Below are 57,671 nucleotides of genomic sequence, written 5' to 3' on the forward strand. Positions count from 1 at the left end.
GCACGGCGCACGGCGCACGGCGCGGCGGTTCGGGGCGGTGCCGTGCGAGGCGGGGGCGGTGCCGTGCGGCGCGCGGCAGACTGGCCGCATGGCCGACGCACCCGCACCCCTCGTCACCCCCGACGGTCGCTACCTCGTCGTCCGCGGGCGGCTCTGGCGCCGCACGGACCCGTCGCTGCCCGAGCAGCGCCGGGCCGAGCTGGTGCACGAGCTGATGGAGGCGCGGCGCGCGAAGAAGACCGCGCTGGACGACGACGACGACGCCGAGGCCCGCGAGGCCGCCCGGGCCCGCGTCGACGCCGCGAAGACGGCCCTCGGCGAGCGGGGCCCGGTCTGGTGGGACGACGACGCCCCCGACGAGACCCGCCGCATGGCCGAGAACACCCGGTACGCGGACTGGTTCGCGGAGACGAGCGGCGGCGAGGCCGGCTAGCGCCCCTGGCGCCCTGTGACCCCTAGCGCCCCTGGCGCCCCTAGCGCCCCTGGCGCTTCTTGAACGGCTTCGGCTGCCCCTTGACCGCCGGGGTGCGCCCCTTGCCCTTCGACGCCTTGGCTTTGCCGCCGGCCGGGGGAGCAGGCGGCGCGGGCGGTGTCGAGGGGCTGGCCAGCTCCTCCTCGGCGACGACCACGGCCGCGCGGCCCGCCTTGGTCAGGCGGTAGGGCGAGGCGTCACGGTCGAACAGCTTCTGCCCGAACTCGAGCTCGAGCGCCTCGATCGACGACTCGAGCTTCTGCCGCGAGATGCCGAGCTTGTCGGCCGCGACGGGGAAGTGCAGCACCTCGGCCGCGACGAGGAAGTGCCTCAGGTGGCTCGTCTTCACGTGGTGTCGCCTCTCGCTGGTCGGCCGGGTGCCCGACCGCCCCAGACTAACGGAGCCGCAGGCCGCCCCGCCGAGGCGGGACGACCTGCGGCCGAGGGGACGAGCAGTTCCGGCGGGGACGTCAGGCGACGCTGACCGAGCCGTCCGCGGCGGGGCCGTGCGTGACGCCGAGCCCGTCGAGCGCCTTCTGGAAGATCGTCAGCCCCGACATGCCGGGCAGGTTCGAGATGTTGGCGTCGAGCTTCTCGGCGGCCTTGCGGCCCTCCTCGCCGCTCATGAGCTGGCCGAAGACGAACTTCACGTCGTCGAGCTCCATGATCGACGAGCCGACGGGCGCCCAGACCTTCTGCAGCAGGAAGCGGGTCAGCTTCTGCGCCTTCTTGCTCTTGAGCAGGCGCTCACGGGCCTGCGAGACGTAGAACGCGACGTGGCGCGACTCCTGGCGGGCGATGCGCACGAGCAGCTCGGCGAGCACCGGGTCCTTCTCGAGGGCGGCCATCCGCTTGTACGCGGCCACGGCCGAGTACTCGTTGGCGGCGCCCCACGACATGTGCACGGCCACGAAGTCCGAGCCGACGAACTTGCCGAGCAGGCCCTGCTTCACCGGGTCGAGCTTGTCGCGCCAGCCGAGCTTGAGGCGGTTCGCGCGCAGCTGGTCGTAGTCGACCTTCTCGCCGTGCACCTCGAGGATGGCGGCCAGGGCCTCGCCGTGCCAGAACTCCTCGCGGTTCCACATGGTCATGAAGGTCGAGACGTCGCCCTCCTTGTGCGAGGGCGTCGTCAGCAGGTCACGGGTGTAGCAGACCGTGTGGTACTCGACGTCTGCCATGTAGCGCAGGGTGCGGAGGGAGTCCGGGCTGAGCGGGTTCTCCTTGAAGTGGTCCAGGTCGAGGTCGTCCCAGGTGATGCGCTCGCTGGTGGCGGCGAACTTGTCGATGTCGAATGCCATGTGGCGTGAGGAGGCGCGGGTCGTCAGACCCTGTCTCCTTCTCCTTTCGAGGTGGTGCCGACGGCCGGGGCCGTCGATGTTCCGGACGCGGACGAACCGCGGGCACGCGACCAATCTCGGATGCTCCATCTTCTTCGGAGCGCCTCGCGTGCGAGATTGGCGTCGGGGTTGACGGCGGACGGGTTGCCGAGCATCTCCAGCCACGCCAGGTCGGCGTGGCTGTCACCGTACCCGTACGACCCCGTGAGGTCGATTCCCTCTTCGAGGGCCCACTGCGCGAGCCACGCGGCGCGGGCCTCGTCGACGAGCGGCGGCTGGGCGAGGTAGCCGGTGAGGACGCCGTCGCGCTCGTGCATCGTGCTCGCGACGACCTCGTCGAAGAGGTGCGCGATGGGGGTCGCGAGGGTGCCGATCGAGCCCGTGACGAGCACGGTGCGGTGCCCGGCGGCGCGGTGCTCGGCGATGCGCGCGAGCGCCTCGGGCAGGGTGTGCCGGCGGACCGTCTCGGCGTAGCCGGCCGAGCGGACGACGCCCTTCAGGCGCGAGACGGGCATGCCGGCGTAGCGGCGGAGGAACGCCCGGATGAACTCGCCCCGGTCGCGCCCCTCGGCGCGCAGGTAGGCGGGCAGCCCGGTCAGCAGCGACGCGACCTCGGCGGGCCAGGCCGCCTTGCGGAAGCCGTTCGAGCGCACCCAGAGGTACTGCTCGACGATGTTCGAGTCGAGCACGGTGCCCTCGAGGTCGAAGACGGCGACGACGTCGGTGCGCTGCGGCAGGGCCCGGGCGTCGAGCACGGCCCCGGCCGCGGCGGGACGCACCGAGAACGCCCGGGTCATCGCCGTGATCGACGGGAAGTGCACGGTCTGGAAGTAGTCCTCCCAGTCGATGTCCGTCACGTCGAAGCCGATGTCGGCCGGCGCCTCCTCGGGGAGGCCGTCGTGCAGGGCGCGCGTGCGGCGGTCGTCGAAGATGATCTCGGACTGCACGTAGTGCCGGTACAGGTCGGTGAGGCTCTGCAGCGACTCGAGGTCGGCGCGCCGCGTCTGCACGCCGGTGAGGGCCGTGCGGGTGCGGGTCGTCGAGGGCAGGCGGACGAGCACGCGCTCGCGCCAGTCGTTCGCGCGCTGAGCGGTCCGGATCGCGCCCTCGACCTTGCGGACGCCGGGGAAGTCCCAGGTCGGCACGGGGATGTTCGTGTGCTCGTCGCGCGGCAGCGGGTTCGCCGTGAAGAACGTCTTGAGGTTGTCGAACATCCGCAGGATCGGGAACGGGTTGCTGTTGCCCGACGCGACGTGGAAGTACTGCGGCTCGGGCGCCGAGGCCGGGGCAGCAGCGCCGGCGGCGGCGTCGACGGCGTCGTCGTCGCGGGCCGAGGAGGCGCCGGCCGGGTTCGCGGCCACGGCCAGGATCACGTTCACCACGTAGTCGACCGGCACGATGTCGAGCACGCTGTCGGGCACCCCGGGGAACTCGGGCAGCAGGCCGCGGGCGTACGACATGATCAGCGGGTCGGCGACCTTGAAGCCGTCGATCCAGCCCGGGTAGGGGTGGCGGAGGGCGCTCTCGACGATCGCGGGCCGGACGACGGACAGCCGGTGGCCCTCGGCCGCCCAGATCTGCTCGGCGGCGCGCTCGGCGAAGGCCTTGGTCAGCGTGTAGACGTCGGTCCAGCCGAGGGTCTCGGCGCGGGTGCGCCCGTAGTCGACGAGACGGGCGGCCACCCAGGCGACCCGCGCCTCCTCGGCTGCCGCCGCGACGGCCTGCGGGCCGGTCTTGCCGTGGCCCGCCCGGCCCTCGGCCAGGAACCCGCGGAGCGTCTCGGGCTGGCGCGACGCCGCCTCGACGCGGGCGCGGGCGTCGCGGGCGGCCGCGTGCTCGGCGCGCCAGTCGACGTCGTGCCTGAGCGCCGCCTCGGGGAAGACGCCCTTGCGGATGCCCCCGACGTAGGCCGTCGAGACGTGGACGACGTGCGGGTCGCCGCCCGCCGCGACCAGCGCCTCGTAGAGGCCGACGGCGCCGCCCACGTTCGTGTCGAACGCCTGGTCGATCGGCGGGTCGAACGACACGGTCGACGCGCTGTGGATGACGACGTCGAGGTCGCTCGGCAGGGCGGGCAGCGCGCCGAGGGAGCTCTCGACGACCCGCAGCCGCTCGGTCAGCGCGCGCTCGACCTCGTCCGCCCCGACGCGCTCGCGCCACGACGCGAACACGGGCTTCTTGAGGAGGTGCCGCAGACGGGCCAGGGCCGACGTGCCGGCCTTGGGGCGGATGAGCAGCGTGACCGTCGTGTCGGGGTGCGACGACAACAGCCGCTCGAGGATGGCCTGGCCGACGAAGCCGGTGCCGCCGGTCAGCAGCACGTGTGCCGAGCCGAGGCTGGTCACGGTCGAGCCGGGGACGGAGGAGGGGGCAGGGACGGTCATGCGGTGAGCTTTCGGGTCACGGCGGCGCCCACGGAGGCGTCGAGTCCGGGCAGGGAGGCGACGCGGTCGCCGACGGCGTCCGCCCGCAGGTGGCCGGCGGCGCCGCCCCACACCGCGGCGTCGAAGAAGGTGCGCTCGGCGTCCGAGCGCTCGACGGCGCCCAGCGGCCAGACGGCCGTCGACAAGGAGACGCGGGTCTGCTTCACGGCACGGGCCGAGTCCTCGAGGCGCCAGCGGGCCTCGACGTCGAAGAACTCCTCGTGCCGCGCCTTGACGGTGCGGAGGCGTTCGACGATCGCCGTCAGCGCGGGGCTGTCGGCTCGCTCGACGAGGACGTCGTACGCGTGCCGCATCACCCACTCGTCGACGAGGCCGGTGGTCATGTGCACGGCCACGATGGGCACGCCGCGTCCGATCGCCTCGATCGCGCGCGTGATCGGGCCGCGCCGCTCGACGGCCTCGGCGGGGCTGTGTCGGCGGGGCCCCTCCTCGACGTCCTTGAGGCGCGGCTCGCCGTTCGCCTCGAGCACGGCGTCGACGGCGTCGGCGATCCAGTACTTCTCGAACGCCCAGGTGACGAGGAACGCGGTGACGCGAGCATCTTTGTGCGTGGCGGTGACGAGCAGGTTGCGGAGGTGCTCCATCGTCGCGCTCTCGAGGCGGCCGAGGTGGCGCAGGAGGCGGAGCTCGTCCGGGCCGAGCGGCGCGGCCTCGAAGGGTGCCAGGTCGAGCTCGGCGCGGAGCGTGCCCTGGGCGGTCAGGGTGAACTCGCGGATGTCGAAGGCGCTCGAGTCGTAGGGGTCGCGATCGGTCGTCATGGCTGTGTTCCTCCGGGGGACCTCATCGCGGTGGTGAACGGGACACGATGCACGCAGTTTCCCGACAAGACCGTATCGTAAGCGGCATGGCAACAGCGCTCGTCACCGGGGGCACGTCCGGCATCGGAGCCGAATTCGCCCGTCAACTCGCCGCCCGCGGCTGGGACCTCGTCCTGGTCGCCCGCGACCCCGCCCGACTCGACCTGACCGCCCTCGAGCTGAGGGCCCTCGGACGCGACGTCGAGGTGCTCTCCGCCGACCTCGGCGACCGTGCCGACGTCGACCGGGTGGCCGCCCGGCTCGCCGAGGTGGACCGTCCCGTCGACCTGCTCGTCAACAACGCCGGCTTCGGCGTGCACGAGCCGCTCACGAGCACGGACACGGCCGTGCACGACCGGGCGTTCGAGGTGATGGTGCGGAGCGTGCTGGTGCTGTCGGCGTCCGCGGGGCGCGCGATGCGCCTCCGTGGCTCCGGCCACATCGTCAACGTCGGCAGCGTCGCGGGCTTCATGGCGATGGGCAGCTACTCGTCGATCAAGGCGTGGGTCAACTCGTTCAGCGAGGGCCTCGCGGTCGAGCTGAAGGGCACCGGCGTGGGCGTCACGGTGCTGCAGCCGGGGTGGGTGCGCACGGAGTTCCATCAGCGCGCCGGGATCCGGGCGTCGTCCATACCCAACTCGATGTGGCTCAGCGCCGAACGACTGGTGTCCGCGTGCCTGCGCGACGTCGAGAGAGGCAAGGTGGTGTCCATGCCCACGCTTCGGTACAAGGTGCTGATCGGCTTGGTCAAGCACGCCCCGGGCAGCGCCGTGCGCGCCGTGTCCGGCGCGATCTCGTCGAGCCGCCGTGCGCCCGCGGACGCCGTCGCCGGCGGTGCTGCCGGCACGGACGCTCCGGTGGAGCGGTGACGGTGGCGCGCGACGAGCGACCCGACGAGACCGAGCAGGCCGCCGAGGCGGAGTCCGTCTCCTCGTCGTCCGCTGCGTCGTCGTCCGCCGCCGCCGACGCTCGTGCGGCTCGCCCGCGCCGCGACGCCGTGGCCCGCGCCGCCGTCGACGTCAAGGACCGCTTCAGCTCGCGCGGCCACGCGATGGCCCGCTACGTCGCCCAGCGCGTCGTCCTCAAGCCCACGATCTGGTCGATCACGAGCGTCACCGTCATCGACCGCGACCGGCTCAAGGGCGTCGAGGGCGGCTTCATCGTGGTCGCCAACCACTCGAGCCACCTCGACGCGCCGCTCATCCTCGGCGCCCTGCCACGGCGACTCGCCCGCTACCTCGCCACCGGTGCCGCCGCGGACTACTTCTTCGACGTGCCGTGGCGCCGCAAGCTGACCGAGCTGTTCTTCAACGCGTTCCCCGTGCAGCGCGGGTCGTCGACCGCGACCCCGGCGGGCACGCCCGGGTCGCCGACGCCCCAGGCGCCGGGGGCCGTGGCAGCCGCAGCCGCCGCCGCGGCCGCGCACCCCTCGACGGGCGCGACGGCGATCCCGTCCGCGGCGCGCCGCAAGGCCGCCGCCAAGGTCGCCGCCCGCCGCCGCGCCGGCCAGCCGACCGTCAGCGCCCGCTCGCTGCTCGAGCGCGGCTACCCGGTGCTGGTGTTCCCGGAGGGCACGCGGTCCAAGGACGGCACCGTCGCCTCCTTCAAGCCCGGTGCCGCGGCGCTCGCCGCCGCCTGCGACGTCCCGATCATCCCGCTCGCGCTGATCGGGGCGCACATCGCGCACCCGCGCGGCTCGAGCTGGCCGCGACCCGGCCGGCTGCCCGTCGGCGTCGCGTTCGGCGACCCGATGCGTCCCGAGCCCGGCGAGACCCCCCTCGACTTCTCCGCTCGGCTCCGCGCCGAGATCCTGCGTCTCAAGGACGCGAACACCGCCCGCATCCTGGGCCCCGAACACCCCTCTGAAGGAGCACGACCGTGACCGACGTCCAGAACAAGCCCCAGACCACGGCCGCCGACCACGGCGTCGCCCACATGAAGTGGTGGGGCTGGGGGGTCGAGGGCGTCGCGTTCCACCACGAGGACAAGCCCGGGTTCGCCCCCTTCGTGAAGAAGATCGTCGGCGTCGAGCTGACCCAGGGCCAGCACGACACGGGCCTCGACTTCGCCCAGCTGACCGTGCCCGCGTCGCGCGCCTCGGCCGAGGTGATCGACTCGCTCGTGCAGATCGTCGGGCCCGAGCACGTCGACCAGGGCGACCACGACCGCGTCGTGCACACCTACGGCAAGAGCATCCGCGACCTGATCCGCATCCGCGCGGGCATCCTCGAGCGCGTGCCCGACCTGGTGGTCTACCCCGCCGACGAGGCCGAGGTGCAGCAGATCGTCGACCTCGCCGTCGCGAGCGACGTCGTGCTGATCCCCTTCGGCGGCGGCAGCAACATCGTCGGCAGCCTCGAGCCGATGCCGACCGAGGAGCGCACCGTGGTCTCGCTCGACATGGGCCGCCTCTCGAAGGTGCTCGACATCGACGAGGACGGCGGCCTCGCCCGCATCCAGGCCGGCGGCCAGGGCCCCGACCTCGAGGAGCAGCTGAACGCGCGCGGCTGGACCCTCGGCCACTTCCCGGACAGCTTCACGCACTCGACCATGGGGGGCTGGGTCGCGACCCGCTCCTCCGGCATGCAGAGCGACAAGTACGGCGACATCGCGGACATCACCAAGGGGCTGCGCGTCGTGCGCCCCGGGGGAGTCCTCGCGATCCGCGCCGTGCCGAGCGCCTCCACCGGGCCCTCGCTGCGCGAGATGATCATCGGCTCGGAGGGGCGCCTCGGCGTCATCACCGAGGTCACCGCCCAGGTGCACCGCCTGCCCGAGAAGCGCGAGATCCTCGCCTACCTGTTCCCGTCGTGGCACGACGGCCTGGCCGCCATGCAGGCCATCGCCGAGAGCGACGCGCGTCCGTCGGTGACCCGTGTCTCGGACGCCCACGAGACGGCGTTCTCGTTCGCGACCTCGAAGGCGAGCACGGGCATCTCGAAGGTCGTCAACGACGCGCTGCCGAAGGTGCTCAAGGCGAAGGGCTGGGACGTCGACGCGATGTGCCTGTCGTTCATCGGCTACGAGGGCAGCCCCGAGCACGTCGCCCAGACCCAGAAGGCCGTCGCCAAGATCGTCAAGGCGAACAAGGGCATGGGCGTCGGCAAGGGCCCGGGCAAGCTCTACGACCAGAAGAAGTTCGACACGCCCTACCTGCGCGACTTCTTCATGGATCACGGAGGCGCGGCCGACGTCTCCGAGACCGCCGCGCCCTGGTCGAAGCTGCGCGCCGTGTCGTCGCGCGTCTACGCCGCCGCCAACCAGGCCTTCGACCAGATCGGCGTCCAGGGCTGGATCATGGGGCACCTGTCGCACTCGTACCACTCGGGCGCCTGCCTCTACTTCACGTTCGCCTTCGAGCACGGCGAGCAGGCCGAGGCGGAGTACGACGTCGTGAAGCACGCCATCCAGCAGGCGTTCATCGACACCGGCGCGACCGTGTCGCACCACCACGGGGTCGGCCTGGAGCACCAGCCCTGGCTGGCCCAGGACGTCTCGCCCGAGGGCGTCGCCGTCATGCAGGGGCTGTTCGACTCGGCGGACCCGGGGCGCGTCTTCAACCCGGGCAAGGTCACCGGCGCGTAGGCCCGCTTCTCGCCCGTCACTCGGGCTCGGCGCCCCGTCGCACCTCGTGTGCGGCGGGGCGTCGCGCTGTCGCGCCGTCGCACCGTGCGGCTGCGCGCTCGCGTTGTGCGTCGCGCGGCTGCGCTGTCGCGTCGCGCACTCGTGTCGAGGACTCAGGTGCGGGCGTCGTCAGGTCCGCAGCGTCCTCGGCGGGCCGGGCCGCGCCTCCTCCGTCTCCTGAGTCGTCGACGCACTGACGGTCCGCTCGAGCCGACGCGTCGACGGTCCGCCCGAGCCGACGCGTCGACGGTCCGCCGCCGGGCGTCATCTGGGGCGGCGGCGCAGGCCCGCTGCCTACACTGAGGTCTGTTCGTACGTACCGACCCACCTCACGGAAGAGACGCGCATGACCGGCATCCACGACGACATCACCTCCGCCTTCGGCGACACGCCCCTCGTGCGCCTCAACCGCCTGGCGGTGCCCGGCGGCGCCGAGGTCGTCGTGAAGCTCGAGTTCTACAACCCGGGCGCCAGCGTCAAGGACCGTCTCGGCGTCGCCATCGTCGACGCGGCCGAGGCGTCGGGCCAGCTGCAGCCCGGCGGCACGATCGTCGAGGGGTCGAGCGGCAACACCGGCATCGCCCTCGCCCTCGTGGGCGCCGCCCGCGGCTACCGCGTCGTGATCACGATGCCCGAGACGATGAGCGTCGAACGCCGCACCCTGATCAAGGCGTACGGCGCCGAGGTCGTCCTGACCCCGGGCGGCGAGGGCATGCGCGGCGCCGTCGAGCGCGCGAAGCAGATCGTCGACGAGACCGAGGGCGCCGTCTGGGCCCAGCAGTTCGAGACGCTGGCGAACGCCGAGATCCACCGCCGCACGACGGCGCGCGAGATCATCCGCGACACCGACGGCGCGATCGACTTCTTCGTCGCGGGCGTCGGGACCGGCGGCACGATCACGGGCGTCGGCCAGGTGCTCCACGAGGAGGTGCCGGGCGTGAAGGTCGTCGCCGTCGAGCCCGCCGACTCGCCGCTGCTCAGCGAGGGCAAGGCCGGACCGCACAAGATCCAGGGCATCGGCGCGAACTTCGTGCCGGAGGTGCTCGACCGGTCGCAGATCGACGAGGTCTTCCCCGTTCAGCTCGACGACGCCCTGCGCGTCGCTCGGGACCTCGGCACGAAGGAGGGCATCCTCTCCGGCATCTCGTCGGGCGCGATCGTGCACGCCGCCCTCGAGATCGCCGCCCGCCCCGAGAACGCCGGCAAGCGCATCGTCGCGATCGTCTGCGACACGGGTGAGCGCTACCTCTCGACGGTGCTGTTCCAGGACCTCGCGGACGCCTAGCGTGCGGCTGGTCGCGCGGCTCCGCGAGGACCTCGCCACCGTCCGGCGACGCGATCCCGCGGCCCGCGGACGGCTCGAGACGGCACTCGTCTACTCGGGGCTGCACGCGGTCTGGGCGCACCGCCTGACCAGCCGGCTGTGGCGTGCGGGAGGCGTGCCGCGCCTCCTCGGCTCGCGGTTCGTCGCCCGGGTGCTGTCGCAGGTCGCGCGGACGGCGACCGGAGTGGAGATCCACCCGGGGGCCGTGCTCGGGCGACGGCTCTTCATCGACCACGGGATGGGGACGGTCGTCGGCGAGACGGCGGTCGTCGGCGACGACTGCACGCTGTTCCACGGGGTGACCCTCGGGGGCAAGGGCGGCCGCGGCGTCGCCGGGCGTCGGCACCCGACGCTCGAGCGCGGCGTCACGATCGGCGCGGGCGCGGCGGTGCTCGGCGGGGTCGTGGTCGGTGCGGACAGCGTCGTCGGCGCGGGCGCGGTCGTCACGCACGACGTGCCGCCCGGGTCGGTCGCGGTCGGCGTGCCCGCCGTCGCACGGCCGCGGCGGCGCTAGCTCGCTGCTGTCGTTGGCGCTGCTCGTGCGCCTCGCCGTCTCCGCGTCGGGGATTCAGGTGCCGGCGTCGACGCTGGACTCGGGGCCCGGCTGGGCGGCGCAGGTCGTCGTCGTCCGCCTGAGTCCTCGACGGCGACGACGCGACGACGTGACGACGTGACGACGTGACGACGTGACGACGTGACGACGTGACGGACGACGGCACCGCTGCGCCGCGGGGCGGCCGCCTACACGAGCGGGCGCCGTGCCTTCGGCATGCCCGCGACCACGCGGTCGTACGAGTTGCCCACGAGGTCCTCGACCATGGTCGCGGGAAGGTCGCCCGACAGGTCGAGCGTGATCCAGTGCCGCTTGTTGAGGTGCCACCCCGGGGTGATCTCGGGGTGCTCGGCGCGCAGCTGCTCGGCGTGCTCCGGAACCGCCTTGAGCGAGACGGACGGCCTCTCGGCGTCGACGGGCACGAGGGCGAAGATCTTGCCGCGCACCTTGTACACGGCGATCTCGAGCCCGAACGGGAACGTCAGCTCGGCAGAGGGCTGCTCGGCGCAGATCGCCTGCACCTGCTCAGTCGTCGTCGGCATGGGCCCAGGATGCCATGCGCGGCAGATGCCCAGCCTGAGCCTGCCGCGGGCACGTACGTCCGCGCATCCGCGTCGCCCGTGTCCGAGCAACGGGACGAGTCGGCGACCGTGAGTCGCGATCGCCCGCGGAGCCGCGCGATGAGGTGGCCAGCAGTGCCGTGTCAGCCGTGCCGGCTGTGCCGTGCAGGCCCGGCCGTGCCAGCCGTGCCGCGTCGAGCACTGCCGACCGTCAGGCGTTCGTGAGCTCGCGCTCTGCTGCTGTCGTGCTCCGCGCCTCCTTGGCGGACGTGCCGAGGCGGTCCTTGAGACGGAGGGCCGGCCCCTCGACGAAGCGGTGCGAGAGGTACGCCGTCACGACGGACGCGGCGATCACGGCCACGATGCCGAGCGCCCCGGGGACGACGGGGGTGATGAGGGCGATGAAGACGACGTGCCACAGGTAGATCGGGTACGAGAGCGCCCGGCCGAACCAGGCCACGGGGCTGAGCGAGAGCACCCGGGCGGGGAGCGACGGTCGGGAGACGAGGCCGCCGATCAGCAGTGCCGACGCGATCGCGACGCCGGGCAACATCACGGTGAAGGTCGTCACGTTCTGCTGCCAGCCGCTGCCGATCGCCGCCAGGGAGCCGACGACGCCGGCGAGGCCGACCCAGGTGGCGACGCTGCCGAGGCGGCCTCGGAACAGCGCCTGCCCCTTCTCGGAGCCCATCACGAGCGCCAGTCCGCAGCCGAGCAACAGCGGGGCCACGTTCAGCACCGGGCTGAAGTAGATGTCGGGCGTCGACCCGCCCCCGGGCGCCTCGAAGAGGAAGCCCGACGCCACCACGGAGGCCACGACGAGCGCGCCGAGCACGGACACCATGACCCGGCGGGTGGCGACGACCGCGATGAGGAGCATGAGGAGGGGCGGCCAGACGATGTAGAACTGCTCCTCCATCGAGAGGCTCCACATGGGCGAGAACACGCCCTGCGATTCACCGAAGAACGAGCGGGCGACGTTGCCCGTGTAGGTGAGCGCGACCGCGGCCGCGCCGAGGGCGCTCATGGTCGAGCCCTGGTAGTCGCCGATCAGCCACCACAGGGCGACGCCGACCACCACCACGGCGAGCAGGGTCGGGTACAGGCGCAGGATCCGCCTCACCCAGAAGCGGCCCAGGCGGATGCGGCCCGTGCGGGCGTGCTCGCCGAGCAGCAGCGTCGTGATGAGGTAGCCGGAGAGCACGAAGAAGACGTTGACGCCCACGAATCCGCTGCCGAAGCCGGGCACGTGCAGGTGGTAGAGCACCACGAAGGCGATGGCGACCGTGCGCAGGCCGTCGAGCGGCAGGACGCGGTCGCGGCGCGTCGATGTCGTCGGAGAGGCGAGGGGCATCGGGCCAGTCTGCCTGGCGGACCTCCGATCTGCCCGGGTGCGGTCACCCCGAGGCGGCGGGGTGCGCTGGGCGGACAGGTGCGTCAGGCGGCAGGCACGTCGAGCGTGTGGAGCGTGTCGAGCCGGTCGAGCGCGTCGAGCGCGTCGACGATTCAGGAGGAGGTGGCGAGAGCTAGCAGGGAGCCTGCCGGGACGACGACAGGGCGTCGACGACTCCTGAGTCGTCGACGCCCTGCGTGTCCCACGTGCCGAGGCGAGGCGAGGCGTGGCGTGCCGTCGCGAGGTGCGCGCGCGGCGCGTCAGGCCGAGGGCGCCCCGGCGTGCTTGCCCGAGCCGCCGTGGCTGCCCGCTCCCGGACCCGCGTCTGCTGCGGATGCGGCGTCTCCTCCGGCCCCGGATCCGGCTCCCGAGGGGCGGCCGTAGCCGACCCGTCGCGGCAGGGCGAACACCAGCGCGAAGGCGACGAGCGCGAACGCCGCGCTGACTCCCATGGCCGCGGCGGAGGCGTCGGTGAAGCCCGCGGCGCGACCAGCCGCCGTCGCCAGCTCGCGGCCGCCGGGCAGCGACCCGAAGAGCACGCTGCCGATGATGGCGATGCCCACCGCCGAGCCGATGCGCTGGATGGCGGAGATCACGGCGCTGGCCGAGCCGGCGTCCTGCGGGTCGACCGTGGCCACGATGAACTGGACGTTCGGGGCGATGAAGAAGCCGTTCCCGAGGCCGGCGACCAGCAGCGGGACCAGCAGGATCCAGTTGGTGAGGTCGGCCGGCTCGACGACGAGGAGGAGGATCCACATCGCCCCGAGCCCGATCGTGACGAGGGCCGTCCCGAGCACCAGCACGTTGCGGCCGAGCTTCTGGGCGAGCTGGTTGCTCTGCGACGACGAGATGATGCTTCCGACCGCGAACGGGATGGCGACGGCGCCGGAGGCGAGGGCGCTGTTCCCGAGGCCCGACTGCCAGAGCAGCGAGATCGTGAAGAAGATGCTGGTGAAGGCCGCGAAGTACACGAGGGCCAGGACGACGCCGCCCGTGAACTGCGGGTGGGAGAACAGCTTGGGGGGCACCAGCGGCGTGCGTCCTCGGCGGGTGTAGGCCACCTCCCACAGGCCGAACAGCGCGAGCAGCACGAGGCCGCCGGCGATGCTCAGGTAGGTCCAGAGGGGCCAGCCCTCGTCCTGCCCCTGGATCAGCGGGACGAGCAGCGCGACGAACGCCGCCGACACGAGCAGAAGGCCGAACCAGTCGAGCCCGCGGTCGGGGCGAGGCACGGACTCGTCACGACGGGGGAGCAGCACGGCGGCCGCGATCAGCGTGATGATGCCGAAGGGCAGGTTCACGAAGAACACGAGACGCCAGCCGTGCTCGTCGCCGAACGCCTGGATGAGCAGCCCGCCGATGATCGGCCCGAGGGCCGACGAGACGCCGATGACGGCTCCCATGATGGCGAAGGCCTTGCCGCGCGACCGCCCCGGGAACAGCAGCTGGATGAACGCCGTCACGGCCGGCACGAAGATGCCGCCCGCGAGCCCCTGCACGACGCGGAACACGACGAGCTGGTGGTCGCTCGTGGCCACGCCGCAGGCGAGGCTCGCGAGGGTGAAGAGCAGCACGCCCGAGAAGTAGACCCACTTGTGCCCGATGCGGTCGCCGATGCGCCCGGCCGGGATGAGCGTCAGGCCGAAGGCCAGCGCGTAGCCCGAGATGATCCACGAGAGGGTCGACTCGGAGGCGTCGAGGTTCGTCCTGATCGTCGGCAGCGCGACGTTGACGATCGTCGTGTCCAGCAGGGCGATGAACATGCCGAGCAGCAGCGCCGACAGGGCGAGCCACGACTGGCGGGGGATGGCGGGCGCCGGGGCGGCTGCCCGGGCGGTGGCGTCGGTCATGGAGGTGCCTTTCAGGGGGCAGGGTCGGGTGCCCGGCGGGTGGCCGGAAGAGGGAGACGGGAGTCGAGGAGGCGGTCGCTACCGACCGGGGGAGCCGGGGGTCAGTGCGTGCCTGGCCCCCGCCTCCTCGTCGGCGACGATCTCGGGGAGCGCGTCGACGAGCGTGTCGTGCCAGGCGAGCTCGGCGCGGAGCCGGTGCTCTCGGTGCGCCATCGCGTGCTTCTCGGCGACGGAGAGATAGGGGCTGGCGCGACGGTGGTGCTCGATCTCGTCGTCGAGGAGGCGACGGACTGCCCCGCGACGTTCGTGGACCGTGCCGACCAGGTCGTCGATGGCGTCGGGGTCGACGCGGGTCAGCGCGAGGTCGAAGGGGTCGGGCCGCAGCACGACGGTCTCGAGCGCGTGCCGGCGGGAGTCGGCGAGGGCCGCGCGGCCCTCGTCGGTGATCGCCCAGACCTGTCGCTCGGGGAAGTTTCCCTCGCGCTCGGTGCGGACGGGGGCGAGCAGGCCCTCGGCGGCGAGGCGCTTGAGGGCGCCGTAGAGCCCGCCGACCGAGATGTCGGTCCACTGGTGCACGTGTTCCTGCTCGGCCTGGAGCTTGAGCTGGTGCCCGTGCATCTCGCCGTGGCGCGCGAACGAGTCGAGCACGAAGAGGCGGATGGAGGACACCGAGGTACTCTCGCACGAGTAGTCGTTCTCGTCAAATATCGTGCAGTGCGCGCAACCTCGGCGTCACCGCGGGCGTCGCGGGCCTCGAGGAGACCGGACGCTGTCGAGGACTCAGGCGCGGGACGCGGCGAGCTCGGCGACGTCGCGCATCACGGGCGCGAGCGACGGCGACTCCTGATCGCTCAACAGCAGCGCGGCGCGCTCAGGAGCGAGCCCGGCGAAGCACTCGCCGATGGTGACGCCGTGCTCGGGCTGCGAGACGACGCGGAGGTCGTCGCCCGCCGAGATCTCGCCGCCGACGACCACCTTGAGGTAAGCACCGGGCCTGCCCTCCTCCTGGAACCGACGCACCCAGCCCCGTTCGCCGAGTCGACGTGCGAACGTGGCACACGGAGTCCGCGGCATGGTCACCTCGAGGACGAGACGCTCGCCGACGGCCCACCGCTCGCCGATGACGGCGCCGGTGACGTCGAGGCCCGACGTGCGGAGGTTCTCGCCGAACGAGCCGGGAAGCACCTCACGGCCGAGGAGGTCGGCGAAGTGGTCGGCGTCCTCGTCCGCGAAGGCGTACACGGCCTTGTCCTCGCCGCCGTGGTGGGCACGACTGGCCTGGACGTCACCCCTCAGGCCGAGCTTGCGGACGGGCACCGGACCCTCGACCGGTCGCTTGTCGATCGCGGTCACGCCGACGCTGCCGGAGTCCTCGAGCAAGGCGTGGACGCGGCAGATCGCAGTGACGTGGGGCATGGATCCATCGTGCCCGAGACCACGACCCTCGACAAGACGGACGGCGACCGGCGGGCGCTCGAGAGACGGTGCGACGACGACGGCGCGCCTCGAGGCTGCGAGCGTGACAGCGCTCGTCAGCGCGTGACTGCCTCGCGGGCGTGCAGCAGCCCCAGCTCGGACCGTCGGGGCAGGCCCTCCCAGTCGCCGGCCGCCAAGCAGGCGAACGCCCCGACCGTCGCGGCGGTCTGCAGGCGCGTCGGTGCGTCGTTCTCGGCCGCGAGCTCGGCGAGGTAGCCCGCGACGAACGCGTCTCCGGCCCCGACCGTGTCGTGGGCGACGATCGACACGGCCTCCTGAGTGACCAACTGGCCGTCGATCATCGCCACGGCACCGTCCGCACCGCACTTGACGACGGCCTGCCGCGGACCGAGCTCGGCGAGGCCGCGCGCGAGCACGGCGCGGGCGGCAGCGGCAGCGGCATCGGAGGGCGAACCGGCGGCAGCGTCGGTCGCGAACGACGCCGTCGCGGCTGGTCCGAGCAGCATCGCGGCCTCGTCCTCTCCGGCGAACAGCACGTCGCAGCCGGCTGCGAACTCCCGGCAGAACGTCGCGGCGTCGTCCGTCGACCACAGGGCGCGCCGGTAGTTGACGTCGAACGACACCAGGACACCCGCCTCACGGGCGACGTCGGCGGCTCGACGGACCGCCTGCGCCGCCGAGTCGGAGAGAGCCGGCGTGATGCCGGTCACGTGCAGCACGTCCGCCGAGGCGATGGCCGCCTCGTCGAGATCGTCGGCCGACAGACGCGATCCGGCGCTCCCGGCCCGGTAGTAGGTGACGCTCTGCGAGGTCGAGGTCCGACGTTCCTTGATCATCAGGCCGGTCGCCGCGCCGTCGTCGATCGTGACCCGGGCGTCGACGCCCTCGGCGCGGATCTCCCGAGCGACGAGACGGCCGACGGAGTCGTCGCCCACTCGGCCGAACCAGATCACGTCCACGCCGAGCCTGCTCAGGCCGATCGCGACGTTGGACTCCGAGCCGCCGATGCCGAGCTGCATCGTGCTCGCGTGGGCGAGCGGCCCCGGCTGCGTGTTCGACAGCAGCCCCATGGTCTCGCCGAGCGTGACGACCCGTGGCCGCCTGGTCGAGCTCGAGGAGGCGGCGGTCGCGTCCGTCACCGCGCCTCCCCGGCCTCGAGGGCCAGCCCGACGACGCGGCGTGCGCGCTCCTCGAGGGCGCTCGCAGCGCCTCCGGCGAAGGCGTCACGCAGGAGCGGACCGCCGAGGCTCACGGCGAGCGAGCCCGCGCGGATCCACGCCGGGACGTCGTCGAGCTCGATGCCGCCTGACGGCACGACCTCCAGGTCCGGGAAGGGGCCGCGCAGCTGCCCCAGGTAGCCGGGCCCCACCGTCGAGGCGGGGAAGAGCTTGACCGCTGTGGCGCCCGACGCCCAGCTCGACCAGAGCTCGGTCGGCGTGAGGCCGCCGGGGTAGAAGGGCACGCCACGACTCGTGACCGCGGCGGCGATGGCCGACGACGTGATCGGCGTGACGACGTAGGCGGCGCCGTGGTCGACGGCGGACAGGCCCTGCTCGACCGTGGTGACGGTCCCCAGGCCGATCTCGGCGGCGTCGGCGAAGCGACGGGCGAGCTCGGGCAGAACGGCCAGGACGCCGGGCGTCGTGAGCGTCAGCTCGATGCTCTGGATGCCTCCGCGGACGAGGGCCTCGACCACGGGCTCGAGCTCGCCGGCTGTGGGCGCTCGGAGCACGGCGATGACGCGCGATCCTCGGAGAGCAGCCGAGGCAGGCGTCCGGCCGCCTGGTCCGGTCAGGGCCTGAGCGGCCGTGGACGTGCTGCTGACGGTCATCGTGAGTCCTTCGCGCCGGTGCGGTGGTCATGACCAGTATGACCGGAGGCGGGGGAAAGGGCTGACCCGCGTGCGGCCCGGACCAGAGGTCGGCGCCGCTCGGCGAGCTCCCTGCGGCGGGCCCAGCTGTGATGTGCCTCGTCGGGCCGACGACGTGGCAGACGCCACCGTCGGCCAGGTCGCGAGCGTCCGTGCGTCGACCGTCGTCCGGTCGCCTCGTCCCGCCCTCGGCCCGGACCGGGGGTCCGTCCGGTCGACAGGCCGTCGCGGACGCGCGTATGTGTCGGCGGCACGGGCCCGGCAGCCGTCCCGTCACGGTGCATCAGGACTGCCGCCTCGATCGCGGCCAGGACGGTGTCCCAGTGCTCCGCGATCAGCTCGTAGCTCAGGTGCACGGGGATCCGCCGGCGGATGAAGGTCGCCATGTCCTTGCTGACGTCGGCGTCGAACCGGTCGGTGTGCCACTTGCGCCCGTCCGTCTCGACTCCGAGCACACCGTTCACGACCAGGTCGGTGTGGCGGCCGAAGCCGACGGGCACCTGCGAGGTGACGTGGAAGCCCGCCCTCCGGAGCCGCGTGCGCACGACGCTCTCGAGGATGCTCTCGCTGTCGGCGTCGACCCAGTCGGCGATGCCGCGGGCGTCGGCGGGCAGACGGTCGAGGACCCCGGAGAACTCGGCATCCGAGACGCGCCCCTGGTGGAGGGCCCAGTCGCAGAGCGCGACCGCGATCTCGAAGTCCTCCTCGAGGACTGCTCGGACGAGGGCGTCCGCGATCGAGACGACGGCCACGCCGCCCCGTTCCCGGACGGCGACCGGATCCCACACGACCCGTGACCGTCGACACCGGCGGAGCCGCGCGGCGTGGGGCGGGACGGAGACGCAGACCGTGTCGGGACGATCCCACATCCATCCGCCGAGGTGGAACAGGGCGGAGGCGCCCGTGAGGCGCCCGCCGACCCGGACCGCCGTGACGCGGTCGTCGTCGAGGGGCAGGTTGCTGTACCAGCCGAGGCGCGGCCGATGGAGGTCGCCCGACCGCACGGCCCGGGTGAGGTCGCGATCCGTCGCGCCGGCCCGGCGGAGCTGCTGGCGGGTGGCGAAGCCCCCGGCGTCGCTGACGATGTCGGTGAGGGTGCTGACGTGCATGCCGACACTGTCGCGCGGCGCACGTCCTCGCTGCCGAGGGTCGGCGGCCCGCTGGGGACGGCCGTGGTTCGTCGGCGGGCTGAGGAGGGATCGCCGACCCGACATCCCCGTGGGGCCGTGCTGTCGACGAGTCAGGTCCCGGCGCCCGTCCGACCCCGGCTCGGCGCGCCGTGACCCGGTGACCGACAGCGTGTCCTGATCCGTCGACCGCACCCCCACCGCACCCCGACCGCACCCCGACCGCACGCCGACCGCACCCCGGCGGCGACGGCATCCGAGGGGCGCGCGAGGGGCGCTCACGCGCCCCCGGCGCTCTCGGCGCCCTTGACTCCCCGTCGAGCCGGTTCCTAGGGTGGAAGGGCGCGGTCACGGGAGACCAGCGGCCGTCGCGCACGATCGACACGTCGAGGAGGACGCATGCAGATCGACCGCAGGGGGCTGCTCGCGGGGGCGGCGGGACTGGCAGGAGTCGCGGCGCTCGCGGGCTGCGCACCCCGCGCCGAGCGGACCGAGATCGGCGACTGGCCGACCGAGGTGGGCGACGAGCCCGTCACGATCGACTGGTGGAGCGCCAACATCGCCACCAACGAGGGCGGCGACCTCCGCCCTCGCTTGATCGAGGAGTTCAACAAGCAGTACCCGAACGTTCGGATCAACCTCGTCGCGGCGCCTGCCGACACCGACACGAACCGCACGACCCTGACCACCCAGATCGCGGCCGGCTCGCAGAGCCCCGACGTCATCCACGGCGACATCGCCTGGCCCGGCCAGTTCGCCGAGAACTCCCTCGCCACGCCCCTCAGCACGCTCGTCCCGGACGACTTCTGGGACCAGTACCCCGAGGGCCTCCGCTCCGCCGCGAGCGTCGACGGCGAGTACTACATGTTCCCCGTCTACATCGACAACTCGTTCCTGGTCTACCGGCAGGACCTCCTCGACAAGCACGGCTTCCAGGTGCCGGGGTCGTGGGAGGAGGTGGTCGAGACGAGCAAGGCGCTGATCGACACGGGCGACGTCGACTACGGCTTCGTCTTCCAGGGCAACGTCTACGAGGGCATGACGTGCAACGCGGTCGAGTTCGTGGCCGACGCCGGCGGCCGCTTCACCGACGAGGACGTGACCGAGTCCACGGCGACGAGCTCGGAGGCGCGACGCGGGCTGGAGTTCATGGCCTCGCTGGTCTCCGAGGGCGTGACGCCCCGCGCCTCCTTGACGTACATCGAGCAGGCGAGCCTGGACGCCTTCACGACGGGGCGGGCGGCGTTCCTCCGCAACTGGTCGTACGCGTACGACACCGCGAACAGCCCCGACGCCTCGAGCGTCGCGGGCAAGATCGGCATCCGGTCGCGGCCCGGGTTCGACGGCACGGACGAGACGCACACGACGATCGGCGGCTGGGGCAGCTACATCAACCCGCACACCGCGAAGCCGGCCGCGGCCCTGGCGTGGGCGCGGTGGCTGGCCGACGAGGACGCGCAACAGCTGATCGTGCGCGAGGGCGGCGTGATCCCGGCGCGGACCGCGTCGCTGACGAGCCCCGACGCGAAGGCCGCGGCCAAGCCGCAGTACGAGATCGCGGCCGACTACACGCTCGTGCCGAGGCCGACCGCGACCGCCTTCTACCCGAAGGTCTCGCAGGGCATCTACGTCAACGCGAACTCGATCGCCGCCGGGCAGTCGGCCGTCGAGACGGGCACGAGCCGGATGCAGCGGCAGATGGACGTGGCGCTCGCCGGGCAGGCCCTGTGATGAGCGTTCAGGAGGAGACGACGACGCCCCGCCAGGACACCGCCCTCTCGACGACCACGGGGCCGCCGACGCCTGAACGCTCAGCGCGCACCTCGCTGGCGCACACCCGCAACCGTGCCGCGTGGCTCTTCGCCAGCCCGGCCCTGCTCGTCATCCTGCTGGTGACCGTGTTCCCGGTGATCTACTCGGTCGTGCTCAGCTTCGCGCGGGTCACGATCGACTACGACGGGTTCCAGGTCGAGGAGTACACGCTCGCCAACTACGGCGCCCTGCTGCAGAGCCAGGACTGGTACCGCGCCCTCGGCTTCACGATCCTCTACACGGTCGTCACGGTGACGATCGAGCTCGTGCTCGGCATGCTGTCGGCACTCGTGCTCGAGCGGCTCGGCGTGACGCGGGGCTGGATGCTCGCCCTGCTGCTGATCCCGTGGTCGCTCGTCACCATCGTCTCCGCGCAGCTCTGGAAGTACATCTACGACTCGACCTACGGCATCGCCACGTGGGGGATCGCCCTGGTCACGGACAGCCCGCCCGTGATCCTCGGCGAACCGGTCAGCGCCGCGGCCGCCCTCATGGTCGCCGACATCTGGAAGACCACGCCGTTCGTCGCGATCATCCTGCTCGCGGGGCTCGTGATGATCCCCGACGAGCAGTACGAGGCCGCCGAGCTCGACGGCTCGAGCGCGTGGTCGACCTTCTGGCGCGTCGTGATGCCGCAGCTGCTGCCGACGTTCACGATCGCCGTGCTGTTCCGCGTGCTGCAGGCGTTCGGCGTCTTCGACCTGCCGTTCGTCCTCACCCAGGGAGGCCCCGGCACCTCGACCCAGACCCTCGCGATCATGGGCTACAAGGTGCTCTTCCAGGACATCAACATCGGCCCGGGAGCCGCGATCGCCACGTCGACCGCCCTGATCGTCGGCCTCGGCTGCTTGCTGTTCCTCAGGGCGTTCCGCAACCAGGCGAAGGGAGTCGACTGATGGCTCGCACCAAGATCCGCCGCGGCTGGCGCCGCTGGGTCAACGTGGTCAACATCGGCGGCGTGCTCATCGCCCTCGTGACGGCGATCCCGCTCTACTGGCTCGTGGTGTCGTCGTTCAAGACGGCTCCCGAGGTCGCGGCGTCGCCTCCCACGGTCGTCCCCCAGACCTGGACGCTCGAGAACTACGTCACCGCGTTCGTCTCGAACGACCTCGCGGTCTACATGCTCAACAGCGTGATCGTGGCCGTCAGCACCACGGTGCTCGTCCTCGGGCTCGCGCTCTTCGCGGGCTACGCGCTCACCGGCCGCAAGCTCAAGGGCGGCACCACGATCATGACGACCCTCCTGATGCTGTCCGTGTTCCCCGCGATCGCGGTCCTGACGCCGATCTACCTGATCGAGCGGCAGCTCGGCCTACTCAACAGCTACCCCGGCCTGATCATCCCGTATGTCGCGTTCAACCTGCCCTTCGCCATCTGGATCATGCGCAACTACCTCGCCGGCATCCCCACCACCATCGAGGAGGCGAGCGAGATCGACGGCGCCTCGCCCCTCCGCACCGTGTTCTCCGTCATCCTGCCCATGTCGAAGCCGGGCCTCTTCACGGTCGGCGTCTTCACCTTCACCGCCTCGTGGAGCGAGTTCCTCATGGCGCTCACCTTCAACAGCGAGACGTCGTTCCGCACGATCCCGGTCGGCATCGCGCTCTTCGGCACGCAGTTCACCGTGCCGTACGGGGCGATCTTCGCGGCGTCGGTCTCGGCGACCGTGCCCATCGTGATCCTGGTGCTGATCTTCCGCCGCTCGATCGTCTCCGGGCTGACCTCGGGGGCGGTCAAGGGCTGAGACGAGGAGGCGCGGGCCCGGTCGCGTCGAGGACTCAGGCACCCGAGGCGGTCGGCGTCGCAGGGCCGGCCCCGAGGCCGGTGCGTCGTCGTCGTCGCCTGAGTCCTCGACGGCTGTGCGCCCGCTGGCGCCGCCGTGCCTGCGCTGCCCTGCCCCGCCCGGCCCCGGGCGCCTCCCCGGCACATCGGTAGGTTGGGCCGATGAACGACATCGCCGTGACCGTCCTCCCCGCCCGTGACTCGTCCGGAGGGGGCGGCGACGCCTGGGGCGTCGACCCTGCGATGCGCGCCGTCGAGGCGACCGGCGCCAGGGCGGTCGCGCTCGGCGACGAGACACGCATGATCGTGGTCGGCGGCCGCGTCGACCAGGCCGAGCTCCGACGGGCGATCGACGAGCACCCCGCCGTCTCGGTCGTGCAGCTGCCGAGCGCGGGCGTGGACTCGTACGTCGAGACCATGAGGGCCACCCGCCGCGACGGGCTCGTCTTCACCAGCGCGAAGGGCGCCTACAGCGCGCCGGTGGCCGAGCACGCGCTCGCGCTGACCTTGGCGACCCTGCGTTCGCTGCCCCTCCGAGCCCGTGCGGTCTCCTGGGAGCAGGAGCAGCGCGGCATCTCGCTGAACGGGGCGCGTGTGCTGATCATCGGTGCGGGCGGCATCGGCACCGAGCTGCTGAGGCTGCTGGGGGTGTTCGACGTCGAGGTGACGATGGTCGTGCGGACGCCTCGCGAGGTCCCGGGTGCCGTGCGCACCATCACGTCCGAGCGTCTCGCCGAGGTGCTGCCCGACATGGACGTCGTCGTGGTCGCGGCGGCCCTCACCGACGGCACGGCCAAGATCGTGGGCCGGGCCGAGCTCGAGGCCATGAAGCCGACGGCCGTGCTCGTGAACATCGCCCGAGGGCCCCTCGTCGACACCGACGCGCTGGTGGCGGCGCTCGCCGCGGGCGAGATCGGCGGAGCCGGCCTCGACGTGGTCGACCCCGAGCCGCTGCCCGGCGGGCACCCTCTCTGGGACGAGCCTCGGGCGCTGATCACCCCGCACCAGGCGAACACGAACGCGATGACCGAGCCGCTGTTCCAGGCCCGGGTCGAGGAGAACATCCGGGCGCTCGCCGACGGCGGACAGCCCGTCGGCGTCGTGGACGTCGACGCCGGGTACTGACCCCTGCTCGCAGGGCCGCGGGCCCGCGGCCTGCCGCCCCGCCGGGAGCGACCCCGTCGAGGGATCAGGAGGCGGACACGTCGACGGCGTCGGCGTGCAGGTGAGCACGGGCCGTCCGGCCCCAGCCGCCTGAATGCTCGACGTCTCGGTCCGCGTACCGTCGCCCCCATGCGCCGTCCCCGTCCCGTTCTGCCCGCTCTCGGCCGGCACCGCCCGCCGCGCGCCCCCGACGACCGTTTCCGCGGCCGCATCGCGGGCTTCGGCACGGCCTCCGGGACCCGTGTCGTCATCGGCATGTGGGACGAGTCGCCGCTCGGCCGCTTCGCCGACGTGATGATCGAGGACGCGGCTGGCCACCGCCTCCTGTTGGCGCCGTCGGACGAGGTCGCCGAGTACGTCTCGTCGACCTACTCGTTCGACGAGGTGCGGGTCGTCCCGGTCGCCCGGCGCCGGGTCGACGGCGGCATCGCCGTGACGGCGGGCGACCTCGAGGTGACGCTCGCCGTCGGGCCGATCTCGTGGCTCGGCGTGCTGCTGCGGCTGGTCCCGCGCGGCCTCGCGACCCGGCCGGCGTGGCTCACCCTCGTCGACCCCGTCGCCCGCGTGCTCGTCCGCGGCGCCCGCACGGCCGGCACCGCGGGCGGAGGCCGCCGCGAGTACTACGGCGTCACGCTGGTGCGCGACCTCGCCGCCGTCACGGCCGTCCGCGACGGCGTCGACCTCGGCTCGATCGCGCCGCTGTCGCCGCCCGTGCGCTTCGGGTTCGGCTCGGCGCCCGCGCGGCCCAGCCTGGTCGACGTCGTGAGCACGATCCGCCGCCCTGCCTGAGCCGAGGAGGCGTGCGGCGGCCCCGCGACGACGCGCGCTGCCTGGATGGAGGCGGCGCGCGGCACCCCCGCGACGATGCGCGCGGCGAGGGCCGGGCCGCGTCCCGCAGCGGTACCCGGGAATATCCCGTGCCTCCTGCAGGTCGTCCTCCGTGCACGTGCATGACGCGTCACCTACCCGCTGCACCCACCGCACCCCTTCACCAAGGAGACCCCATGACCACCGTCCTCGTCCTCGTCGGCAGCCTGCGCGCCGGATCCACCAACAAGCAGATCGCCGAGACCGCGGTGCTGAACGCCCCTGAGGGCGTCACCCTGAGCGTCTACGACGGCATCGCGCATCTGCCGTTCTACAACGAGGACATCGACGTGGACGGTGCCCGTCCGGAGGCGGCCGTGGCGTTCCGCAGCGCCCTCAGCGGCGCCGACGCCCTGCTCGTCGTCACGCCCGAGCACAACGGCACCATCCCGGCCGTCCTCAAGAACGCGATCGACTGGGCCTCGCGTCCCTACGGCGAGAGCCAGATCTCGGGCAAGCCGGTCGCGGTCATCGGCAGCGCGTTCGGCCAGTTCGGCGGCGTGTGGGCGCAGGACGAGACCCGCAAGTCGTTCGGCATCGCCGGTGCGAAGGTCCTCGAGGACGTGACCCTGGCCATCCCCGGCTCGGTCGTCCGCTTCGCCGAGGTGCACCCCAAGGACGACGCCGAGGTCGTCGCGAAGCTCGCCGAGGTCGTGTCCGCGGTCGTGGCGTCGACGCGCAGCGACGCCGCGTAGTCGACTCCTCGCGAGCGTCGTCGCGGGCGCGACGAGCCAGCAGGAGGCGGGCGAGACCCTCGCGGTCTCGCCCGCTTTCCCACGCGGTCGCCCGACACCCCGAATTCGGCGTCCCGAAGTTGTCTGATCAGGTCTTTTCTGGCGTCACGGCCGCCTCCGGCGTGCCAAGATCGACAGGTTCCGGGGCGACGACGCCCGCCGTCGCCGCCACCGAAAGGACCCGTCGTGAGCTTCTGGGCCCTCCTCTTCATCGCCCTCGGCGTCTCTGCCGACGCCTTCGCCGTCGCGCTGGGCAAGGGTCTGCACATGCGCCAGTTCTCGGTGCGCGGGGCCGCGGTCATCGCCGTGACGTTCGGTCTCTTCCAGGCGGCGATGCCCCTCGCGGGCTGGCTGCTCGGCACCGCCTTCGCGAGCTACATCGCCGACTTCGACCACTGGATCGCCTTCGGGCTCCTCGCCCTCATCGGCGCGAAGATGCTCTGGGAGGCCTTCACGAAGGGCGCGGACGACGACGAGGACGTCGACCGGATCTCCACCCGCGAACTGCTGCTGCTCGCGGTGGCCACGAGCATCGACGCCCTCGCCGTCGGCGTGACCCTCGCGTTCCTGCCGGTGTCCATCGGCTGGGCCGTGCTCCTGATCGGCGTGACGACGACCGTCCTCACCTTCGTCGGCGTGCTCGTCGGCCACCGCGTCGGAGCGCGCTTCGGCAAGCCGGCCGAGATCGCGGGCGGCGTCGTCCTGATCCTCATCGGCACGAGCATCCTGCTCGAGCACCTCGGAGTGCTGGCCTAGCCAGGCCACGCACTCGGGTCAGTGGCCTGTGACCCGGATGACGGGGCGCGGGCCCGGATCATCGGGCTGCGGACCGCGACGTCGGGGACGACAGGAGGCGCGGTGCCTGTCGCACCGCGCCTCCTCGTGTCCCGCAGCCTGCGTCAGCGGCGGCCGAGCCGGCGCTCTCCGCCGGCGCCCAGCGCGTAGGGGAGGCCGTAGTGGGCGAAGACGTCCGCCTCCTGCGAGGCCTCGAGCTCGCCGTCGGTGTCGATGGACGGCGCGTCCTTGACGAGCTTCTTGTCGAACTGGACCTTGAGGTGCTTCGGGGCGACGACCGCGCCGTCGAGGGGCACGAAGATGAGCTTCTTGCCCACGAGGCCGGTCTGGACCGTCGCGAAGGACGGGCTGTCCGACGACGTGTCGAAGTAGACGCTCTCGAGCTGTCCGATCTTGTCGCCGCTCGGGTCGACGACCGGCAGGCCGATCCAGTCGCGCAGGTTCTCCGCTTCGAACATGACATCCCTCTCTGCTGCACGGATCAGGGCCGGCACGCGTGTGGTCGACGGTAGTAGCCCGGCGTGCGCACGGGCCGGGCAGTGAGCTCGGGCGAGGCAGTGCGCTCGGGCCGGGCAGTGCGCTCGGGCCGGGCAGTGCGCGCGGGCCGGGCAGTGCGCGCGGGCCGGGCAGTGCGCGCGGGCGTGCCGTGCCGGCCCGTGCGGCTCCTGTCCGCGCCGCGGCGTCGAGGACTCAGGCGTGCGCGTCGCGACCGGCCTCGTCGGCAGGCGCCTGGCACGATGGCGGCATGTCCGACCTGAGTCCTCGACGCGACCCTGCGTCGACGCCCGTCCTGCTCGTCGTCGACGTCGCCGACGGCGGCCGCGACGACCCCGCCTTCGAGGCCGAGCTTCAGCGCCTCACCGCCAGCGTCGTCGCGGCGGCGACCTCCGTCGGCTTCGTCGTCGACCGCGTGCCGGCGGCGCAGACGCCCCAGGCCGAGCTCGACGAGCGCCTGGCGGCGGCGGACGCGGTCATCGTCACCGGGGGAGAGGACGTCGACCCGTCGTTCTACGGCGGCGACCCCCGCGAGCCGCACCTCGGCCAGACGTTCCCCGCGGCGGACCGGGCCCAGGTCGCGATCGTCCGTCGCGCCGTCGACGAACGCACCCCGCTCGTCGGCATCTGCCGGGGCATGCAGCTCGTCAACGTCGCCCTCGGCGGCGACCTTGTGCAGCACCTCCACGACGGCGGACACGTCGGGGGCGACACCGCCGACAGCATGGTCGACCACCGCGTGCTCGTCGAGCCCGGCAGCGAGCTGGCGAGGGCGCTCGGCGCGACGGAGCTCGACGTACGGAGCTCGCACCACCAGGCCGTCGGCCGGGTCGCCCCGGGCCTCAGGGTCGTCGCCCGCGCCGACGACGGCACGATCGAGGCGGTCGAGCACGAGGAGGCGCCCGTCTGGTGCGTCCAGTGGCACCCGGAGGACGCGGGGTCGCGCGGCACCGTGCTCACCGACCTGCTGGAGGCGGCGCTGGGCGCTCGCCGCGCCTCCTGAGGCTGTCACAGCGGGGCGGCGACCTGTCGACCAGGGCGGCGACGGTGCTGCGCCGGCCGCAAAACCGAATGTCGTTCTGGATCTTGCGGAGGGGCCGGGGGGCCGTGCGACACTGGACGGACGCCCTCGTCGTGGAGTGGCCCATCCCCGAACGCCCGCCCCTCCGCCGCGACGTGCGCGCTCCGCCTCCCGACACCGCCCGCGTCATCACGCCGGGTCCTGTCGGCTGAGTGGTCCCTCGACGAGCTGATCGTCGTGCGCGCCCGGCCGGCCCGTCCAGGAAGGCCTGACCGTGCCCCAGAACTCCCCGCGTCCCGACGACACCCGCACCGGCTCCGTGGCCCTCGCCCCCGAGCCCGACACGCAGAGCCCGACCCCGACCTCGACCTACACGGGCTCCATGCGGGTGAGCGGCATCGACACCCCCGGCCCCCGTCCGACCCACGGCCACGACGGCACGCCGCACGTCCTCACCCCGTCGGCGATCGTCGGCATCGCCGTGCTCGGGCTGGCCACCTTCTTCGCGATCACGACCGAGCTGATGCCCGTGGGCCTGCTGTCGACGATGAGCGAGGACCTCGGGGTCACCGAGTCCCGCATGGGCGTCGTCATCACGGTCTACGCCCTCGCGGTCGCCCTGCTCGCGCTGCCGCTGACGTGGGCGACGGCGCGCGTGCCGCGGAAGGCCGTCCTCGTCGCGACCCTCGGCGGCTACACCGCGTCGAACCTGATCGTGGCGCTCGCCCCGAACTTCGAGACGGTCTGCGTGGGACGCGTCGTGGGCGGCGTCGCCCACGCCCTCTTCTTCTCGGTGGCCTCGGCGTACGCCACGCGCATCGTCCCGCCCCGGCTCGCGGGCCGCGCCATCGCGTTCGTCTACTCGGGCAGCTCGCTCGGGTTCGTGCTCGGCGTGCCCCTGGCCACGGCCGTCGGCGACCACCTCGGCTGGCGCTCCGCGGTCTTCGCCGTGGCGGTCGCCTCCGCCGTCCTCGCCGTCGTGGCGCTGGCGTTCCTGCCCGCGGTCCGGGGCGAGTCGTCGCCGCACCTCGGCTCGGTCGCGGCCTGGGCTCGTTCCGGTCTGCTCGCCGTCGTCGTCGCCGACCTCCTCCTGTTCGCCGGGCACTACGTCGTCTACACCTACGTCGGCCCGTACCTGATGACGGCGGGACTAGGCGACGACGCGGTCGCACCGGCCCTCCTCGTGCTCGGCGTCACGGGCATCGTGGGGCTGCTCACCGCCGGGGCCTTCGTCGACCGGGCGCCGCGACAGACGCTCATCGCCGCCGTGGCCGTCATGGCCCTGGCCCTCGCCGCCCTGCCCCTCGTCCACGGCTCGCTCGTCGGCACCTTCGTGGTCGCCGGGCTCTGGGTCGCGGCGAACGGCACCACCGGGACCTTGTTCATGGCGGCGGCGATCCGCACCGGAGGCGTCAGCCCGGACATCGCCGGAGCTCTCGTCAACGCAGGCTCCAACGTCGGCATCGCGGGCGGGGCCGCGCTCGGAGCACAGGTGCTCAGCACGGCCGGGCTCGGCCTCGGCGCGCTGCCGTTCGTCGCCGCGGTCGTGGTCGGGGCGAGCCTCGTGGTCGTCGTCCTCGGCCGCCGGGGCTTCCCGGTCTCGGGACACACGCAGTCGACCCTGTCGACGTCGAGCCTCCGCACCATCACCTCGTCCGTGTCGGTCGTGACGGCGTCCATCGCGACCGTGCAGGCCCGCACGGGCTCGGTGCCGACCGGGCCCGCGGTGCGCGGCGGGCGTCGGAGCAGCTAGCCCCGGTCGGGGTCCGTCGGTCGCCTGCCGTCGCCTCCCGTGCTCGGCGCCACCGCGGCACGGGTGCCGTGTCGAGGACTCAGGCAGCGGCGCCCTCGAGCGTGCCCGATCGGCGGCGCGCACGACGCGCACGGCGTCCTCTCCTGAAGGATCGACGCGGTCGACGCGGTCGACACGGTCGACACGGTCGAGCGGGGCGGCCCTCGTGTCGAGGACTCAGGCGTCGACGTCCTCGACGGGCTCAGACCGGTGGCACGCGCGTCCTCGGCGTCGCCGCCTCCTGATCGCTCGACACAGTGGAGCGCGAAGGACGCCCGCGGCGCGGGGTCAGCCCCCGGCGAGCCCGTTCTCGTAGGCGAAGATCACCGCGTGCACCCGGTCGCGCACGTCGAGCTTGGCCAGCACCCGTCCGACGTGCGTCTTGACGGTCGACTCGGAGAGGAAGAGCTCCCGGGCGATCTCCGAGTTGCTGAGCCCCCGTCCGATGGCGACGAGCACCTCGCGCTCGCGCTCGGAGAGCAGGTCGATCGAGGAGGCGCGACGCACGCCCGCAGGATCGGGCAGCCGCCCCCGGTACAGGTCGATCATCGCGCGGGTGACGCGCGGCGACACGATGGCGTCGCCCGCCGCCACGGTGCGGATCGCGGCGACCAGCTCGGCCGGGGGAGCGTCCTTGAGGAGGAAGCCGCTCGCGCCCGCGTTCAGGCCGCCGAAGGCGTACTCGTCGAGGTCGAACGTCGTCAGCACGAGCACGCGCGCCTCCGGGCGCGCCGCGACGATGCGGCGGGTGGACTCGATCCCGTCGAGGGCGGGCATGCGGACGTCCATCAGGACGACGTCCGGCCGCAGCTCCGCGTCGCGCTCGACCGCGGAGAGGCCGTCGGCGGCCTCGCCCACGATCCGGAGGCCAGGCTGGGCGCCGAGCACCATGGCCATGCCGGCGCGGAGCAGGGCCTGGTCGTCGACGAGCATGACGGTGATGTCGGTCACGGTGCCTCCTCGGGCAGCGGGTCGGCGTCGGGCGAAGTAGGGGTCGAGGTCGAGGTCGCGCGCGCGGCGGGCCGAGCGTGCGGCTCGGGGCGGAGCTGGGCGCTCGCCCCGGGTGACGACTGGGCACCGGCGCCGCCGCCGGGTCCCGGCAGGGCGAGCCGCAGCCGCCACCCGCGCCCGCCCAGCTCCGGGCGCGGGCCGGCCTCGAGGGTTCCCCCGTACAGGGCGGCGCGCTCGCGGAGCCCGACGAGCCCGCGCTCCGTCCCGACCGAGGCGGCAGGGGCGGTGCCCGCGCCGTCGTCGACGACCTCGACGGTGACCCCGCCGAGCCCCAGCCCGAGCGCGTCGACGCTGCCGCTGCCGCTGCCGCTGCCGCTGCCGCTGCCGCTGCTGCTGCCGCTGCCGGCACCGGCTCCCCGACCTTCGGCACCGCGCAGGACCACCGCGACCCGCGTCGGCCGCTCGGCGTACCTCAGAGAGTTCGTCAGCCCCTCCTGCACCGTCCTGTACAGGACCACCTGCAGGGCAGGAGCCGTCGGCAGCTCGCCCACGCGGGTGAGCGCGACGGGCAGGCCGGCCGTGCGGTAGGTCTCGACGAGGTCGTCGAGCCCGTCGAGCCCCGGCTGGGGAGCGAGCGCCGCGTCGTCGGCGTCGTCGTGCAGCACGCCGAGCAGTCGGCGCATGTCGGCCAGCGCCTCCCGTCCGACGACGCCGATCTGCCGCACGGCGTCGCGGCTGCGCGCCGGGTCGACCTCGGCGACGGCGTCGGCCCCGTCGGAGAGGCTGATCATCACGGACATGCCGTGGGCGACGACGTCGTGGAGCTCGCGGGCGATCCGCGCGCGCTCTGCGCCCGCGGCGAGGCGCGCCTCCTGGTCACGGTCGCGTTCGAGCTGTGCGGCCCGGTCGATCAGGGCGGCGAGGTACTGGCGTCGACTCCGCACGTTGAGCCCGACGAGCACGACCACGACGATGCCGAAGGCCGCCACCAGGGGGGCCTCGACGCTCGGGACGACCGTCCCCGCGAGAGCGAGCGACCCCACGACGGCGGCCGAGGAGACCCAGGCCCACCGCGCCCCGCGCTGGACCGCCACCGAGTAGAGCCCGATCAGCAGCGCCCACGGCAGGCTGATCTGGTCGAGGGCGTTCTGTGCGACGAGGGAGACCAGGGCGACGGCCGTCACGACGACGGGCGCCCTGCGGCGCAGCAGGAGGCTCGCGTAGGAGACCGCCCAGAGCACGTACCAGGGCCACGGGGCTGGCAGCACCACGACCCACGTGTCGATCTTGGCGGTGCCGCTGATGAACGCCACAGCGCCCGCCGTGAGGGCGAGCACGACGTCGGCGGCCAGCGGGTGCTCCGCGATGCGTCGTCGGATCAGCCCCGGGGGCCGCGGCGGCCCCGCGTCGGAGCCCCCGTCCGGCAGGCCGCCGGCGGGGGCTCCTCCGACCCCGGCGCGGGGCGGCCTCGGGGCCGACCCGGACGAGGAGGCGCGGCGGACGCGCATCTCAGACGTCGCGTCGCGCGGTGGCCCACGCCGCGGCCGCGGTCGGCACGACGAGCCAGGCGGCGAGCACGCCCACGTCGCGGCCCAGGTCGGCGACGGGCTCGGTGCCGGAGAAGAGCTGGCTCATGGTCGTCTCAGCGTACGTGAGGAGCAGGACGGACCAGTCGGATCCCTGGCCGGCGGTCAGCAGGATCACCGCGACGGGCAGCACGAGCAGCACACCGAGGACGATGGCGATCGCCCCGGCCGAGCTCCGGACGAGGGTGGCGACCATCACGGTGAACACGGTGAGCACGGCCAGCCACGCCGGCGCGGCGCCGACCGCCTGGAGCACGGCGGGGTCGACGAGCGAGGTGCGCAGGCCCGTGCTCCAGAGCAGCACGCTCGACGCGGCCCACGCCGCGACCGACGAGGCCACCGAGAGCACGACGGCGGCCCCTGCCGCGACGAGGGTCTTCGCCGCGAGCACGGGCAGCCGCCGGGGCACGGCGGAGTAGGTGGTCCGCTTCTGGCCGGTCGCGAACTCCTGGGTGACGAAGAGCACGACGAGCACGGCGACGAAGAGCTCGCCGACCGTCGTCGCCGGCGCCATCGTGCGGAGGGTGGTCGCCACCCCGCCCGCCAGCGCGCCGGCAGGGTCGGAGGCGTCGGTGAGGGCGACGGCGGCGCTCGCCGCGGCGGACAGGACGACGGTCAGCGCCGCGATCAGCCAGGTCGAGCGGACGCTCGTCAGCTTGGTCCGCTCCGACCAGGCGACGCGGGCGAAGGTCAGGCGCGGTGCGCGCTCGAGCGGGCTGAGCAGGGGTGCGGTGGTGGTCACGAGGTGTCTCCGATCGGGAGGAAGTGCGAGGAGGGAGGAAGAGAAGGGGGAGGAGGAGAGGACGAGGAGGAGCGGGCACGGAGCAGCCGCAGGTCGGAGCAGCGGGGCAGCGGAGCAGCGGGGCTCAGTCCCGTCGAGGACTCAGGAGGCGCCGGTCACGAGGCCCCGGCAGCCCCGGTCCCCGAGGCGCCCCCGGCGATCACGCCTGAGTCCTCGACCCGGACCGGTACTCGACCGAGTCGTCGGTCAGGCCGAAGAAGGCGTCCTCCAGCGACGTCTGCGTGGGCGTCAGCTCGAGCAGCAGCACGCCGGCCGGCGAGGCCGCCCGGGCGATCTGCTCCGCGGTGAGCCCCACGACCTCGAGCCGGTCCGCGGCGAGGCGCGTCACGGTGCCGCCGAGCGGTCGCAGGAGGGCCTCGAGGCGCTCGGCCGAGTCGGTCCGGACGGCGACCGTGCCGCCTCCCTGGCCGGCGAGCACGTCGGCGACGGAGGCGTCGGCGATGACCCGGCCCCGGCCCAGCACGACGAGGCGGTCGGCCGTCTGCGCCATCTCGCTCATCAGGTGGCTGGAGAGCAGCACGGCCCGGCCCTCGGCGGCGAGGGAGCGGCAGAGCTGCCGCACCCAGATGACGCCCTCGGGGTCGAGTCCGTTGACGGGCTCGTCGAGCACGAGCGTGTCGGGATCGCCGAGCAGGGCGGTCGCGATGCCGAGCCGCTGGCCCATGCCGAGCGAGAAGGTGCCGGCGCGTCGCCGGGCGACGGACTCGAGGCCGGCGAGGCCGATGACCTCGTCGACGCGGCGCTCGGGGATGCCGTGCGTCCGGGCGACGGTGCGGAGGTGGTCGCGGGCCGTGCGCCCGGGGTGGACGGCTCCGGCGTCGAGCAGGACCCCCACCTCCTGCAGGGGCGCCGGGCTGTCGGCGTAGTGGTTCCCGTTCACGGTGACCGTGCCCGACGTCGGCCGGTCGAGCCCGACGATCATGCGCATGGTGGTCGACTTGCCGGCGCCGTTCGGCCCGAGGAACCCGGTGACGGCCCCCGGAGCGACGGTGAACGAGACGTCGTCGACCGCGAGGGAGGCGCCGTGGCGCTTGGTGAGGTGGCTGGCTTCGATCATGGTCACGACGCTACGGAGAGCCGTGGCCGCCCTCGTCGGAGCCGGGTGCCGGCGTGGTGGTACCGCGGTACCACGCGTCGCGGGGCGTCACGGGTTCGGTCCGCGCCTCCGGCCTGTGGCAGTGTCGACCGGGTGACCGACGAGACCGCCCCGACGCCCGAGACCGCCCCGACGACCGCACCCACCGGGCCCACTGTCCCAGCACCCGACTCCGCAGCCCCGCCCGCAGCGAAGAAGAAGCTGATCCTCAACCTCTTCGAGATGAACTGCGTCGGCCACATCACGCACGGCCTCTGGCGGCTCCCCGGCAACCACCGCCGCGAGTACACCGACATCCGCTACTGGACCGAGCTCGCGCGGCTGGCCGAGCAGGGCGGCTTCGACGCCGTGTTCCTCGCCGACGTGCTCGGCACCTACGACGTCTACCGGGACAGCCCGGCGCCGGCCCTGCTCGAGGGGATCCAGGCGCCCGCGAACGACCCGATGCTCGTCGTGCCGGCGATGGCCGCGGTGACCGAGCACCTCGGCTTCGGCGTCACCGCGTCGACGAGCTACGAGCCTCCCTTCGCCTTCGCGCGCCGCATGTCGACGCTCGACCACCTGACGGGGGGCCGGGTCGGCTGGAACGTCGTCACGTCGTACCTCCCGTCGGCCGCGCGCAACTTCGGGCTCGACGACCAGATCCCGAAGGAGGAGCGCTACGCCCGGGCGGCCGAGTACCTGGACGTGCTCTACAAGCTCTGGGAGGGCTCGTGGGAGGACGACGCCGTCGTCGCCGACCCGACCGCCGACGGCCTCGCGCCCGGCTCGGGCGTGTACACCGACCCGTCGAAGGTGCACACGATCGACCACGACGGCCGCTTCTACAAGGTCGTCGGGCCGCACCTCAGCGAGCCGTCGCCCCAGCGCACCCCCGTGCTGTTCCTCGCGACCGCGTCGCCGACGGGCGTGGAGCAGGCCGCCCGCAACGCCGAGGTCGTCTTCACCGGCGGGCGTGCCGTGGCCCGCGTGGCCGAGGCCACCCGCGCGGCCGCCGTCGAGGCAGGCCGGGCTGCCGACGACGTCCGCTTCATCGTGCAGGCCGGCGTGATCACGGCCGAGACCGAGGAGGCGGTGGCCGAGAAGCTGGCCCTCTACAAGTCGTTCGCCAGCGAGCAGGGCGCGCTCGTGCACCGCAGCGTCCCCTTCGACGCGCCGTCGCACGACCCCGCGACGACCGTCCGCGAGGCCCTCGTGGCGGAGGGGCGCCTCGAGCACCCGGGGGCCGCCTCCTTGCCTCTCGACATCACGGTCGGCGAGCTGATCGCGAGCGTGGACGAGGCCTGGGGCGGCGCGTTCTTCGTCGCCGGGACGCCGACGGTCGTCGCCGACGAGATCGAGCGCTGGCTCGACGAGGAGGGGATCGACGGCATCAACCTGCGGCAGTACCACTCGTACGACACGCTGCGCGACTTCGTCGAGCTGGTCGTGCCCGAGCTGCGCCGTCGCGGCCGCGTGCGCGAGGCGTACGTGCCGGGCGAGACGCTGCGCGAGCGGTACACGGGGGGCGGGCCGCGCCTCCCGGCGTCGCACCCGGCGGCGGCGTACCGGCGCTGGGCGGCGCGTCGCCCGGACACCGTGAGTGCTGTCTAGGCGGTGCGGCGGACGCGGTAGCGCGCGGGCACCGAGGGCACGCGCAGCCAGGTGGTGCGACGGACGCCGTCCGACGAGGTCCACTCGACGAAGACGGTGCCGAGCTCGGCGAGGGCGCCGATCTCGATCGGCGTCGCGACGCCCATCGCCGAGCGGCGACGCAGGGCGTCGGATCGGCGGGCGACGCCGCCGGGCAGCTCGACGACGACGTCGCGGGGGGTCTGGCCGCCGACGCGGCGGAGCACGAGGCAGGCGCCGAGCGGCAGGGCCGGGTCGCTGCCGTCGTTCGGGACGTCGAGCCAGGTGAGGAAGAACGAGGGCGCACGGCGCAGCCGGACGACGCGTTCGGGGCGCACCCGGCGGTCGTGGCGGAGCTGCTGCGGAGCGGAGGCGCGGACGGCGTCGGTGCCGTGTGCGGTCGAGTCCATCGTGGTGTTCCCCTGGGTCGTGGTCGGTCGGCGGCGGTCTCCCGGGGCCTGTACCCAGCGAACCGCGTCCTGGCCCGGGGGACAACGGGGGACGCGGCCCCGGTCCGGGGGGTCGGCGGTCCCCAGTGAGGGGGACACGGCACCGGCACCGACTCGGCCCGCGCCGAGTGAGCGCTCACTAGACTGGACGACGCCACCGAGTCGAAGGAGTCTCATGCACAACTGGGCCGAGAACGTCGAGTACTCGACGACCGACCTGCGCACCCCCACCTCGGTCGACGAGCTGCGCGACGTGGTCGCCTCCAGCCGCCGGGTCAAGGCCATCGGCTCGCGGCACTCGTTCAACCGGGTGGCCGACACCGACGGGGTGCTCGTCTCGACCGAGGCGCTCGGGCTGCCGATCGAGCTCGACCAGGCCGCGGGCACGGTCCGCGTCGGGGCCGGCACGACGCACGCCGTCCTCGCTCGCGAGCTGCAGGCCCGGGGCCGAGCCCTGCCAAACCTCGCGTCGCTGCCGCACATCAGCGTGGCCGGCGCCGTCCAGACCGGCACGCACGGCTCCGGGGTGCGCAACCCCGCGCTCTCGGCGAGCGTCGCCGCGGTCGAGATCGTACGGGCCGACGGCTCGCTCGACGTCGTCCGCCGGGGCGACGACGCGTTCGGCGCCTCCGTCGTGGGTCTCGGCGCCCTCGGGATCGTCACCGCGCTGGTGCTCGACACCGTGCCGACCTTCGACGTCGTGCAGACCGTCCACCACGACCTCCCGTGGGAGGCGGCCCTCGGGAACTTCGACGCACTGATGGCGCACGCCTACAGCGTCAGCCTCTTCACGCGGTGGACCGGCGACGTCGTCGGCCAGGTGTGGGCGAAGGCGCGGGTCGGCGACGCCCCGCTCGCGACGCCGCTCGACCTCGTCGCGCTCGGCGCCCGCCCCGCCTCCGAGGCCGTGCACATGCTGCCCGACACGGCGGCCGACGCCGTCACCCCGCAGCTCGGCGTCCCCGGCCCGTGGCTCGACCGGCTGCCGCACTTCCGCGCCGAGTTCACGCCGAGCGCGGGGGAGGAGATCCAGAGCGAGTACCTCGTCCCCGCCGAGCACGCGCCGGCCGCCGTCGAGGCTCTCCGAGCGATCGGCGAGAGCCTGGCCGACGTGATCTTCGTCAGCGAGATCCGCAGCGTCGCCGCCGACGACGCCTGGCTCAGCCCGAGCGGCGGCCGCGACAGCATCGCGTTCCACTTCACCTGGCGGCGCGACACGGAGGCGGTGCTCGCGGTGCTCCCGAGCGTCGAGGAGGCGCTGGCCCCGTTCGACGCCCGCCCCCACTGGGGCAAGGTGGCCGGCCTCGACCACGGGGTGCTGCGTCGTCGCTACCCTCGACTCGACGACTTCGCGGCCCACGCCGCCGCCGTCGACCCCGAGGGCCGGTTCCGCAACGCGCACCTCGACCACACCGTCTTCGGAGGAGCCGCCCGTGCCTGAGACCACCACCACCACCGCCGTCACCGACCCGTCGACGCCTGCCGCCGTGCCCGTCAGCGGCATCCGAACGGTGCTCGAGCACGGCCCGTACCGGGCCGAGATCGCCGGGGTCGGTGCCACGCTGCGTTCGCTGACGCACGACGGTCGCGACCTCGTCGTCCCGTTCGGCGTCGACGAGGTGCGTCCGCTGTACCGTGGCGCGCTGCTCGCCCCGTGGCCCAACCGGGTCGTCGACGGCTCGTGGGACGACGACGGGGTCGAGCGCCAGCTGCCCCTCAACGAGATCGAGCGGGGCCACGCGCTGCACGGGCTGGTCCAGTGGGCGGACTGGGCGTCCGACCCGGCCGACGAGGCCGACGCGCACCGCACCTCCCTCGTGACCCAGCTCGCGCCGAGCGACGGCTACCCCTACCGCCTCGGGCTCCGGGCCGTGTACGAGCTCGGCGACGCCGGCCTCGTCACCACCGTCACGGCGACGAACGTCGGGCAGGGCACGGCTCCGTACGGCGTCGCGCCGCACCCGTACCTCGTCGCCGGCGAGGGCCGGGTCGACGACTGGTCGTTGCTGCTCCCCGCGGCGAGCTACCTCGAGGTCACCGAGGAGCGCCTCGTCCCCACCGGCGTGCACGGCGTCACCGAGCGCGAGGGCTTCGACTTCCGCGAGGCCCGCCCCGTCGGCGACCTGTTCGTCGACCACGCCTTCACCGAGATCGACGCGGACCCCGAGGGCCGCGCCACGGTCGAGGTCGTCGCCCGCGACGGCCGCGGCGTCGCGCTGTCGTGGGCCGTCTCCGAGCTGCCCTGGGTCCAGGTGCACACGGGCGACCGCCCCGAGCCCGAGCTCGACCGCCTCGGCCTCGCCGTCGAGCCGATGACCTGCCCGCCCGACGCCTTCACGAGCGGCGTCGACCTCGTCCGCCTCGCGCCGGGGGAGTCGCACACCGCGTCGTGGACCATCGCCGCGATGGCCTGACCCGGCTCCGCAGGAGGATCGACGGGGCCTCGCAGGAGGCGCGGCCAGGCCGAGCAGGCCGTGTCGCGCCCGGCTCAGGCCGGGGCGCCTACGCGCCGATCGGCTCCGCCCCGAGCGGGGCGGCCTGCCAGGTGACCGCCGAGACGGCGCCGAACGACGACCGGGCGAGCACGGCGTCGAGGACGCGCCGGGTGCGGCGGGCGGCGAGCTCGTCGCGCACCACGACGTCGAAGCGCAGCATCTCGGGCAGCTCGGTGAGCAGCACCGTCCCCGCGTCGGCGAGCTGCACGAGGTACTGCCCCTCGTCGACGCGCGCCGTCGTGTGCTCCGCCAGGAGCCGCCGCGACAGCCAGAACAACCCGGCGCTGTCGTGCGCGGTGTGGACGGTGGCCGTGACGGTGATCATGCGCACATCGTGCCCCGCGTTCCGCTCAGGCCCGTGAACGGCGTGTATCCGGCGTGTGAACCCTTGCCCCCGAGCGCGCGACTTGACATCGGTCCCGGCCTGCCTCATAGTTGCCCCGGACCACAGATGTGAGCGCTCACATGAAACGGTCACATCCGCTTCGTCGGGTCGGCACAGCAGCCGCACCGGCGACGCACGGCCCCGACATCGGCGCCGCCCAGCACCACCTGCCACACCCCCCGCACCGTCCCGCGTACCAGCGACACACCACCTGACGAAGAGGTCACCTGTGAACCGCACCGCTCGCACCGCCCCCGCCCCCGCCGCCTCGGCCCCGGGCCGGGCCGCAGCCGACTCCTCGGCCGCTCGCGCCGCCTCCTCGGCCCCCGCGCCGACCGCTCGCGTCGCCGCCGCCTCGGCCCTCCGCGCCTCCGCCCCCGCCTAGGCCCCCCAGCTCCGGCGCACCTCCCCGTGCGCCGGCCGGCTCGACGCGACCCCGGTCGCGACCCGCCGCCCCCGGCCCGGTCCCGCGACGTCCCGCCGCCCGGCCCCGCCGATCCCTGCACCACCCACGCAGCACACCATCCGTCATCGACGACGCCGTCGAGATGACACGGACACGAAGGAATCCCCGTGAACAAGAAGAAGCTCCTCGTCGGCATCGTCGCCGCAGGTCTCGCCGTCTCCCTCGCCGGCTGCGCCGGCGGCGGTCGCGGCGGCGACAGCGGCAGCAGCGGCGACAGCGGCGGAGACAACTCGGGCGCCCTCGTCGGCGTCGCGATGCCCACGAAGGTCTCCGAGCGCTGGATCAAGGACGGCGACGCCGTCAAGAGCGCGCTCGAGGACAAGGGCTACAAGGTCGACCTCGAGTACGCCGACAACAAGATCCCGCAGCAGGTCCAGCAGGTCAGCAACATGATCACCAAGGGCGCGAAGGTCCTCATCGTCGCCTCGATCGACGGCGGCTCGCTCAGCGACCAGCTCGACTCGGCCGCCAAGGCCGGCATCAAGGTCATCTCGTACGACCGCCTCCTGACGGGCAACGAGAACGTCGACTACTACGTGTCGTTCGACAACTACAAGGTGGGCGTCGACCAGGGCACCAGCCTCCTGACGGGCCTCGGCCTCGTCGACGCCGACGGCAAGAAGGTCGACGGCGCCGAGCCCAAGACCATCGAGGTCTTCGCCGGCAGCCCCGACGACAACAACGCGACCTTCTTCTTCAACGGCGCGATGGACACCCTCAAGCCCTACATCGAGGACGGCTCGCTGACCATCGGCTCCGGCCAGGACCAGTTCACGCAGGCCGCCACGCAGCAGTGGGACCCCGCGACCGCCAAGGCCCGCATGCAGAACCTGGTCGCGTCGACCTACTCGGGCGGCACCAAGCTCGACGGCGTGCTCTCGCCCTACGACGGCATCTCGATCGGCATCATCTCGGCGCTCGAGGGTGCCGGCTACTCCGACGACGCTCTTCCGATCGTCACCGGCCAGGACGCCGAGGCCGCCTCGGTCAAGTCGATCATCGCCGGCCAGCAGTACTCGACCATCTACAAGGACACCCGTCAGCTCGCTGACCAGTCCGTCGTGATGGCCGACGACATCCTCAACGGCAAGACGCCCGAGACGAACGACGACAAGACGTACGACAACAAGGTCAAGGTCGTCCCGACGTACCTGTTCCAGCCCGTCACCGTCACCAAGGACAACTACAAAGAGGTCCTGATCGACAGCGGCTACTACACCGAGGACGACCTCAAGTAGGTCTCCCCTCCCCGGGGCGCAGGAGGTGCGGTGCACCCGCTCCGCACCTCCTGCGCCCCACAGCTCCGCCCCACCCCATGCACGAAAGAAGGAACACGTGGCGAACACGATCCTCGAGATGCGCGACATCACGAAGACGTTCCCCGGCGTCAAGGCCCTGCAGGACGTCACGCTGGAGGTCGAGCGCGGCCAGGTCCACGCGATCTGCGGCGAGAACGGCGCCGGCAAGTCGACGCTGATGAAGGTGCTGTCGGGGGTCTACCCGTCGGGCTCGTTCGACGGCCAGATCCTGCTCGACGGCCAGCCCGTCGACTTCAAGAACATCAACGACTCCGAGGCCGCGGGCGTCGTGATCATCCACCAAGAACTGGCGCTCAGCCCGTTCCTGTCGATCGCCGAGAACATCTTCCTCGGCAACGAGCAGTCCAAGGGCGGCTTCATCGACTGGAACAAGACGAACCTCGACGCCGCCGGCCTCCTGGCCCGCGTCGGCCTGCGCGACAACCCCGTCACGAAGGTGACCGACATCGGCGTCGGCAAGCAGCAGCTGGTCGAGATCGCGAAGGCGCTGTCGAAGCGCGTGAAGCTGCTCATCCTCGACGAGCCGACCGCCGCCCTGAACGACGACGACTCCGCCCACCTGCTCGACCTGATCAAGAGCCTGCAGGGGCAGGGCATCACGTCGATCATCATCAGCCACAAGCTGAACGAGATCAAGTCGATCGCCGACAAGGTCACCATCATCCGTGACGGCAAGACGATCGAGACCCTCGACATGCACGCGGGCGAGGTCACCGAGGACCGGATCATCAAGGGCATGGTCGGCCGCGACCTCGAGAGCCGCTACCCGTCGCACGAGTCGACGATCGGCGAGGAGCTGCTCCGCATCGAGGACTGGACCGTCCACCACCCGCTCGACGCGAGCCGCGAGATCATCCACCAGGCGAACCTCACCGTGGCGGCCGGCGAGATCGTCGGCATCGCGGGCCTGATGGGCGCCGGGCGCACCGAGCTCGCGATGAGCGTCTTCGGCAAGAGCTACGGCACGGGCATCTCGGGCACCGTCTACAAGCGGGGCCAGAAGATCGACACGAGCACGGTGAGCAAGGCCATCGACGCCGGCATCGCCTACGCGACCGAGGACCGCAAGAAGTACGGCCTCAACCTGATCGACGACATCACGCGCAACGTCTCGGGCTCGGCCCTCCGCAAGCTGGCGAAGGCCGGCTTCGTGAACAGCTCGGAAGAGAGCACGGTCGCCGAGGGCTACCGCAAGAGCATGAACATCAAGGCGCCGAACGTGGCCGCCCTGACGGGCAAGCTCTCCGGCGGCAACCAGCAGAAGGTCGTGCTGTCGAAGTGGATGTACACCGACCCCGACGTGCTGATCCTCGACGAGCCCACCCGCGGCATCGACGTCGGCGCCAAGTACGAGATCTACACGATCATCAACCAGCTCGCGGACGCCGGCAAGGGCGTGATCGTCATCTCGAGCGAGCTGCCCGAGCTGCTCGGCATCTGCGACCGCATCTACACCCTCTCGGAGGGGCGCATCACGGCCGACGTGCCCGTCGCCGAGGCGACCCCCGAGTTCCTCCTGAAGTACATGACCCTCGAACGAGAGAGCCCCGTCAATGAGCGCGCCTAGCCCCACCCAGGCCACCGACCCGAAGCCCACGGGCGGGTCGCCCACCTCCCGTCAGCCGCAGAGCGGCTCCGGCGGCAACCCCCTCGTCGGGGCGGTCTCGTACCTCGGAGGCCAGCTGCGCCAGATCGGCCTCTTCATCGCGCTGATCGTCATCGTGCTGTTCTTCCAGATCACGACGAACGGCATCACGCTGGCGCCGATCAACGTGTCGAACCTGGTGGTGCAGAACAGCTACATCCTGATCCTCGCCATCGGCATGGTGATGGTCATCATCGCCGGCCACATCGACCTCTCGGTCGGCTCCATCGTCGCCTTCACGGGTGCCATGGCCGGCGTCATGATCACGCAGTGGGGCCTGCCCTGGCCCGTCGCGGTCGTCCTCTGCCTCGTGCTCGGCGGCCTGGTCGGCGCCTGGCAGGGGTTCTGGATCGCCTACTTCGGCATCCCGGCCTTCATCGTCACCCTGGCGGGCATGCTCGCCTTCCGCGGCGCGGCGCAGATCGCCCTGCAGACGCAGCAGATCTCGCCGTTCCCCCAGGGCTTCCGCGACATCGGCTCCGGGTTCCTCCCGACGTTCGGGTCGACCGGCTACGAGCCGCTGACGCTCGTGCTCGGCGCGATCGCCGCCGTGGCCCTGATCGGCACCGGCCTCCGTGGCCGTGCCACGCGTCGCAAGTACCAGCTCGAGGACGAGCCGTTCCTGTGGTTCGTCACGAAGATGGTCTTCACCGTCGGCCTCGTCATGTACATCGGGTTCCTCCTCGCCAGCTACTCGGGCACCCCGATCGTCCTCGTCGTCCTCGCCGTGCTCGTGGTCGTGTACTCGACGGTCATGAAGAACTCGGTCTTCGGCCGCCACGTCTACGCCATCGGCGGCAACCTGCACGCCGCCGAGCTGTCGGGCATCAAGACGAAGCGCGTCACGTTCCTGCTGTTCGTCAACATGGGCGTCATCTCCGCCCTCGCCGGCCTGGTCTTCACCGGCCAGCTGAACCTCGCCAGCGGCAGCGCCGGCAACGGGTTCGAGCTCGACGCCATCGCAGCCGTCTTCATCGGCGGCGCGGCGGTCACGGGCGGCATCGGCACGGTCACCGGCGCCATCGTCGGAGGCCTGATCATCGGCATCCTGAACAACGGCATGTCGATCCTCGGCGTCGGCAGCGAGTACCAGTCCCTCATCAAGGGGCTCGTGCTCCTCGCCGCGGTCGCGTTCGACGTCTTCAACAAGCGTCGCGCCGGCTCGAGCACCAAGTAGCAGCAGCGAACGAACGAGCGAGCACCAGCTCAGCTCGGCGAGACTCGTCGACCGGTCGGTCGGTCGACGGATCAGGAGGCGCGGCCCAGGGGGGACCGCGCCTCCGTCGTACCTGGGCAGAGCCGACGCCCGCACCTGAGTCCTCGACGGCGCCGGCCTGGCCCGGCCCGGGCGGCTGGCACCGGGGCCGGCCCACCGCCCCGGGGCACAAACCGAACGACCTTTAGGATCAGACAGTGGCAACCCTCTTCGACGTCGCGGCCGAGGCCGGCGTCTCGCACCAGACGGTGTCGCGCGTCGTCAACGGCGACCCCACCGTGCGCCCGGCGACGAAGGCGAAGGTCGACGCGGCCGTCGAGAAGCTGAGCTACCGGCCGAGCCTGACGGCGCGGGCCCTCGCCAGCCGCAAGACCCGCTCGATCGGCCTGATCAGCACCGGGTTCCCGTTCTACGGCCCGTCGAGCACGATGCACGGGTTCAACGGCGCCGCTCGCCGCGCCGGCTACCAGGTGTCGATGGCCACCCTCGACGGCGACGACGCCCGGGCCGTCCAGCAGGCCGTCGACGCGTTCGTCGGCCAGGCGGTGGCCGCCATCGTGCTGATCGCGCCGGACGCCGAGGCTCTCGACGTGCTGCGCTCCTCCCGGGTGGCGGTGCCCCTGGTCACCGCCGACAGCGTCGCCGAGGACGGCCACCACGCCGTGTCGATCGACCAGGCCGCCGGCGCCGAGCTCGCCGTCGAGCACCTCTCCTCGCTCGGCCACCGTTCCGTCGCCCACGTGGCGGGGCCGGAGGCCTGGATGGACGGGCGCGACCGCGAGCGCGGCTGGCGCGACGCGTGCGAGCGGCTCGGCCTCGACGCGGGGCCGTTGCTGCGGGGCGACTGGACGCCCGCCTCCGGGCACAGGCTGGGCCTCGAGCTCGCCGAGCGCGGTGACGTCACCGCGGTGTTCTGCGCCAACGACCAGATGGCACTGGGCGCCGTGCACGCGTTCTGCGACGCCGGCCTCGAGGTGCCGCGCGACGTGAGCATCGTCGGCTTCGACGACGTGCCGGAGGCGGCCCACTTCCTTCCTCCGCTCACGACCGTCCGGCAGGACTTCGAGGCGCTCGGCCGCCGCATCATGGACACGGTCGAGGCCGTGCTCGCGGGCGACGACGAGACCGTCGACGCCGTGCTGCCCGAGCTGGTCGTCCGGCGCTCGACGGCGTCGCCCCGGCGCTGAGCCCGCGCTGAGCCGTCCCTGGGCCGGCGTCGAGCTCGCCTCCGCGGCTCCTCTCCGGGGCCACCTCCGCGTTGCACGCACCACCCGCGGCGTGTGAGAATGTGAGCGCTCACTTTCGCGTGGGCCCCCCACCAGACCCGCCCCTCCGGGGCTCGCACCACCAGGACAAGGACGTTCCATGGCAGACACCACCGCCGCGCCCGACGCACACGTCGTCGGCGTCGACTTCGGCACGCTGAGCGGACGGGCGGTCGTCGTCCGCGTGTCCGACGGGGCCGAGCTCGGCACCGCCACCCACGAGTACTCGCACGCCGTGGTCGACCGCACCCTGCCCGTCGGCGGGGCGCGACTGCCCGCCGACTGGGCGCTGCAGGTGCCGAGCGACTACGTCGACGTGCTCAAGCAGGCCGTGCCCCGAGCCCTGGCCGAGTCCGGCATCGACCCGGCCTCCGTCATCGGCATCGGCACCGACTTCACCGCCTGCACGATGGTCCCCACGACGGCCGACGGCACGCCCCTCAACGAGCTCGAGCAGTTCGCCGACCGGCCGCACGCCTACGTCAAGCTGTGGCGTCACCACGCCGCCCAGGGCCAGGCCGACCGCATCAACGAGCTCGCCCGCGAGCGCGGCGAGTCGTGGCTGCCGCGCTACGGCGGGCTCATCTCGAGCGAGTGGGAGTTCGCCAAGGGGCTCCAGCTGCTCGAGGAGGACCCGGAGATCTACGCCGCGACCGAGCACTGGGTCGAGGCGGCCGACTGGATCATCTGGCAGCTCAGCGGCCGCTACGTCCGCAACGCCTGCACGGCCGGCTACAAGGGCATCCTGCAGGACGGCGAGTACCCGAGCCGCGAGTTCCTCGCCGCGCTCAACCCCGACTTCGCCGACTTCGCCGAGACGAAGGTCGTGCACGAGATCGGCGCCCTCGGCGACGCCGCCGGCACGCTGACCGCGGAGGCGGCCGGCTGGACCGGCCTGCCCGAGGGCATCGCCGTCGCCGTCGGCAACGTCGACGCCCACGTCACGGCCCCCGCCGCCAAGGCCACGCAGCCCGGCCAGATGGTCGCCATCATGGGCACGAGCACCTGCCACGTCATGAACGGCGCCGAGCTGGCCGAGGTCCCCGGCATGTGCGGCGTCGTCGACGGCGGCATCACGGAGGGCTTCTACGGCTACGAGGCCGGTCAGTCCGGCGTCGGCGACATCTTCGCCTGGTACGTCCGCAACCAGGTGCCGCAGTCGTCGGTCGACGCGGCGGAGGCGGCCGGCACCAGCGTGCACCAGTACCTGACCGACCTCGCCTACGAGCAGCCCGTCGGCGCCCACGGCCTCGTCGCGCTCGACTGGCACAGCGGCAACCGCTCGGTGCTCGTCGACCACGAGCTGAGCGGCGTGATCGTCGGCCAGACGCTCGGCACCGCCCCCGAGGACGGCTACCGGGCGCTGCTCGAGGCCACGGCGTTCGGCACGCGACGCATCGTCGAGGCCTTCAACGACTCCGGCGTCCCCGTCACCGAGTTCATCGCCGCCGGCGGCCTGCTCAAGAACCGCCATCTCATGCAGACCTACAGCGACGTCCTCCGCATGCCGATCTCCACGATCCGCAGCGAGCAGGGCCCCGCGCTCGGCTCCGCGATCCACGCCGCCGTCGCCGCAGGTGCCTACCCGGACACCCGCGTGGCCAGCGACGCGATGGGCAGCCTGGACCGCGCCTCCTACACGCCCGACCCCGCCGCCGCCGACGCGTACGACGCGCTCTACGCCGAGTACCTGCTGCTGCACGACTGGTTCGGACGCGGCGGCAACGACGTGATGCACCGCCTCAGGGCGATCAGCAGGGAGGCGCGGGGCGGCTCGCGCGCACCGGTCGCCGAGCCCGAGGCGCCCGCCGCCTCCGGCGGCTCGGCCGCCGCCGACACCGTCGGCACCGCCGCGGAGGTGACCGCGTGAGCTTCATCGACCGCGCCACCGAGACCGCCATCGACGAGACGCGTCGCGCCGTCTGCGACCTGCACGCCGAGCTGACCCGGTACGGCCTCGTGGTCTGGACGGGCGGCAACGTCTCGCAGCGCGTGCCCGGCACGAACCTGTTCGTGATCAAGCCGAGCGGCGTCGACTACGACGAGCTGACGCCCGAGAACCAGATCCTCTGCCACCTCGACGGCACCGTCGTCGAGGGCAGCCCCGGCAGCGAGCGCAGCCCGTCGAGCGACACCGCGGCGCACGCCTACGTCTACCGCCACATGCCGAAGGTCGGGGGAGTCGTGCACACGCACTCCACCTACGCCACGGCCTGGGCCGCCCGCGGCGAGTCGATCCCGTGCGTGATCACCGCGATGGCCGACGAGTTCGGCGGCGAGATCCCGATCGGCCCCTTCGCGATCATCGGCGACGAGTCGATCGGCGAGGGCGTCGTCGGCACGCTGGACGGCCACCGCAGCCGCGCCGTCCTGATGCAGAACCACGGCGTCTTCACGATCGGGAAGGACGCCCGCGACGCCGTCAAGGCCGCCGTCATGACCGAGGACGTCGCCCGCACGATCCACCTCAGCCGCCAGCTCGGCGAGCCGATCCCCATCCCGGCCGAGAGCATCGACGCTCTTTTCGACCGCTACCAGAACGTCTACGGCCAGAAGCCCTCAGGAGCACTCGCATGAGCATCGACACCACCAGCACCACCCCCTCCCACGTCGTCGACCCCGAGGCCTTCCTCGCCTCGAAGCAGGTCTGGTTCCTCACCGGCAGCCAGGGCCTCTACGGCGAGGAGACGCTCCGCCAGGTCGCCGAGCAGTCGAAGGCCATCGCCGACGAGCTCGCCGAAGCCTCGGGCGTGCCCGTCGAGCTGGTCTGGAAGCCCGTCCTCACCGACGCCGAGACGATCAAGCGCACCATGCTCGAGGCGAACCTCGACGACTCCGTGATCGGCGTCACCGCCTGGATGCACACGTTCAGCCCCGCCAAGATGTGGATCGGCGGCATCGACGCCCTCCGCAAGCCCCTGCTGCACCTGCACACGCAGGCGAACGTCGAGCTGCCCTGGGCCGAGATCGACTTCGACTTCATGAACCTGAACCAGGCCGCGCACGGCGACCGCGAGTTCGGCTACGTCCAGACCCGCCTCGGCGCCCCGCGCAAGACCGTCGTCGGCCACGTCAGCGACCCTCGCGTGCAGCAGCAGGTCGGCACCTGGATGCGTGCCGCTGCCGGCGCCGCCGCCATGCGCTCGCTGAAGCTCGCCCGCTTCGGCGACAACATGCGCTTCGTCGCCGTCACCGAGGGCGACAAGACCGAGGCCGAGCTCGCCTTCGGCGTGCAGGTCAACACCTGGGGCGTCAACGAGCTGGCGGAGGCGGTGGCCGCGGCCCCCGAGTCCGCGGTCGACGACCTCGTCGCCCTGTACGAGCGCGAGTACGACGTCGTCCCCGAGCTGCGTGCCGGGGGCGAGCGCCACCAGTCGCTGCGCGACGGCGCCGCGATCGAGATCGGGCTGCGCTCGTTCCTCGAGGCGGGCGGCTTCGGCGCCTTCACGACCAACTTCGAGGACCTGGGGGCGCTGAAGCAGCTCCCCGGCCTCGCCGTGCAGCGCCTGATGGCCGAGGGCTACGGCTTCGGCGCCGAGGGCGACTGGAAGACCTCGGTGCTGGTGCGCGCCGCTGCCGTGATGGGCGCCGGCCTGCCGGGGGGCGCCTCCTTGATGGAGGACTACACCTACCACCTCGTGCCCGGCGCCGAGAAGATCCTCGGCGCGCACATGCTCGAGGTGAGCCCGTCGCTGAGCTCGGCCCGCGCCTCCCTCGAGGTGCACGAGCTCGGCATCGGCGGCAAGGACGACCCGGTCCGACTCGTCTTCACGGCCGACCCCGGCGAGGCCGTCGTCGTCGCGATGAGCGACGTGCGCGACCGCTTCCGCCTCACGGTCAACGTCGTCGACGTGGTCGCGCCCGACGCCGACCTGCCGAACCTGCCCGTCGGCCGTGCCGTCTGGGAGCCCCGCCCGTCGTTCGCCGTCTCGGCCGAGGCCTGGCTCACGGCCGGCGCCGCCCACCACACCGTGATGTCGACGTCCGTCGGACTCGAGGCCTTCGAGGACCTGGCGCGCATCCTCGAGACCGAGCTGCTGATCATCGACGAGCACACCACCATGCGCGAGTTCACGCGCGAGGTGCGTTGGAACGCCGCGTACCACCGTCTGGCACGCGGCCTGTAGCAGCCGGGAGAGCCAGCCGAGGAGGCGGTCCGTGCGGTCCCGAGGGACGGCGCGGGCCGCCTCCTCGTTCGTCTGCGCAGCACCCGTGGGAACACCACCCGCGCCTCCGTGGTTGCAGTCGGCATGACCGTTCCCCTCTCGATCCTGGACCTCGCCCCCATCGCACCCGGAGAGACGGCGCGCGACAGCTTCGCGGCGTCCGTCGCCCTCGCGCAGCAGGCCGAGAAGAGCGGGTACCGACGCGTCTGGTACGCGGAGCACCACAACATGGCGACGATCGCGTCGAGCGCGACGTCGGTGCTGATCGCCCACGTGGCGAGCCAGACGTCGACGATCCGGCTCGGCTCGGGCGGCGTGATGCTGCCGAACCACTCGCCGCTGACCATCGCCGAGCAGTTCGGCACCCTCGAGACCCTGCACCCGGGGCGCATCGACCTCGGCCTCGGCCGCGCTCCCGGCAGCGACCAGCAGACGTTCCGGGCGCTGCGCCGCGACCCGGCGTCGTCCGAGCGGTTCCCGCAGGACGTCGTCGAGCTGCAGGCCTTCCTCGCCGGGCAGTCGCGCATCCCCGGTGTCAGCGCCACTCCCGGCGCCGGGACGAACGTGCCGCTGTACATCCTCGGCTCGTCGACCTTCGGGGCGCAGCTCGCCGCCGCGCTCGGCCTGCCGTTCGCGTTCGCGTCGCACTTCGCGCCGGACATGCTGCACGACGCCGTGGCGATCTACCGCCGCGAGTTCCAGCCGTCGACCCAGCTCGACGCCCCGTACGTGATCGCCGGCGTCAACGCCATCGCCTCCGACGACTCGGACGAGGCTCACCGGCAGCTCGCCGATGTGAAGCGCGCCCGCCTGCTCATGCTGCTGCGCCAGAGCGGGCAGATCACGGTCGACCGGACCTTCGGCGACGACGAGCTCGACCACCTGCTCCGCACGCCCGTCGGGGCGCACGTCGCCAGCATGACGACCTTCACCGGCGTCGGCACGGGCGAGGAGGTGGCGGACTACGTCGCCGAGTTCGCCCGCAGCGCCGACGCGGACGAGGTCATCGTCGCGCACTCGTCCCTCGCCACGTCGGCCCGCCTGCGCTCGGTCGAGCTGCTGGCCGACGCGCACGCCCGCGTCGCCGCGTAGGCCCCGGCTGGCCGACCTGCCCGCCGGCCCCGATGTCACCGGACGTCGGGCGTTCAGGAGACGACGTCGTCCGCGCTCCCGCCGGAAGGCGTCGCGACTGTGGTCGACCGCCGTCGCCTGAGTCCTCGACGCAGCCGGTCGGGCCGCGTCGTGTCGAGGAGCCAGGAGACGACGTCGTCCGCGGTCCCGCCGGACGGCGTCGCGACTGTGGTCGACCGCCGTCGCCTGAGTCCTCGACGCAGCCGGTCGGCCCGCGTCGTGTCGAGGAGTCAGGAGACGACGTCGCGGGCGGCGCGGCCGGAGGGCGCGGAGCCGGGGCCGCGACGACGTGACCTGATCCGTCGACCGGACGGGTCGACGCGGTTCTCCGCAGGGACCGGGACGTGCAGGAGGCGCGGGCCCTGTCGGACCCGCGCCTCCCGTCGATCTCCCGCCGGGGCTACAGCCCCGAGTGGTCGATCAGGGTGCGGCGTCGCCGACGTGCCACGAGCACCGTGCCGGCGCCCGCGAGCAGCAGCGCGAGCACGAGGGCGGGGAGCGCGTCCGAGCCGGTGAAGGCGAGCGGGCCGGAGCCCGCGGCCGTGCCGGAGCCCGAGCCGCCGACGCCGGTGCCGGTGCCGCCGGCCCCGCCGGTGGCGGGAGCGGAGGGCGACGGCGAGGCGACGGGGTCGGCCACGACCGAGACCGCGGCGCTCCGCACGGTGCGCGTCTGCACGCCCGTGACCGTGACCGTCCGGTCGCCCAGCGTGGCCGGTGCCGTCACGGTGAACGTCGCGACTCCGTCGATCACGTCGACCGTGCCGAGGCTGGCCCCGTCGAAGGTGCCCGACGCCTGGCGGTCGCCGTCGAGGCCCGAGACGACCACGTCGAACGTGGCGCCCGGCGCGACCTGCGTCGGCGCGGCGATCGTCGCGTCGGCGCTCAGCGAGACCAGGTCGCGGTCGAGCTGCAGCGCGTTCGCGATGGTGAAGAAGTTGTCGGTCTGGTCGATCAGGCCGACGACGTTCGCGGCTCCGGGGCCGTAGCCGGCGACGCGCAGCTGCGTGCCGGTGTGCTGCTGCGACCCGCCCGCCGCGGCGGTGCCGTAGGCGATCTTCATGGTGCTGCCGTCGACGGTGGTCAGCGCGGTGCTGAGCGTGGCCGGGGGAGTCGAGTCGACGATCTGGCTGGTGTGGGCGTGGTCGGCCGTGACGATGACGAGCGTCTCGCCGTCGGCCTCGGCGAAGTCGAGGGCCGAGCGGACCGCCTCGTCGAGGTCGAGCACCTCGCCGATCTGGCCGCACGCGTCGGCGCTGTGGTCGCGCTTGTCGATGGAGGCGCCCTCGACCTGCAGGAAGAAGCCGTCGTCGCCGTCGAGCAGGTCGATCGACTTCTCGGTCAGCGAGGCGAGCGACAGGTCGGTGCTGAGCCGTGCCGGGTTCGGCTGGCAGGTCTGCGGTGCGAGGTCGGCGCCTCCCACGGTCGCGGTCGTCGAGGCGAAGCGCGTGGGGAAGTTGCCGTCCGCGAAGGTGCCGAGCACCGGAGCGGTCTGGTCGGCGGCCGTCAGGGCGTCGAGGCCGGCCTGGTCGGTGATCCGCTGGTAGCCGCGGTCGGTCGCCTGGGCGTCGAGGGTCTGGCCGGTCCACTGCCCGGCGCGCGCCGTCTGGCGGAACGACGCCGCGCCTCCGCCGAGGGTGAGGTCGGCGCGGGTGCCGATGATCTGCTCGCTGATCGAGCCGAGGCCGCCCTGGTCGAGCGCGTCCTTGCCACATGCCGCGACCGTGTCGGGGCCGTAGCAGCTGCGTGCCGCGACGTGGGCCGCCTGCACGGCCGGGGTCGCGTCCTGCAGCTCGGCGGTCGAGACGTTGCCGGTCTTGAGGCCGTTGGCCTTGGCGATCTCGACGAGCGTGTCCTGCGGGGTGCCCGCGATGTCGACCGAGATCGCGTTGTCGTAGGTCTTCGTGCCGGTGGCCCAGGCCGAGCCGGTCGCGGCGGAGTCGGGCACGTAGTCGGGCTTGCCGTCCTTGCCGAGCGAGTAGGTCGTGTACTGGCCCGTGAGGGGGAGGGCGTCGATGCCGGGCAGGGTCCCGCCGGCGCCGTAGGCGTAGTTGCGGGCCGACGTGATCTCGCTGTCGCCCATGCCGTCGCCGATCAGCAGGATGACGTTCTTCGCCGGTCCGGCCTTCACCGACTCGAGCAGGGCGGCCGTGCTGTCGTCGGCGCTGCGGGCGGCCCCGCCGTTGTCGGCGACGTCGGCCGGAGTCGCCGCGAGGGCGACGGCCGGGCTGAGGACGAGGGCGAAGGAGGCGAGGGTCGCCGCCGCCCCCGTGGCCAGTGCCGCGCGGCGGCGGCGGGTGTTCGTGGGGGTCACGTGTCTGCTCCAGTGATCGTGGTCGCGGGCGGGCGTGCACTCCCTGCACGTCCGTGCCCAGCAGAACCCGCGGTCGTGTCCGCCCGGTGAACGGACGCGGTGCGGCAGGTGAACACCCCCGGACAGGGCACGTGAGACGACTGCGGCTACGGCGTGACCACGCTGCAGCTACGGCGCGACGTACAGCCAGAGCAGCACGACCGCGACCGGCTGCAGCCCGATCCCGCCGACGAGCAGCGTCCGGCGGACGACGGGCCGCTCGGAGACGGCCGGCGCGCCGAGCAGCGGCGTCAGCGGCAGCAGCAGCCGGAACAGGCTCTGCTGCGGCAGGAACACCGCCACGAGGTAGAGCGCGAAGCTTGCCGTGAACGCGACGGTCTCGTGGCCGAGGCGCAACGTCGACCGGCGGGTGAACCACACGGCGGCGAGCACGAGCAGCGCGACGACGAGGGCGATGCCTGCGATGCCGAGCCACCGGCCGGCGAGCAGGAACCACGGCGTCAGCGGCACGAAGGCCGGGCGGCCGACGTAGTCGACCCACCACGCCATCTCCGTCTGCAGGTAGGCGTCGTGCTGCCCGGTGGCGAGGTGCGCGACGACGGGCCAGGCGAGCCCGGCCGCGGCGACGGCCGCTCCCGCCGTCACGATCTGCACGAGGTCGCGCCGGGGCAGCACCTGCCACGGCCACGGCCGAAGCCTCAGCGACGACGCCGACGACGCCCCGGCGGCAGGCCCGGTGCCTGACGACGGGCCCGCATCCCGCTCCGTCCGCCAGCGCACCACCAGGTGCACGGCCAGCGCCAGTGCCAGTGCCAGCGCTCCCGGCCGCGTGAACGCCGCCACCACGCCGCACGCCAGCACGAGCCCGTACCGACGCTGCTGCATCGCGAGCACGCCCCCGAACAGGAGGAACAGCATCAGCCCCTCCGCGTACCCGACGGAGAACAGGAACCCCAGAGGCCCGAAGCAGAGCAGCAGCACGGCCCAGATCGCGCCGCGGTGCCCGACGGCCCGGTCGACGAGCCGGTAGAGGACGAGCGCGGCTCCAGCCCCGAAGGCCGTCGACAGCAGCAGGGCGGCGCCGCTGAACGGCATGCCCGTCGCCACCATCAGCAGGTGGCAGAGCGTCGGGAACACCGGCAGGAACGCCCACTCGTTCGGCAGCACGTTCCCCGCCGCGTCGGTCGGCAGCACCGTCGGGTAGCCCTGGAGGGCGATCGTCCGGTAGCGGTCGGCGTCCCACGACGTGGTGAAGTCGAGCAGCGAGAGCTCGGCGCCCGGCGTGCGGAACTCGACGCCGGCGAGGCGCGCGGCCTCCCAGACCACGGCGAGCAGCACCAGGGAGAAGACGCGCGACACCAGGTAGACGGTCAGCACCGTCGACCAGCGGGCGGGCAGCCACGACGCGAGGTCCGGCGACCGGCGCCAGCGGACGTCGGGGCGCAGCGAGGAGGCGGTGGTCGCCCCGTCGCTCACGGAGCGTCCCCGAAGCTGGTCATCCGGACGACGTTACCCTGCGACGGGCGGCGGGGCGGCTCCGGGGCACGCCGGGGTCGCCCAGGGGCCAGTCGGGCCAGCCGGGCCTGCCGGGTCGCCACGGGGCGCCCCGGCAGGGCACGATGGCCAGATGACCCTGCCCTCCCTCGCCGCGCTCGGCATCGACCCGGTCACCGCCGCGGTCTACGAGTTCGTGCTCACCTGCGGCGACACCGTCGACGTCGCCGCCATCGCCTCCGCCCGCGAGCTGGACGACGCCGTCGTCGTCACCGCCCTCGAGCAGCTGCGCAACATCGGCCTCGTGCACCGCACCGCCGAGGGCCACGGCCGACAGGCCCCCGGCTACGGGGCCGTCGACCCCCGCGTCGCGGTGTCCGCCCTCGTCGCCGCCCACGACGAGCAGCTCGCCGACGCCCGTACCGCGGTCTCGGGCCTGGGGGCCCTCTTCGACGACGGCCGCCGGGTGGCCGACCCGTCGGGCACGACGACGGTGCTGACCGGCCACGCGGCGGTGGGCGACTGGTACTCCCGGCTGCAGCACCGGGCGAGGGGCGAGTTCCTCGCGTTCGACCGACCGCCGTACGTGGTCGCCACGAACGAGTCCGTCGAGCGCGGTGCGCTCAACCGCGGCGTGCACTGGCGTGCGATCTACACGGTCGCGAGCTTCACGGTCGACGGAAGCCTGCAGGGCGTCCACCGCCTCGGGGCGGACGGCGAGGAGGCGCGGGTCACCCACGACCTGCCGGTCAAGCTCGCGATCGCCGACCGCCAGGTCGCGCTCGTGTCGGTCGGGCCGCTCGACGACCCGACGGCCGCCCCCGAGGCCCTCCTCACGGAGTCGCCCGCGCTGATCGCCGCCCTCTGCGACCTGTTCGAGTCGCGCTGGCGGACGGCCGTCCCCGTGCCCGCCCTGGCCGAGACGGCCGGCGCCGCGGGCGAGGGGACCGGCGCCGTCGTCGACTGGTCCGAGGTCGCGGCCCGGCTCGCGGCGGCCACGCAGGGCTCGGGCCCCGGCGTCCCCTCCGACGTGCTCGGAGCCGGGGCCGGCCGTGTGTCCGCCGACGGCCCGCCCGACCCGGCGACCGGCCTCCGCGCCCCGACCGTCGACGAGCGCGACCTGCTCGCGTTCGTGGCCGCCGGCGCCACCGACGACGTCATCGCCCGCCAGCTCGGGATCTCGCCCCGCACCCTGCGCCGGCGCCTGCACGACCTCTTCGACGAGCTCGGCGCGAGCAACCGCTTCCACGCGGGCGTCGAGGCGGCACGGCGCGGCTGGGTCTGACGTACGCCCCCCTCGGCTGACGCGCGCTGACCGGCCGCTCCGCGTTTCCTCGGCCCGTACCCCGTCGAGGAGGCGCGGGTCGGCGGGCGGCCTTGTCCAGTGGGCATCGTGGGGGACCGGGCGTACCCCGTTCGGCTGCGTCCGTGTAAATTCCGTGGCCGGTCGAGGACAGTGGCCGGGTTCGGCCATGGCCCCCGGTTGAGGGGCGTCGCATTCTCAGGTAATTCTTACGGATCGATCGTGCCCGACCGGGTGCGGCACCCGGAAGGCACCCTGTGATCACATCGTCCGGCCGACGACGGCCGAAGGCTCCACTCTCCGCTCTGCTCATCTCAGGACTCGTCGCCGCCGGCGTCGTCGCGCTGCCGGCCACCTCGGCCCTGGCGGCCGACGGTCCCGCCGTGGTCGGCGACTCCCAGTTCGCGAGCGGGTCGTACATCGTCACGCTGCGCGAGCCCGCGGCCGCGACCTACGAGGGCGGCAAGGCCGGCTTCGCCGCCACGGCCGCGCCCGAGGGCGCGCGCCTCGACGCGTCGGCCGCGCGGGTGCAGGAGTGGTCCGAGCACCTCGAGCAGACCCAGGCCGACGTGGCCGGGGCGGTCGGCGCCACGGTCGACGCGCACTTCTCGGTGACGACGAACGCGTTCGCCGCCGACCTCAGCGCCGACCAGGCGCGGGCGCTCGCCGCCGACCCGTCGGTCGCGGCCGTGTCGAAGAACGAGCTGCTGAAGCTCCAGGCGACGCCCTCGACCGAGTTCCTCGGGCTCGGCGACGCCGAGGGGAACGGCGGCGTGTGGGACGAGATCGGCGGCCGTGACGCCGCGGGCGACGGCGTCGTGGTCGGGATCATCGACTCGGGCATCGCCGCGGGCAACGCCTCGTTCGCGGGCGACTCGCTCGGCGAGCAGGACAGCGCCGAGCCGCACCTCGAGGGCGACTCGATCGTCTACGACAAGGGCGACGGCGGCACCTTCACCGGCGTCTGCCAGACGGGCGTCCAGTTCACCGCCTCCGACTGCAACACGAAGCTGGTCGGCGCGCGCTACTTCGTCGACGGCTTCGGCGTCGACAACATCGGCACGGAGGAACAGGGCGAGTACCTCTCGCCCCGTGACGGCAACGGCCACGGCTCGCACACGGCCTCGACCGCGGCGGGCAACGCCGACGTCGAGGTGACCATCGGCGACCGCGACTTCGGCACCATCTCCGGGGTGGCCCCGGCCGCGAAGATCGCGGCCTACAAGGTCTGCTGGGACGGCCCCGACCGGGTCGCCACAGACGACGACGGCTGCGCCACGCTCGACCTCGTCGCGGCCATCGAGGCCGCGGTGACCGACGGCGTCGACGTCATCAACTACTCGATCGGCGGAGGCGGCGCGACGAGCACCTTCTCGGCCACCGACCAGGCGTTCCTCGGTGCGGCCTCGGCGGGCGTCTTCGTCGCGGCCTCGGCCGGCAACGACGGCCCCACCCCGACGACCGCGGACAACGCGGCGCCCTGGATCACCACCGTCGCCGCGAGCACGGTCCCGAGCTACGCGGCCACGGCCCTGACCGGCGACGGCGCCTCGTACCTCGGCGGCTCGATCACGGTGCCGACCGGCGCCGAGGGCGTCAGCGGCCCCCTCGTCGACGCGGCGACCCTCGCGGTCGACGGGGCGACGGCGGCCGACGCGGCCCTCTGCCGTCCCGACTCGCTCGACGCCGACGCGGCCGCCGCCTCCGGCGCGATCGTGCTCTGCGACCGCGGCGTCTACGACCGCACGGCCAAGAGCGCCGAGGTCGAGCGCATCGGCGGCGTCGGGATGCTGCTCGTGAACCCCGCGCCCAGCTCGGTCGACCTCGACGAGCACGTCGTCCCCACGGTCCACGTCGACGCGGCGTCCTACGACGCCCTGCACGCCTACGCGGCCACGGAGGGCGCGACGGTCACCCTCGTCGACGGCAACCCCGCCGGCCTGCCCGAGCCCGCCACGCCCCAGATCGCCGGCTTCTCGTCGCGCGGTCCGGTGACGGCGGACGGCGGCAACCTGCTGAAGCCCGACATCTCCGCGCCCGGCGTCGCGATCCTCGCCGACGGCGCCAACGCCGCGGGCGAGCCCGGCAGCTTCGAGTTCCTCTCGGGCACGTCGATGTCGTCGCCGCACGTCGCGGGCCTCGCGGCGCTCTACCTGTCGCGCACCGTGCACCCCGACTGGACCCCGGCCGAGGTGAAGTCGGCGATGATGACCACCGCCTACGACCTCGTCGGAGCCGACGGCGCCCCGACCCAGGACGTCTTCGCCCAGGGCGCCGGCCACGTCGACCCCACGGCCTTCCTCGACCCGGGCCTGCTCTACCGCAGCGGGACGGCCGACTGGCAGGCGTACGTCGACTCGATCGACACGATCGAGGGCACCGACTCGTCGCTGAACCTCCCCTCGATCAGCGTCGGCTCGCTCGCGGGCACGACGACGGTCACCCGGTCGGTCACGGCGACGAGCCCCGGCACCTGGACGGCCGAGCCGGTCACCATGGCCGGCGTCACGGCCGAGGTCTCGCCCTCGACGCTGACCTTCGGGGAGGCAGGCGAGACTCAGGACTACACGGTCACCTTCACCCGCACCACGGCCGCGCTCGACGAGTTCGCCACCGGCTACCTGACGTGGACCGACGGCACCCGGGACGCGCGCAGCCCGCTCGCGGTGCGGCCCGTCCAGCTGGACGTCGCCGCGGAGTTCGCGGGCGAGGGCGTGACGGGCGAGGCGA

General features: G+C 73.0%; 50 protein-coding genes (1 of these 50 only partly in view). 29 read left to right on the forward strand and 21 right to left on the reverse strand.

The genetic code is table 11. From position 1 onward, the window contains the following. Positions 1-88 precede the first annotated feature (88 nt). Positions 89-433: a hypothetical protein gene (locus IFT90_RS13300; protein ID WP_192042702.1), complete on the forward strand. Its 345-nt coding sequence runs from the start codon at positions 89-91 to the stop codon at positions 431-433. Between the two features lie 40 nt (positions 434-473). Here IFT90_RS13300 and IFT90_RS13305 read toward each other — a convergent pair whose 3' ends face one another. The 4 genes from IFT90_RS13305 to IFT90_RS13320 all read right to left on the reverse strand — a co-directional run bounded on the left by IFT90_RS13305 (position 474) and on the right by IFT90_RS13320 (position 5,011). Beyond that, a complete protein-coding gene (locus IFT90_RS13305) occupies positions 474-821 on the reverse strand; it encodes a LysR family transcriptional regulator (protein ID WP_123546825.1) in 348 nt (115 codons plus the stop codon). A gap of 121 nt (positions 822-942) precedes the next feature. Next, the gene (locus IFT90_RS13310) at positions 943-1,770 is read right to left on the reverse strand and encodes a ferritin-like domain-containing protein (RefSeq protein ID WP_192042703.1); all 828 of its coding nucleotides are present in this window, start codon (positions 1,768-1,770) and stop codon (positions 943-945) included. A gap of 23 nt (positions 1,771-1,793) precedes the next feature. Continuing rightward, positions 1,794-4,193, reverse strand: coding sequence for an SDR family oxidoreductase (locus IFT90_RS13315; RefSeq protein WP_192042704.1), 2,400 nt, complete (start codon positions 4,191-4,193; stop codon positions 1,794-1,796). Beyond that, the gene (locus IFT90_RS13320; protein ID WP_192042705.1) at positions 4,190-5,011 is read right to left on the reverse strand and encodes a hypothetical protein; all 822 of its coding nucleotides are present in this window, start codon (positions 5,009-5,011) and stop codon (positions 4,190-4,192) included. The genes IFT90_RS13315 and IFT90_RS13320 overlap by 4 nt, the downstream gene beginning before the upstream one ends. 86 nt (positions 5,012-5,097) lie before the next feature. Between IFT90_RS13320 and IFT90_RS13325 the strand changes: the two genes are divergently transcribed. From IFT90_RS13325 to epsC, 5 genes are all read left to right on the forward strand, one after another. Further along, the gene (locus IFT90_RS13325) at positions 5,098-5,919 is read left to right on the forward strand and encodes an SDR family oxidoreductase (protein WP_192042706.1); all 822 of its coding nucleotides are present in this window, start codon (positions 5,098-5,100) and stop codon (positions 5,917-5,919) included. Further along, positions 5,916-6,932 (forward strand): lysophospholipid acyltransferase family protein, encoded by a 1,017-nt coding sequence (locus IFT90_RS13330; protein ID WP_192042707.1) that lies wholly within the window; start codon positions 5,916-5,918, stop codon positions 6,930-6,932. Before IFT90_RS13325 ends, IFT90_RS13330 begins: the two co-directional genes overlap by 4 nt. Beyond that, positions 6,929-8,635: an FAD-binding oxidoreductase gene (locus IFT90_RS13335; RefSeq protein ID WP_371812316.1), complete on the forward strand. Its 1,707-nt coding sequence runs from the start codon at positions 6,929-6,931 to the stop codon at positions 8,633-8,635. Before IFT90_RS13330 ends, IFT90_RS13335 begins: the two co-directional genes overlap by 4 nt. A 385-nt stretch (positions 8,636-9,020) precedes the next feature. Beyond that, entirely contained in the window at positions 9,021-9,959 is a 939-nt protein-coding gene (gene cysK / locus IFT90_RS13340) for a cysteine synthase A (protein ID WP_192042708.1), read from the forward strand. 1 nt (position 9,960) lies between these two features. Further along, on the forward strand, positions 9,961-10,512 hold the full coding sequence (gene epsC / locus IFT90_RS17110; protein ID WP_192042709.1) for a serine O-acetyltransferase EpsC: 552 nt from the start codon (positions 9,961-9,963) through the stop codon (positions 10,510-10,512). Positions 10,513-10,739: 227 nt separating this feature from the next. Here the strand turns inward: epsC and IFT90_RS13350 are convergent, their stop codons facing one another. From IFT90_RS13350 to IFT90_RS13385, 8 genes are all read right to left on the reverse strand, one after another. Beyond that, entirely contained in the window at positions 10,740-11,093 is a 354-nt protein-coding gene (locus IFT90_RS13350) for an MmcQ/YjbR family DNA-binding protein (protein ID WP_192042710.1), read from the reverse strand. A gap of 229 nt (positions 11,094-11,322) precedes the next feature. Continuing rightward, positions 11,323-12,465: an acyltransferase gene (locus IFT90_RS13355; RefSeq protein ID WP_192042711.1), complete on the reverse strand. Its 1,143-nt coding sequence runs from the start codon at positions 12,463-12,465 to the stop codon at positions 11,323-11,325. Between the two features lie 299 nt (positions 12,466-12,764). Further along, a complete protein-coding gene (locus IFT90_RS13360; protein WP_192042712.1) occupies positions 12,765-14,354 on the reverse strand; it encodes an MFS transporter in 1,590 nt (529 codons plus the stop codon). Between the two features lie 78 nt (positions 14,355-14,432). Beyond that, positions 14,433-15,023 (reverse strand): PadR family transcriptional regulator, encoded by a 591-nt coding sequence (locus IFT90_RS13365; protein ID WP_199861872.1) that lies wholly within the window; start codon positions 15,021-15,023, stop codon positions 14,433-14,435. Positions 15,024-15,134: 111 nt separating this feature from the next. Continuing rightward, the gene (locus tag IFT90_RS13370; protein ID WP_192042713.1) at positions 15,135-15,770 is read right to left on the reverse strand and encodes an MOSC domain-containing protein; all 636 of its coding nucleotides are present in this window, start codon (positions 15,768-15,770) and stop codon (positions 15,135-15,137) included. A gap of 116 nt (positions 15,771-15,886) precedes the next feature. Further along, a complete protein-coding gene (locus IFT90_RS13375; RefSeq protein WP_371812317.1) occupies positions 15,887-16,930 on the reverse strand; it encodes a sugar kinase in 1,044 nt (347 codons plus the stop codon). Further along, on the reverse strand, positions 16,927-17,622 hold the full coding sequence (locus tag IFT90_RS13380; protein ID WP_192042714.1) for a bifunctional 4-hydroxy-2-oxoglutarate aldolase/2-dehydro-3-deoxy-phosphogluconate aldolase: 696 nt from the start codon (positions 17,620-17,622) through the stop codon (positions 16,927-16,929). Before IFT90_RS13380 ends, IFT90_RS13375 begins: the two co-directional genes overlap by 4 nt. Beyond that, the gene (locus tag IFT90_RS13385) at positions 17,619-18,770 is read right to left on the reverse strand and encodes a type IV toxin-antitoxin system AbiEi family antitoxin domain-containing protein (RefSeq protein ID WP_192042715.1); all 1,152 of its coding nucleotides are present in this window, start codon (positions 18,768-18,770) and stop codon (positions 17,619-17,621) included. The genes IFT90_RS13380 and IFT90_RS13385 overlap by 4 nt, the downstream gene beginning before the upstream one ends. A gap of 417 nt (positions 18,771-19,187) precedes the next feature. Between IFT90_RS13385 and IFT90_RS13390 the strand changes: the two genes are divergently transcribed. The 7 genes from IFT90_RS13390 to IFT90_RS13420 all read left to right on the forward strand — a co-directional run bounded on the left by IFT90_RS13390 (position 19,188) and on the right by IFT90_RS13420 (position 25,903). Further along, positions 19,188-20,519, forward strand: a complete 1,332-nt coding sequence (locus tag IFT90_RS13390; RefSeq protein ID WP_133737953.1) for an extracellular solute-binding protein — start codon at positions 19,188-19,190, stop codon at positions 20,517-20,519. After that, positions 20,519-21,496, forward strand: coding sequence for a carbohydrate ABC transporter permease (locus IFT90_RS13395; protein WP_192042716.1), 978 nt, complete (start codon positions 20,519-20,521; stop codon positions 21,494-21,496). The genes IFT90_RS13390 and IFT90_RS13395 overlap by 1 nt, the downstream gene beginning before the upstream one ends. Further along, a complete protein-coding gene (locus IFT90_RS13400) occupies positions 21,496-22,344 on the forward strand; it encodes a carbohydrate ABC transporter permease (protein WP_123546807.1) in 849 nt (282 codons plus the stop codon). The genes IFT90_RS13395 and IFT90_RS13400 overlap by 1 nt, the downstream gene beginning before the upstream one ends. A gap of 200 nt (positions 22,345-22,544) precedes the next feature. Next, positions 22,545-23,507: a D-isomer specific 2-hydroxyacid dehydrogenase family protein gene (locus tag IFT90_RS13405; RefSeq protein ID WP_244644967.1), complete on the forward strand. Its 963-nt coding sequence runs from the start codon at positions 22,545-22,547 to the stop codon at positions 23,505-23,507. 168 nt (positions 23,508-23,675) lie between these two features. Further along, positions 23,676-24,335, forward strand: coding sequence for a hypothetical protein (locus IFT90_RS13410; protein WP_244644968.1), 660 nt, complete (start codon positions 23,676-23,678; stop codon positions 24,333-24,335). A 215-nt stretch (positions 24,336-24,550) separates the two neighbouring features. After that, positions 24,551-25,108 carry an NAD(P)H-dependent oxidoreductase gene (locus IFT90_RS13415; protein WP_192042717.1) on the forward strand — a complete coding sequence of 186 codons (558 nt, stop codon included), beginning with the start codon at positions 24,551-24,553 and terminating at the stop codon, positions 25,106-25,108. Positions 25,109-25,333: 225 nt separating this feature from the next. Beyond that, complete coding sequence (locus IFT90_RS13420; protein ID WP_192042718.1) at positions 25,334-25,903, forward strand: manganese efflux pump; 570 nt, start codon at positions 25,334-25,336, stop codon at positions 25,901-25,903. Between the two features lie 143 nt (positions 25,904-26,046). On the opposite strand, the gene IFT90_RS13425 is transcribed toward IFT90_RS13420, so the two are convergent. Next, complete coding sequence (locus IFT90_RS13425) at positions 26,047-26,400, reverse strand: PRC-barrel domain-containing protein (protein ID WP_192042719.1); 354 nt, start codon at positions 26,398-26,400, stop codon at positions 26,047-26,049. A gap of 287 nt (positions 26,401-26,687) precedes the next feature. On the opposite strand from IFT90_RS13425, the gene IFT90_RS13430 reads away from it, so the two are divergent. Together IFT90_RS13430 and IFT90_RS13435 are read left to right on the forward strand one after the other, a co-directional pair. Then, positions 26,688-27,440 (forward strand): gamma-glutamyl-gamma-aminobutyrate hydrolase family protein, encoded by a 753-nt coding sequence (locus tag IFT90_RS13430; protein WP_192042720.1) that lies wholly within the window; start codon positions 26,688-26,690, stop codon positions 27,438-27,440. A 292-nt stretch (positions 27,441-27,732) separates the two neighbouring features. Then, positions 27,733-29,211, forward strand: coding sequence for an MFS transporter (locus IFT90_RS13435; RefSeq protein ID WP_192042721.1), 1,479 nt, complete (start codon positions 27,733-27,735; stop codon positions 29,209-29,211). 327 nt (positions 29,212-29,538) lie between these two features. Here the strand turns inward: IFT90_RS13435 and IFT90_RS13440 are convergent, their stop codons facing one another. From IFT90_RS13440 to IFT90_RS13455, 4 genes are all read right to left on the reverse strand, one after another. Beyond that, positions 29,539-30,183, reverse strand: a complete 645-nt coding sequence (locus IFT90_RS13440; protein WP_192042760.1) for a response regulator transcription factor — start codon at positions 30,181-30,183, stop codon at positions 29,539-29,541. A 14-nt stretch (positions 30,184-30,197) separates the two neighbouring features. Next, the gene (locus IFT90_RS13445) at positions 30,198-31,709 is read right to left on the reverse strand and encodes a sensor histidine kinase (protein WP_192042722.1); all 1,512 of its coding nucleotides are present in this window, start codon (positions 31,707-31,709) and stop codon (positions 30,198-30,200) included. A 1-nt stretch (position 31,710) separates the two neighbouring features. Next, complete coding sequence (locus IFT90_RS13450; protein WP_192042723.1) at positions 31,711-32,529, reverse strand: hypothetical protein; 819 nt, start codon at positions 32,527-32,529, stop codon at positions 31,711-31,713. 199 nt (positions 32,530-32,728) lie between these two features. Next, the gene (locus tag IFT90_RS13455; RefSeq protein WP_192042724.1) at positions 32,729-33,646 is read right to left on the reverse strand and encodes an ABC transporter ATP-binding protein; all 918 of its coding nucleotides are present in this window, start codon (positions 33,644-33,646) and stop codon (positions 32,729-32,731) included. Positions 33,647-33,778: 132 nt separating this feature from the next. On the opposite strand from IFT90_RS13455, the gene IFT90_RS13460 reads away from it, so the two are divergent. Then, positions 33,779-35,278: an NtaA/DmoA family FMN-dependent monooxygenase gene (locus IFT90_RS13460; RefSeq protein ID WP_371812318.1), complete on the forward strand. Its 1,500-nt coding sequence runs from the start codon at positions 33,779-33,781 to the stop codon at positions 35,276-35,278. Here IFT90_RS13460 and IFT90_RS13465 read toward each other — a convergent pair. Continuing rightward, on the reverse strand, positions 35,275-35,706 hold the full coding sequence (locus IFT90_RS13465) for a hypothetical protein (protein ID WP_192042725.1): 432 nt from the start codon (positions 35,704-35,706) through the stop codon (positions 35,275-35,277). The two genes, IFT90_RS13460 and IFT90_RS13465, sit on opposite strands and share 4 nt — an antisense overlap. A 214-nt stretch (positions 35,707-35,920) precedes the next feature. On the opposite strand from IFT90_RS13465, the gene IFT90_RS13470 reads away from it, so the two are divergent. Both IFT90_RS13470 and IFT90_RS13475 read left to right on the forward strand, forming a co-directional pair. Next, positions 35,921-37,186 carry an FAD-binding protein gene (locus IFT90_RS13470; RefSeq protein ID WP_192042726.1) on the forward strand — a complete coding sequence of 422 codons (1,266 nt, stop codon included), beginning with the start codon at positions 35,921-35,923 and terminating at the stop codon, positions 37,184-37,186. Then, positions 37,179-38,159, forward strand: coding sequence for an aldose 1-epimerase family protein (locus tag IFT90_RS13475; RefSeq protein WP_371812319.1), 981 nt, complete (start codon positions 37,179-37,181; stop codon positions 38,157-38,159). The genes IFT90_RS13470 and IFT90_RS13475 overlap by 8 nt, the downstream gene beginning before the upstream one ends. 88 nt (positions 38,160-38,247) lie before the next feature. Here the strand turns inward: IFT90_RS13475 and IFT90_RS13480 are convergent, their stop codons facing one another. Next, on the reverse strand, positions 38,248-38,565 hold the full coding sequence (locus tag IFT90_RS13480; protein WP_192042727.1) for a hypothetical protein: 318 nt from the start codon (positions 38,563-38,565) through the stop codon (positions 38,248-38,250). A 289-nt stretch (positions 38,566-38,854) separates the two neighbouring features. On the opposite strand from IFT90_RS13480, the gene IFT90_RS13485 reads away from it, so the two are divergent. The 9 genes from IFT90_RS13485 to IFT90_RS13525 all read left to right on the forward strand — a co-directional run bounded on the left by IFT90_RS13485 (position 38,855) and on the right by IFT90_RS13525 (position 49,794). Then, complete coding sequence (locus IFT90_RS13485; RefSeq protein ID WP_192042728.1) at positions 38,855-39,010, forward strand: hypothetical protein; 156 nt, start codon at positions 38,855-38,857, stop codon at positions 39,008-39,010. Between the two features lie 188 nt (positions 39,011-39,198). Beyond that, on the forward strand, positions 39,199-40,329 hold the full coding sequence (gene chvE / locus IFT90_RS13490; RefSeq protein ID WP_192042729.1) for a multiple monosaccharide ABC transporter substrate-binding protein: 1,131 nt from the start codon (positions 39,199-39,201) through the stop codon (positions 40,327-40,329). 97 nt (positions 40,330-40,426) lie between these two features. After that, on the forward strand, positions 40,427-41,977 hold the full coding sequence (gene mmsA / locus IFT90_RS13495) for a multiple monosaccharide ABC transporter ATP-binding protein (RefSeq protein WP_192042730.1): 1,551 nt from the start codon (positions 40,427-40,429) through the stop codon (positions 41,975-41,977). Continuing rightward, positions 41,964-43,232 carry a multiple monosaccharide ABC transporter permease gene (gene mmsB, locus IFT90_RS13500; RefSeq protein WP_192042731.1) on the forward strand — a complete coding sequence of 423 codons (1,269 nt, stop codon included), beginning with the start codon at positions 41,964-41,966 and terminating at the stop codon, positions 43,230-43,232. The genes mmsA and mmsB overlap by 14 nt, the downstream gene beginning before the upstream one ends. Before the next feature lie 236 nt (positions 43,233-43,468). After that, positions 43,469-44,458, forward strand: a complete 990-nt coding sequence (locus IFT90_RS13505; protein WP_192042732.1) for a LacI family DNA-binding transcriptional regulator — start codon at positions 43,469-43,471, stop codon at positions 44,456-44,458. Positions 44,459-44,636: 178 nt separating this feature from the next. After that, complete coding sequence (araB, locus tag IFT90_RS13510) at positions 44,637-46,406, forward strand: ribulokinase (protein ID WP_192042733.1); 1,770 nt, start codon at positions 44,637-44,639, stop codon at positions 46,404-46,406. Beyond that, on the forward strand, positions 46,403-47,113 hold the full coding sequence (locus tag IFT90_RS13515) for an L-ribulose-5-phosphate 4-epimerase (RefSeq protein WP_371740943.1): 711 nt from the start codon (positions 46,403-46,405) through the stop codon (positions 47,111-47,113). The genes araB and IFT90_RS13515 overlap by 4 nt, the downstream gene beginning before the upstream one ends. Beyond that, positions 47,110-48,663, forward strand: coding sequence for an L-arabinose isomerase (gene araA, locus IFT90_RS13520; RefSeq protein ID WP_192042734.1), 1,554 nt, complete (start codon positions 47,110-47,112; stop codon positions 48,661-48,663). The genes IFT90_RS13515 and araA overlap by 4 nt, the downstream gene beginning before the upstream one ends. A 123-nt stretch (positions 48,664-48,786) precedes the next feature. Further along, the gene (locus IFT90_RS13525) at positions 48,787-49,794 is read left to right on the forward strand and encodes an LLM class flavin-dependent oxidoreductase (protein WP_192042735.1); all 1,008 of its coding nucleotides are present in this window, start codon (positions 48,787-48,789) and stop codon (positions 49,792-49,794) included. 439 nt (positions 49,795-50,233) lie between these two features. On the opposite strand, the gene phoA is transcribed toward IFT90_RS13525, so the two are convergent. Both phoA and IFT90_RS13535 read right to left on the reverse strand, forming a co-directional pair. Continuing rightward, positions 50,234-52,144, reverse strand: a complete 1,911-nt coding sequence (gene phoA / locus IFT90_RS13530) for an alkaline phosphatase (protein WP_371740942.1) — start codon at positions 52,142-52,144, stop codon at positions 50,234-50,236. Positions 52,145-52,312: 168 nt separating this feature from the next. Further along, a complete protein-coding gene (locus tag IFT90_RS13535; protein ID WP_192042736.1) occupies positions 52,313-53,620 on the reverse strand; it encodes a hypothetical protein in 1,308 nt (435 codons plus the stop codon). Between the two features lie 151 nt (positions 53,621-53,771). Between IFT90_RS13535 and IFT90_RS13540 the strand changes: the two genes are divergently transcribed. Further along, entirely contained in the window at positions 53,772-54,923 is a 1,152-nt protein-coding gene (locus IFT90_RS13540) for a LuxR C-terminal-related transcriptional regulator (RefSeq protein ID WP_192042737.1), read from the forward strand. Positions 54,924-55,198: 275 nt separating this feature from the next. Beyond that, positions 55,199-57,671 carry the 5' portion of a S8 family peptidase gene (locus IFT90_RS13545; protein WP_192042738.1) on the forward strand. It continues 716 nt past the right edge of the window, so the window shows 2,473 of its 3,189 coding nt (coding positions 1-2,473); the start codon lies at positions 55,199-55,201; its stop codon lies beyond the right edge, outside the window.

Source organism: Frigoribacterium sp. CFBP 8766, assembly GCF_014841435.1.
Taxonomy (GTDB): Bacteria; Actinomycetota; Actinomycetes; order Actinomycetales; family Microbacteriaceae; genus Frigoribacterium.

Bases quoted from the DNA above. Each gene is read 5' to 3' on its own strand.
- IFT90_RS13350 (WP_192042710.1), bottom strand. From the start codon at position 11,093: ATGCCGACGACGACTGAGCAGGTGCAGGCGATCTGCGCCGAGCAGCCC.
- IFT90_RS13315 (WP_192042704.1), bottom strand. From the start codon at position 4,193: ATGACCGTCCCTGCCCCCTCCTCCGTCCCCGGCTCGACCGTGACCAGC.
- IFT90_RS13325 (WP_192042706.1), top strand. From the start codon at position 5,098: ATGGCAACAGCGCTCGTCACCGGGGGCACGTCCGGCATCGGAGCCGAA.
- IFT90_RS13385 (WP_192042715.1), bottom strand. From the start codon at position 18,770: ATGCACGTCAGCACCCTCACCGACATCGTCAGCGACGCCGGGGGCTTC.
- IFT90_RS13480 (WP_192042727.1), bottom strand. From the start codon at position 38,565: ATGATCACCGTCACGGCCACCGTCCACACCGCGCACGACAGCGCCGGG.
- IFT90_RS13445 (WP_192042722.1), bottom strand. From the start codon at position 31,709: ATGCGCGTCCGCCGCGCCTCCTCGTCCGGGTCGGCCCCGAGGCCGCCC.
- IFT90_RS13380 (WP_192042714.1), bottom strand. From the start codon at position 17,622: ATGACCGTCAGCAGCACGTCCACGGCCGCTCAGGCCCTGACCGGACCA.
- IFT90_RS13395 (WP_192042716.1), top strand. From the start codon at position 20,519: ATGAGCGTTCAGGAGGAGACGACGACGCCCCGCCAGGACACCGCCCTC.
- IFT90_RS13455 (WP_192042724.1), bottom strand. From the start codon at position 33,646: ATGATCGAAGCCAGCCACCTCACCAAGCGCCACGGCGCCTCCCTCGCG.
- IFT90_RS13355 (WP_192042711.1), bottom strand. From the start codon at position 12,465: ATGCCCCTCGCCTCTCCGACGACATCGACGCGCCGCGACCGCGTCCTG.
- IFT90_RS13405 (WP_244644967.1), top strand. From the start codon at position 22,545: ATGAACGACATCGCCGTGACCGTCCTCCCCGCCCGTGACTCGTCCGGA.
- IFT90_RS13470 (WP_192042726.1), top strand. From the start codon at position 35,921: ATGCACAACTGGGCCGAGAACGTCGAGTACTCGACGACCGACCTGCGC.
- IFT90_RS13300 (WP_192042702.1), top strand. From the start codon at position 89: ATGGCCGACGCACCCGCACCCCTCGTCACCCCCGACGGTCGCTACCTC.
- IFT90_RS13525 (WP_192042735.1), top strand. From the start codon at position 48,787: ATGACCGTTCCCCTCTCGATCCTGGACCTCGCCCCCATCGCACCCGGA.
- IFT90_RS13310 (WP_192042703.1), bottom strand. From the start codon at position 1,770: ATGGCATTCGACATCGACAAGTTCGCCGCCACCAGCGAGCGCATCACC.
- cysK (WP_192042708.1), top strand. From the start codon at position 9,021: ATGACCGGCATCCACGACGACATCACCTCCGCCTTCGGCGACACGCCC.
- IFT90_RS13465 (WP_192042725.1), bottom strand. From the start codon at position 35,706: ATGGACTCGACCGCACACGGCACCGACGCCGTCCGCGCCTCCGCTCCG.
- IFT90_RS13370 (WP_192042713.1), bottom strand. From the start codon at position 15,770: ATGCCCCACGTCACTGCGATCTGCCGCGTCCACGCCTTGCTCGAGGAC.
- IFT90_RS13540 (WP_192042737.1), top strand. From the start codon at position 53,772: ATGACCCTGCCCTCCCTCGCCGCGCTCGGCATCGACCCGGTCACCGCC.
- mmsB (WP_192042731.1), top strand. From the start codon at position 41,964: ATGAGCGCGCCTAGCCCCACCCAGGCCACCGACCCGAAGCCCACGGGC.
- araA (WP_192042734.1), top strand. From the start codon at position 47,110: ATGAGCATCGACACCACCAGCACCACCCCCTCCCACGTCGTCGACCCC.
- IFT90_RS13410 (WP_244644968.1), top strand. From the start codon at position 23,676: ATGCGCCGTCCCCGTCCCGTTCTGCCCGCTCTCGGCCGGCACCGCCCG.
- IFT90_RS13425 (WP_192042719.1), bottom strand. From the start codon at position 26,400: ATGTTCGAAGCGGAGAACCTGCGCGACTGGATCGGCCTGCCGGTCGTC.
- IFT90_RS13360 (WP_192042712.1), bottom strand. From the start codon at position 14,354: ATGACCGACGCCACCGCCCGGGCAGCCGCCCCGGCGCCCGCCATCCCC.
- IFT90_RS13430 (WP_192042720.1), top strand. From the start codon at position 26,688: ATGTCCGACCTGAGTCCTCGACGCGACCCTGCGTCGACGCCCGTCCTG.
- araB (WP_192042733.1), top strand. From the start codon at position 44,637: ATGGCAGACACCACCGCCGCGCCCGACGCACACGTCGTCGGCGTCGAC.
- IFT90_RS13440 (WP_192042760.1), bottom strand. From the start codon at position 30,183: ATGCTCGTCGACGACCAGGCCCTGCTCCGCGCCGGCATGGCCATGGTG.
- IFT90_RS13400 (WP_123546807.1), top strand. From the start codon at position 21,496: ATGGCTCGCACCAAGATCCGCCGCGGCTGGCGCCGCTGGGTCAACGTG.
- IFT90_RS13390 (WP_133737953.1), top strand. From the start codon at position 19,188: ATGCAGATCGACCGCAGGGGGCTGCTCGCGGGGGCGGCGGGACTGGCA.
- IFT90_RS13415 (WP_192042717.1), top strand. From the start codon at position 24,551: ATGACCACCGTCCTCGTCCTCGTCGGCAGCCTGCGCGCCGGATCCACC.
- IFT90_RS13320 (WP_192042705.1), bottom strand. From the start codon at position 5,011: ATGACGACCGATCGCGACCCCTACGACTCGAGCGCCTTCGACATCCGC.